The sequence below is a fragment of the Streptomyces sp. NPDC002640 genome (assembly GCF_053592575.1).
Window position 1 is genome coordinate 1 of the sequence record NZ_JBSFVZ010000025.1, and the last position, 57,671, is coordinate 57,671.

At 74.0% G+C, this 57,671-nt stretch carries 30 protein-coding genes and 1 pseudogene (1 of these 31 running past the window's edge); 6 read left to right on the plus strand and 25 right to left on the minus strand.

The window, feature by feature from the left end; translation table 11 throughout:
- The 18 genes and pseudogenes from ACWD3O_RS27465 to ACWD3O_RS27550 form a co-directional block, all read right to left on the minus strand.
- Positions 1-4,994 (minus strand): annotated as a pseudogene (locus ACWD3O_RS27465) (type I polyketide synthase); the annotation flags it as partial.
- A gap of 290 nt (positions 4,995-5,284) precedes the next feature.
- Complete coding sequence (locus tag ACWD3O_RS27470; protein ID WP_451417723.1) at positions 5,285-16,972, minus strand: SDR family NAD(P)-dependent oxidoreductase; 11,688 nt, start codon at positions 16,970-16,972, stop codon at positions 5,285-5,287.
- 230 nt (positions 16,973-17,202) lie between these two features.
- Positions 17,203-18,867 carry a glycoside hydrolase family 1 protein gene (locus ACWD3O_RS27475; protein ID WP_451417724.1) on the minus strand — a complete coding sequence of 555 codons (1,665 nt, stop codon included), beginning with the start codon at positions 18,865-18,867 and terminating at the stop codon, positions 17,203-17,205.
- 238 nt (positions 18,868-19,105) lie between these two features.
- Positions 19,106-20,284 (minus strand): macrolide family glycosyltransferase, encoded by a 1,179-nt coding sequence (locus tag ACWD3O_RS27480; protein WP_451413797.1) that lies wholly within the window; start codon positions 20,282-20,284, stop codon positions 19,106-19,108.
- A gap of 79 nt (positions 20,285-20,363) precedes the next feature.
- The gene (locus ACWD3O_RS27485) at positions 20,364-20,876 is read right to left on the minus strand and encodes a DinB family protein (protein ID WP_451413796.1); all 513 of its coding nucleotides are present in this window, start codon (positions 20,874-20,876) and stop codon (positions 20,364-20,366) included.
- A 167-nt stretch (positions 20,877-21,043) separates the two neighbouring features.
- Entirely contained in the window at positions 21,044-21,562 is a 519-nt protein-coding gene (locus ACWD3O_RS27490) for a DUF3291 domain-containing protein (RefSeq protein WP_451413795.1), read from the minus strand.
- A 3-nt stretch (positions 21,563-21,565) separates the two neighbouring features.
- Positions 21,566-22,861 carry a cytochrome P450 gene (locus ACWD3O_RS27495; RefSeq protein ID WP_451417725.1) on the minus strand — a complete coding sequence of 432 codons (1,296 nt, stop codon included), beginning with the start codon at positions 22,859-22,861 and terminating at the stop codon, positions 21,566-21,568.
- Positions 22,862-22,876: 15 nt separating this feature from the next.
- Complete coding sequence (locus ACWD3O_RS27500) at positions 22,877-23,737, minus strand: alpha/beta fold hydrolase (RefSeq protein ID WP_451417726.1); 861 nt, start codon at positions 23,735-23,737, stop codon at positions 22,877-22,879.
- Positions 23,730-35,435: an amino acid adenylation domain-containing protein gene (locus ACWD3O_RS27505; protein WP_451417727.1), complete on the minus strand. Its 11,706-nt coding sequence runs from the start codon at positions 35,433-35,435 to the stop codon at positions 23,730-23,732. Before ACWD3O_RS27505 ends, ACWD3O_RS27500 begins: the two co-directional genes overlap by 8 nt.
- A gap of 69 nt (positions 35,436-35,504) precedes the next feature.
- Complete coding sequence (locus ACWD3O_RS27510; RefSeq protein WP_451413791.1) at positions 35,505-36,563, minus strand: HAD-IIIC family phosphatase; 1,059 nt, start codon at positions 36,561-36,563, stop codon at positions 35,505-35,507.
- Positions 36,560-37,711, minus strand: coding sequence for an acyl-CoA dehydrogenase family protein (locus ACWD3O_RS27515; protein WP_451417728.1), 1,152 nt, complete (start codon positions 37,709-37,711; stop codon positions 36,560-36,562). The genes ACWD3O_RS27510 and ACWD3O_RS27515 overlap by 4 nt, the downstream gene beginning before the upstream one ends.
- 20 nt (positions 37,712-37,731) lie before the next feature.
- Complete coding sequence (locus tag ACWD3O_RS27520) at positions 37,732-37,986, minus strand: acyl carrier protein (protein WP_451413789.1); 255 nt, start codon at positions 37,984-37,986, stop codon at positions 37,732-37,734.
- A 55-nt stretch (positions 37,987-38,041) separates the two neighbouring features.
- Positions 38,042-38,893 (minus strand): 3-hydroxyacyl-CoA dehydrogenase family protein, encoded by an 852-nt coding sequence (locus ACWD3O_RS27525; RefSeq protein ID WP_451417729.1) that lies wholly within the window; start codon positions 38,891-38,893, stop codon positions 38,042-38,044.
- 14 nt (positions 38,894-38,907) lie between these two features.
- Positions 38,908-41,343: an FkbM family methyltransferase gene (locus tag ACWD3O_RS27530; RefSeq protein ID WP_451413787.1), complete on the minus strand. Its 2,436-nt coding sequence runs from the start codon at positions 41,341-41,343 to the stop codon at positions 38,908-38,910.
- A 281-nt stretch (positions 41,344-41,624) separates the two neighbouring features.
- Entirely contained in the window at positions 41,625-42,572 is a 948-nt protein-coding gene (locus ACWD3O_RS27535; RefSeq protein ID WP_451413786.1) for an aromatase/cyclase, read from the minus strand.
- Between the two features lie 28 nt (positions 42,573-42,600).
- On the minus strand, positions 42,601-43,383 hold the full coding sequence (locus ACWD3O_RS27540) for an SDR family NAD(P)-dependent oxidoreductase (RefSeq protein ID WP_451413785.1): 783 nt from the start codon (positions 43,381-43,383) through the stop codon (positions 42,601-42,603).
- Positions 43,380-45,134 carry an FAD-dependent oxidoreductase gene (locus ACWD3O_RS27545; RefSeq protein ID WP_451417730.1) on the minus strand — a complete coding sequence of 585 codons (1,755 nt, stop codon included), beginning with the start codon at positions 45,132-45,134 and terminating at the stop codon, positions 43,380-43,382. Before ACWD3O_RS27545 ends, ACWD3O_RS27540 begins: the two co-directional genes overlap by 4 nt.
- On the minus strand, positions 45,134-47,071 hold the full coding sequence (locus tag ACWD3O_RS27550; RefSeq protein ID WP_451413783.1) for an AMP-binding protein: 1,938 nt from the start codon (positions 47,069-47,071) through the stop codon (positions 45,134-45,136). The genes ACWD3O_RS27545 and ACWD3O_RS27550 overlap by 1 nt, the downstream gene beginning before the upstream one ends.
- Before the next feature lie 129 nt (positions 47,072-47,200).
- Here ACWD3O_RS27550 and ACWD3O_RS27555 point away from each other — a divergent pair, with 129 nt between their 5' ends.
- Both ACWD3O_RS27555 and ACWD3O_RS27560 read left to right on the plus strand, forming a co-directional pair.
- Complete coding sequence (locus ACWD3O_RS27555; protein ID WP_451413782.1) at positions 47,201-47,665, plus strand: nuclear transport factor 2 family protein; 465 nt, start codon at positions 47,201-47,203, stop codon at positions 47,663-47,665.
- A 139-nt stretch (positions 47,666-47,804) separates the two neighbouring features.
- Positions 47,805-48,263, plus strand: a complete 459-nt coding sequence (locus tag ACWD3O_RS27560; protein WP_451417731.1) for a nuclear transport factor 2 family protein — start codon at positions 47,805-47,807, stop codon at positions 48,261-48,263.
- A 280-nt stretch (positions 48,264-48,543) separates the two neighbouring features.
- On the opposite strand, the gene ACWD3O_RS27565 is transcribed toward ACWD3O_RS27560, so the two are convergent.
- Both ACWD3O_RS27565 and ACWD3O_RS27570 read right to left on the minus strand, forming a co-directional pair.
- Complete coding sequence (locus ACWD3O_RS27565; RefSeq protein WP_451417732.1) at positions 48,544-48,873, minus strand: hypothetical protein; 330 nt, start codon at positions 48,871-48,873, stop codon at positions 48,544-48,546.
- Between the two features lie 116 nt (positions 48,874-48,989).
- Positions 48,990-49,520, minus strand: a complete 531-nt coding sequence (locus tag ACWD3O_RS27570; protein WP_451417733.1) for a hypothetical protein — start codon at positions 49,518-49,520, stop codon at positions 48,990-48,992.
- Between the two features lie 609 nt (positions 49,521-50,129).
- Between ACWD3O_RS27570 and ACWD3O_RS27575 the strand changes: the two genes are divergently transcribed.
- The 4 genes from ACWD3O_RS27575 (at position 50,130) to ACWD3O_RS27590 (ending at position 53,486) form a co-directional block, all read left to right on the plus strand.
- Positions 50,130-50,309: a hypothetical protein gene (locus ACWD3O_RS27575; protein ID WP_451417734.1), complete on the plus strand. Its 180-nt coding sequence runs from the start codon at positions 50,130-50,132 to the stop codon at positions 50,307-50,309.
- Positions 50,309-51,172 (plus strand): HEAT repeat domain-containing protein, encoded by an 864-nt coding sequence (locus ACWD3O_RS27580; RefSeq protein ID WP_451417735.1) that lies wholly within the window; start codon positions 50,309-50,311, stop codon positions 51,170-51,172. Before ACWD3O_RS27575 ends, ACWD3O_RS27580 begins: the two co-directional genes overlap by 1 nt.
- A gap of 56 nt (positions 51,173-51,228) precedes the next feature.
- A complete protein-coding gene (locus ACWD3O_RS27585; RefSeq protein WP_451417736.1) occupies positions 51,229-52,095 on the plus strand; it encodes a hypothetical protein in 867 nt (288 codons plus the stop codon).
- Between the two features lie 716 nt (positions 52,096-52,811).
- The gene (locus tag ACWD3O_RS27590; RefSeq protein WP_451417737.1) at positions 52,812-53,486 is read left to right on the plus strand and encodes a tRNA-dependent cyclodipeptide synthase; all 675 of its coding nucleotides are present in this window, start codon (positions 52,812-52,814) and stop codon (positions 53,484-53,486) included.
- A gap of 47 nt (positions 53,487-53,533) precedes the next feature.
- Here the strand turns inward: ACWD3O_RS27590 and ACWD3O_RS27595 are convergent, their stop codons facing one another.
- The 5 genes from ACWD3O_RS27595 to ACWD3O_RS27615 form a co-directional block, all read right to left on the minus strand.
- The gene (locus ACWD3O_RS27595; RefSeq protein WP_451417738.1) at positions 53,534-54,454 is read right to left on the minus strand and encodes an MBL fold metallo-hydrolase; all 921 of its coding nucleotides are present in this window, start codon (positions 54,452-54,454) and stop codon (positions 53,534-53,536) included.
- Positions 54,451-55,737, minus strand: coding sequence for an FAD-dependent monooxygenase (locus tag ACWD3O_RS27600; RefSeq protein WP_451417739.1), 1,287 nt, complete (start codon positions 55,735-55,737; stop codon positions 54,451-54,453). The genes ACWD3O_RS27595 and ACWD3O_RS27600 overlap by 4 nt, the downstream gene beginning before the upstream one ends.
- Before the next feature lie 16 nt (positions 55,738-55,753).
- Positions 55,754-56,017, minus strand: a complete 264-nt coding sequence (locus tag ACWD3O_RS27605; RefSeq protein ID WP_451417740.1) for an acyl carrier protein — start codon at positions 56,015-56,017, stop codon at positions 55,754-55,756.
- A gap of 92 nt (positions 56,018-56,109) precedes the next feature.
- The gene (locus ACWD3O_RS27610) at positions 56,110-57,369 is read right to left on the minus strand and encodes a beta-ketoacyl synthase N-terminal-like domain-containing protein (RefSeq protein ID WP_451413777.1); all 1,260 of its coding nucleotides are present in this window, start codon (positions 57,367-57,369) and stop codon (positions 56,110-56,112) included.
- Positions 57,366-57,671, minus strand: the end of a protein-coding gene (locus ACWD3O_RS27615) for a beta-ketoacyl-[acyl-carrier-protein] synthase family protein (RefSeq protein WP_451417741.1). The gene runs 960 nt beyond the window's last position; only the last 306 of its 1,266 coding nucleotides appear in the window; its start codon lies off the right edge, out of view — the gene reads right to left on this strand; its stop codon occupies positions 57,366-57,368. The genes ACWD3O_RS27610 and ACWD3O_RS27615 overlap by 4 nt, the downstream gene beginning before the upstream one ends.

Genomic DNA, 57,671 nt, shown 5'->3' on the forward strand with positions numbered 1-57,671 from the left:
CCGAGGACGACGGCTGCCTCGCGGCGGACGAGCGCGGTGAGCTCGGCCAGCTGCTCGGTCTCCGGCAGCGCGGCGAGCCGTCCCCGCAGCCCGGACGACGACTCGCCCGAGCCCTCCCCCGCACGCCTGCGGCGGTTCCTCACCAGGGAGCGGTAGAGCGCGGGGACGGGCTTGTCGTCCGCGGCACGTTGCTGGGCGGTGAGGTCGAGCTTCACCGGCACGAGGTGGGGAACGGTGTTCTGCTCGAGTGCCAGGTCGAGTGCGGTGAGGGCTTGGGGGCTGGTGAGGGGGGTGATGCCGTTGCGGCGGAGGCGGGCGTGTTCGGCTTGTCCGAGGGTGGCGGTGAGGCCGGTGCCGCCGGAGGGTTGCCAGAGGCCCCAGGAGAGGCTGGTGGCGGGGAGGCCGTCGGTGTGGCGGCGGGTGGCGAGGGCGTCGAGGTAGGTGTTGGTGGCGGCGTAGTTGGTCTGGCCGGCGCCGCCGAGGACGCCTGCGGCGGAGGAGAAGAGGATGAACGCGGCGAGGTCGGGGGCGAGTTCGCGGGTGAGTTCGTCGAGGTGGGTGGCGCCGGTGGCTTTGGGTGTCCAGACGGTGGTGAGGCGTTCGGTGGTCTGGGCGGCCAGGACGCCGTCGTCGAGGACGGCGGCGAGGTGGAAGACGCCGGTCCAGGGGTGGGCGGGGTCGGTGAGCAGGTCGCGGAGGGCATCGCGGTCGGCGGTGTCGCAGGCGATGACCTGGACGGTTTCGGCGCCGGTGGTGGTGAGGTCGTCGATCAGGTCGGGGATGCCGGGGGCGTCGGGGCCGCGTCGGGAGGTGAGGACGAGGTGGCGGATGCCGTGCCGGGTCACGAGGTGGCGGGCGACCTCGCGGCCGAGTTCGCCGGTGCCGCCGGTGATCAGGACGGTGCCGTCGGGGTCGAGGCGTGCGTGACCGTCCTGGGCGGGGGTGGTGGTGACGGGGGTGAGGCGGGCGGTGCGGACCTCGCCGTCACGGACGACCAGCTCCGGTTCGTCCGTCAGCGCGAGGGCATCGAGCAGCAGCGTGCCGTCGGAGGTGTCGATGTCGACGAGTCGGATGGTGCGGTCGGGGTGTTCGGCCCGCGCGGCGCGGATCAGGCCCCAGAGGGGGGCGTGGGCGAGGTCCTGGACACCGTCCCCGGCGTCGACCGCGCCGCGGGTGATCCACACGAGTTCCGTGTTCTCGAGGCGGTCGTCGGCCAGCAACTGCTGGGCGGTCTGCAGCGCGGAGGCGGTGGCGGCGAGGGCATCGGTGGTGGCTGGGGTGGTGGCGTCCACCACGATCCGCTCGGGGGTCTCGGTCAGGTCGTCGAGGTCCGTGACCGGTTGGGCGTCCAGGGCACGGGCCAGTGTCCCGTCACCGCCCAGTACCCATGTGTCCCGCTCGGGTTCTGCGTCGGCGGCGCGGACTGGCCGGAACTCCACCCGGTAGACGTGCTCGACCGACCCACCCACACGCACCTGCTCCGCAGTGGCTTCCCGGAGCCGCAGGCCTTCGGCGTGCGCGACGGGGCGGCCGGACTGATCGACCACCGTGACGCGCACGGTGTAATCCGCCTCGTCCAGCTCGATCGCCACGCGCGCCTCGTCGGCTCCGGTGGCGTGGAGTTCGACGTCGTTCCACTCGAACGGCAACAGGACGGTTCCGTCACTCACAGCGTCGGCGCTCTGGACGCCCATGAGGGTGTGGAGGGCACTATCGAGGAGGGCGGGGTGAATGCCGAAGCCGTCGGTCTTGAGTCCCTCGGGGAGGCGGACCAGACCGTAGGCGGTGTTGCCCTTGCGCCAGAGTTCGGTAAGGCCCTGGAAAGCGGGGCCGTAGTGGAGGCCGCGGGCGGCGAAGGCGTCGTAGAAGCCGCCGAGATCGATCGCCTCGGCGCCGGGAACGGGCCACTGGGCCAGTTCTTCGAAGCCGTCGGTGGTGTTGGTGGTTTCGGTGAGTTCGCCGGTGGCGTGGGTGCGCCAGGGAGTGTCGTCCGAAGCGTCCTCGGTGCGGCTGTAGAGAGTGATCGGACGCTGGCCCTCGCTGTTGGCCGCGCCGACGACGACCTGCAGACGAACCGCCCCGTCCTCGGGAAGGACGAGCGGCTCCAGCAGGGTGAGCTCGGAGACGCGTTCGGCGCCGACGTGGTGGCCGGCGGTCAGGGCGAGTTCGAGGAGGCCGGTGCCGGGGACGAGGACGGTGCCGAAGGCGGCGTGCTCACCGAGCCAGGGCTGGTCCGTCAGAGAGAGGCGTCCGGTGAGGAGGTGTCCCTCACCGTCGGCGAGGCCGAGGGCGGCTCCGAGCCAGGGGTGGTCCGACACTTCCAGGCCGACGGTGCGGACGTCGCCGGACGGCTTCGCCGTCTCGATCCAGAAGTGCTCGCGCTGGAAGGCGTAGGTGGGCAAAGCGACAAGACCAGCGCCGCTGGTGTCGCCGAGGACCTTGTCCCAGTCCAGGTCGTAGCCCTGGACGTGCAGGAGACCGAGGTTGCGCAGAAGCTGCTCGGGTCCGCCGTTGCGGCGGCTGAGGGAGCCGACCACGATCCCGCCGCGTTCGGCGCCGGCGTCGGTCAGCGGCATCGCCAGGACCGGGTGCGCCGACATCTCGACGAACACGGTGTGGCCGTCGTCGAGGAGTTTGGCCAGGGCGCGGTCGAAGCGGACGGGCTGGCGCAGGTTGCGGCACCAGTAGGCGCCGTCGAGCTCGGGTCCGGTGGCGATGTCGCCCGTGACCGTCGAGTAGAGGGGCATGGTCGCCCGGCCCGGAACGAGCCCCGCGTACTGCTCGGAGAGCCCGGGCAGGAGGGGGTCCATCTGGGCGTTGTGGGAGGCGTAGTCGACGTTGATCTTCCGCGCGTACACGCCCTGCTCACCCAGCTGCTCCACCAGCCGCACCACGGCCTCGGCCTCGCCGGAGACGATGGTCGAGCCGGGGGTGTTCACCGCGGCCACGGACAAGGCGCCGTCGAACGGGGCGATGAACTCCTCCACCTCCGCGACCGGTCGTTCGACGAGGGCCATACCGCCCTGACCGGCGCAGGCGAGGACCGCCTGCGAGCGGCGGGCGACGACCAGAGCGCCCTGCTCCAGGGTGAGGGCGCCGGCCACGACTGCGGCGACGACTTCGCCCTGGGAGTGCCCGATCACCGCGGCCGGCTCGACACCAAGCGAACGCCACAACGCGGACAGAGCCACACCCATCGCGAACAGCGCGGGCTGGACAACATCAACCCGGTCGAAGCCCGGGTGGCCGTCCTCGACTCCTGCCAGGACGTCGCGGACCGACCAGCCCGTGAACGGCAGCAGCGCCGCGTCACACGCGTCGACGGCCTCGCGGAACACCGCACTGCTCGCCAGCAGCTCCCGGCCCATGCCGACCCACTGCGAACCCTGACCCGGGTAGACGAAGACGACCTTGCCCCGCCGTTCGGCGAGCCCGGTCACCACCGCGTCGTGCGCCTCGCCCTCCGCCAACGCCCGCAGAGCGGCGACCAGTTCGGACGCATCGGCCGCAACGACGCTCGCCCGTGCCTCGAAGTGGGCGCGGTGTCGGGCGGCGGTGACCGCCACGCCGGCGACGGGCGCCTCAGGGTGCCGTGAGAGCCAGTCGGCCCAGCGGCCGGCCTGCTCGCGCAGCGCGGCCTCGTCCCGGCCGGAGACCACCACCGGCAGCGGGGTGCCGTCGTGCGGCGTCCTAGGGTCCGCCGGTTCGGCGGCGGTGGGCGGCTCCTCCAGCACCACGTGCGCGTTGGTGCCGCTGAGCCCGAACGACGACACGCCCGCGCGGCGGACGCGCTCCGCGTCCTGCGTCCACGGCCGGGCCTCCTGCAGCAGCTCCAGCCCACTGTCCTTCCACTCCACGAGCGGGCTCGGCTGATCGGCGTGCAGCGTCTTCGGCAGCGTTCCGTGCTCGAGGGCGAGGACCATTTTGATGACCCCCACCACACCCGCGGCGGCCTGCGCGTGCCCGATGTTGGACTTCGACGAGCCCAGCCACACCGGCCGGTCCTCCGGCCGTCCCGGCCCGAAGACCTCGGCCAGGGCACCGGCCTCGATCGGGTCGCCCAGCGACGTGCCGGTGCCGTGCGCCTCGATCGCGTCGATGTCGGCCGGCGACAGCCGGGCCGCTTCGAGCGCGGCCTGCACGACCCGCTGCTGCGACGGCCCGTTCGGGGCGGTCAGGCCCTGGCTGCGGCCGTCCTGGTTCACCGCCGAGCCCCGGATGACGGCCAGGACGCGGTCGCCGTCCCGCTCCGCGGCCGACAGCCGCTTCAGCGCCAGGACACCCACGCCCTCGGCCCAGCCGGCACCGTCCGCCGCGGCCGAGAAGGACTTGCACCGCCCGTCCGCCGCCATCCCCTTCAGCCGCGAGAACTCCACGAACAAGGAGGGAGCGCTCATCAGGGTCACGCCGCCGGCGAGTGCCAGGTCGCACTCGTCCTGGCGGAGGGCCTGCACGGCGAGGTGTACGGCCACGAGCGACGAGGAGCAGGCCGTGTCCACCGTGATGGCGGGTCCTTGGAGGCCGAGGGTGTAGGCCACCCGGCCCGAGACCACGCTCGATGCCTTGCCGGTGCTCACATAGCCGTCGAGAGCGTCGAGGTCCCGGCCCAGGTCGCCGTAGTCCGAGCTCATGGTCCCGAGGTAGACGCCGGTGCGGCTCTCCCCCAGCGACGCGGGCCTGATGCCGGCGCGCTCCAGGGCCTCCCAGGAGGTCTCCAGGACGAGCCGCTGCTGCGGGTCCATCGACAGCGCCTCGCGCGGCGAGATGCCGAAGAACGCGGCGTCGAAGTTCTCGATGTCGGCCAGGAAGCCGCCCTCGCGGGCGTAGCTCTTGCCGACGGCCTCCGGATCCGCGTCGAACAGGTTCAGCCCGTCCCAGCGCGACGGCAGCCCGCCCACGGCGTCACCGCCCGCCGCCAGCAGCTCCCAGAACGCCTCCGGCGTGTCGATCCCGCCCGGCAGCCGGCACGCCATCGACACGATCGCGATGGGTTCCCGCTGTCGTGCCTGGCGGGCCTCCAGTTCCGATGCCCGCTTCTGCAGTGCCCGGATCGCGGGGAGTGCGGCTTCCATTGCGTTCTGGTTCGACATCGACACCTTCGAGCCTCTCTGCACTGTCACCGCGGGAGATCGGGCGTCCCGGAGAGCAGACCAGGGACTCCACCACCCAACCGTTCGGGACTTGAGCGGCAGTCGACATGACCTGGTGTTCGGCAGAGGTGAGGCAGGGACCGACGGGTGCTCGGCCCCTGCCTCATCGGCGCTTTCGCGTCGGCGTCCCCCGGTCAGTCCCTGTCGAGACCCGACGCCTCGAACAGTGCGTTGAGTTCGGCGTTGATGTCGTCCACCGAGCGTTCCTCGCCTCCCGCCGTGGCCGCGACGGGCACGGCCACGGCCGCGGCCGCGGGATCCGCGGTGCCGGGGGCCTGCTCGTTGGCCAGCTCGACGAGGCGGTCGAGCAGGCCGCTGGCGTGGAGCCGGTCCGCGGAGAGCCGCTGCAGGGCCCAGCCGAGCAGGGCCTCGGGGTCGTCCGTGCCGGCCGTCGTGGCCGCGTCGGCGGTACCGGAGTCGGCCACGGGCAGCTTCATCCGGTCGAGGATCAGCCCGGCGATGTGCTGCGGGGTGGGGTAGTCGAAGGCGAGGGTCGCCGGCAGGGACAGGCCGCTCTCCGCGGCGAGACGGCGGCGCAGTTCCACCGCCATCAGCGAGTCGAGGCCGAGGTCCTTGAGCACCTGGTCCGGCGCCGGCGAGCCGGTCTCCGACATGCCGAGCACGGTGGCGACCTCACGCAGGACCATGGCGGTGACCAGCTCCGCCCGCTGTTCCGCGGGAGCCGCCAGCAACTGCTCGCGCAGGCCGCCCTGACCGGTCGTGGCGTCGCCCGGCCCGCCCGCGCGGCGCAGCCGGGGCCGCACCAGTGCCCGGAAGAGCGCGGGAACGTCGTCCCCGCGGTCCGCCTGCCGCTGGACGGCCCGCAGGTCGAGCTTGACCGGGACGAGGCTGTCCGCCGGTCGGGCCAGCGCCGCGTCGAGGAGGGCCAGGCCGGTGTCGAACGGCAGCGGCGCGATGCCCTGGCGCCGCATGCGCTCGAGTTCGACCGTGCCCAGATGGGAGGTCATGCCGACGCCGGCCTGGTGCCACAGGCCCCAGGCGAGGCTGGTGACCGGGCGGCCCTCCGCCCGGCGGCGGACGGCGAAGGCGTCCAGGTAGGCGTTGGCCGAGCCGTAGATGCCCTGTCCGGCGGTGCCGAAGGTGCCCGCGGCGGAGGAGAAGAGGACCAGGGCGGCGAGGTCCAGGTCACGGGTCAGCTCGTCGAGGTGGTGGACGCCGGTGACCTTCGGGGTCATCACATGGGAGAGCCGCTGGGCGTCCTGGCCGAGGACGGTGCCGTCGTCCAGGACGCCGGCGAGGTGCAGGACCGCCGTCCACGGGTGATCCTGCGCAGCAAGACCGAGCACTTGCGCAACGTCATCTCGCCGAGCGACATCACAGACCACCACTCGTACGCACTGTGCACCTTCTTCTTCCAGTTCACGGATGAGCTCGGACGCGCCGGGTGCCTCGGGGCCCCGGCGGGAGGTGAGCACCAGGTGGCGCACACCGTGGTGGCGTACCAGGTGCCTGGCGGTCTCCCGGCCGAGTTCGCCCGTGCCGCCGGTGATCAGGACGGTGCCGTCCGGATCGAGCGGCCGCGGGGACGCCGCGTCGGACACGCCGTCCGACACGGCGTCGGCGCGGGTCAGGCGTGCGGCACGCGGTTCGCCCGCCCGGACGGCCAGCTCGGGCTCCCCGGTGGTGGCGAGGGCGCGGACGAGGCCGTCCCGGTCCGTGTCGTCGGGGCCGAGGTCGATCAGGCGCAGCCCGCGCTCGGGGTGCTCGGCCCGGGCCGAGCGCAGCAGACCCCACAGAGGCGCGTGGGGTAGTCCGTCGAGCCGGTCGTCCGGCACGGCGGACACGGCGCCCCGGGTCACCCAGACGAGTTCCGTCGCCGTGAGCCGCTCGTCGGCCAGGAGCGTCTGGAGCTGGGCGAGGGCGTGCTCGGTGGCCCGGTAGGCGGCCTCCGGCCCGCTGTCGAACGGGGGGCGGCCGGTGGCGTCGACGACGATACGGGCGGGTGCGCCGCTCTCCGCGCCCAGCAGGGCCGCGAGCTCGTCGGTGTCGGCGAGGCAGGGCAGGCCCAGCAGCCCGGCGAGCGCACCGGTGCCGCCGAGAACGGCGGACGCGGCCGGTCCTTGGGGACGGGACGCCGGCACCGGACGCCACTCCAGGCGGTGCAGTCCGTCGGCGGCCCCGCGCGCCGCGCGCAGTTGCGCCGCGGTGGCCCGGCGCAGGTGGAGCGCGCCGATCCGGACGACGGGTTCGCCGGTCGTGTCGCACGCCCAGAGCCGGATCCGGAGTCCTTCCTCCGAGCGCCGGTCGCCCGTCTCGGGAGGCAGCACGTCGATACGGACGCGCAGGTCCGCGCCGCCGGCGGCGTACAGCTCCACGTCGCTCCACTCGAAGGGCAGCAGTGCGCCCTCCGTCTCCGGCTCGCCGGGGGCGGCGGTCACGGACCGCATGACGTGCAGCGCGGTGTCCAGCAGCGCCGGGTGGAGCAGGAAGGCGTCGGCGGAGGCCGTCGCGGGCAGCTGGACGGTGCCGTAGGCGGTGTCACCCTTGCGCCACAGTCCGGTCAGTCCCTGGAAGACGGAGCCGTAGTCGATGCCCTGCGCGGCGAAGCGATCGTAGAAGCCGTCGAGTGGTACGCGCTCGGCCGCGGCGGTGGCCGTCGGCCAGCCGCGCAGCTCGGCGAAGACCGGGTCCGTGGTGGGCGCGGGAACCGGCGCTGCGGCGTCCCGCAGTTCCCCGCTCGCGTGGCGGGTCCATTCGGCGTGTGCCCCGTCGGCGCTGCTGTGGACGGCGATCGTGCGCCGGCCCGCGGTGTCCGGTGCGCCGACGGTGACCTGGATGCGCACCGGGTCGTCGACCACCAGCGGTTCGGCCAGCGTCAGCTGGGCGACACCCGCCGCGCCCGCCTCGTGGGCCGCGGCGGTGGCGAGCTCCAGCAGACCGGTGCCGGGGACCACGGCGGAACCGAAGACGGTGTGGTCCCTCAGCCAGGGCTGGTCCGCGAGCGACAGCCGCCCGGTGACCAGGTGCCCCTCACCGTCCGCGAGCGGGGTGACGGCGCCGATCCAGGGGTGCGCGGAGGCCTCGAGCCCGAGCGACCCGGCGTCACCCGACGGCTTCGGGGTCTCCAGCCAGTAGCGCTCGCGCTGGAAGGCGTAGGTGGGCAGAGCGACAGGACCAGCATCGCCGGCGTCGCCGAGGACCTTGTCCCAGTCCAGGTCGTAACCCTGGACATGCAGGAGGCCGAGATTGCGCAGAAGCTGGCCCGGTCCGCCGTCGCGGCGGCTGAGCGAACCGACCACGATCCCGCCGCGTTCGGCGCCGGCGTCGGTCAACGGCATCGCCAGGACCGGGTGCGCCGACATCTCGACGAACACGGTGTGGCCGTCGTCGAGCAGCTTGGCCAAGGCGCGGTCGAAGCGGACGGGCTGGCGCAGGTTGCGGCACCAGTAGGCGCCGTCCAGCTCCTGCCCCGAGGCCACCTCGCCGGTGACCGTCGAATAGAACGGGATGGCCGCCTGCCCCGCGACCAGCCCCTCGAAGTGCTCGGCGAGAGCCGGCAGGAGGGGGTCCATCTGGGCGTTGTGGGAGGCGTAGTCGACGTTGATCTTCCGCGCGTACACGCCCTGCTCACCCAGCTGCTCCACCAGCCGCACCACGGCCTCGGCCTCGCCGGAGACGATCGTCGAGCCGGGGGTGTTCACCGCCGCCACGGACAGCGCGTCACCGAACGGCGCGATGAACTCCTCCACCTCCCCGACCGGCCGCTCGACAAGCGCCATGCCGCCCTGACCGGCGCAGGCGAGGACCGCCTGCGAGCGGCGGGCGACGACCAGAGCACCCTGCTCCAGGGTGAGGGCGCCGGCCACGACTGCGGCGACGACCTCGCCCTGGGAGTGCCCGACCACCGCGGCCGGCTCGACACCAAGGGAACGCCACAACGCGGACAGAGCCACACCCATCGCGAACAGCGCGGGCTGCACCACGTCGACCCGGTCGAACCCGGGGTGGCCGTCCTCGACTCCTGCCAGGACGTCGCGGACCGACCAGCCCGTGAACGGCAGCAGCGCCGCGTCACACGCCTCCACGGCCTCGCGGAACACCGCACTGCTCGCCAGCAGCTCCCGGCCCATGCCGACCCACTGCGAACCCTGACCCGGGTACACGAACACGACCTTGCCCCGCCGTTCGGCGAGCCCGGTCACCACCGCGTCGTGCGCCTCACCCTCCGCCAACGCCCGCAGAGCGGCGACCAGTTCGGACGCATTAGCCGCGACGACGCTCGCCCGCGACGGGAAGTGCGTGCGGTGACGCGCCGCGGTCACGGCGACATCCGTGACCGGGGCCTCCGGGTGCTCGGACAGGAAGTCCGCCCAGCGGCCCGCCTGCTCCCGCAGCGCGGCCTCGTCCTGGCCGGACACCACCACCGGCACCGGCCGACCGCCTGCGGCGGCCGGAGCCGAGGTCGCCCGGACCGGCGGTTCCTCGACGATCACATGGGCGTTGGTCCCGCTCAGCCCGAACGACGACACGCCCGCCCGGCGAGGACGGCCGCCGTCCCGCTGCCAGGGCTCGAGCTGGTCGACCACGCGCACGGGCAGGTCGTCCCAGGCGATCGCCGGGTTGCGGGGGGTGCTGCGCACGGTGGCGGGCAGCGCGTCGTGCCGGAAGGAGGCGAGCAGCTTGCAGACGCCCGCGATGCCCGCCGCGGACTCCAGGTGTCCGATGACGCTCTTCGCCGTGCCGAGACCGAGGGCGTTGCCGGGCTCACGGCCCTTGCCGTAGACGGCGGCGAGGGCCTGGACCTCGATCGGGTCGCCCAGCGAGGTGCCGGTGCCGTGGCACTCGACGTAGTCGACGTCGGCCGGGGAGAGGCCGGCCGAGTCGAGCGCGGCGCGGACGACCTTCTGCTGCGAGGAACCGTTGGGGGCGGTGATGCCGCTGCTGGCGCCGTCGTGGTTGACGGCGGTGCCGCGGATCACCCCGAGCACCGGGCGGCCTTGGGCGAGGGCGTCCGACAGGCGCATGACGGCGATCACGCCGACGCCCTCACCACGGCCGTAGCCGTCGGCGTCGGCGGAGAAGGTCTTGCTGCGGCCGTCCGGCGCGAGGGCGTGCGAGCGGCTGAGCCCCACGAACGCGCCCGGGTCGGCGAGCACCTGCACACCGCCGGTGAGGGCCAGTTCGCACTCGCCGGCGCGCAGCGCCTCGCAGGCCAGGTGCAGGGCGACCAGGGAGGACGAGCAGGCCGTGTCGACGGACAGCGCGGGTCCCTGCAGGCCCAGGTGGTAGGAGAGCCTGCCCGCGTTGAAGCTGGAGAGGCTGCCGGTGAGGGTGTAGGTGTCGGCGCTGCCGCCCTGCCGGTACTTGCCGTACTCGCCCGCCCCGGCGCCGACGAAGACGCCGGTGCGGGAGTCCCGCAGGTCGCGCGGGCGGATCCCGGCGTCCTCCAGGGCGTTCCAGGCGGCTTCCAGGAGCAGCCGGTGCTGGGGGTCCATGGGTTCGGCCTCACGCGGGCTGATGCCGAAGAAGGCCGCGTCGAAGCCGGCGACGTCGCGCAGGAACGAGGCGTGACGGGTGTAGGTGCGGCCCTCCGCGTCGGGGTCCGGGTCGTAGTAGGCGTCGATGTCGAAGCGGTCGGCGGGCACCGTGGTGACCGTGTCGCGGCCCTCGGCGAGGACGGCCCACAGGCTGTCGAGGTCGACGGCGTCACCGGGCATGCGCAGGCCGGTGCCGACCACGGCGAGCGGCTCGTCGCCGCGCGCACGGACCGTCGTGGTACCCGGGGCGTCGGTGGTGGCGGGGGCGAGTTCCTCGAGCAGCCACCGGGTGGCCGAGGCCAGGTCGGGCCGGTCGAAGGCGAGGGTCCGCGGGGTGGTGACTCCGGTGCGCCGCTGGACGCGGGCGCTGAAGTCGACGGACATCATCGAGTCGAAGCCGAGGTCCTTGAAGCCGCGTTCGGGGTCGAGCGAGCGCGGATCGGCCACCCCGAGCACGGCGGCGGCCTCCACGGCCAGCAGGTGCCGGACGTGCTCCTCACGGGCGTCCTCCGGCAGGTCGAGCAGGGTGGAGCGCAGCGAGGTGTCCGGACCGGCGGGTGCGGCGGGGGCGGCTTCGGGGATGCCGCGCAGCAGGGGACGGTCGCGGCCGTCCGTGAAGGCGGCGGAGGCCTGCGGCCAGTCGACGTCCGCGACGACCGTCGTGGTCCGGGTGTGCCGGGCGGCGAGGGCGGCGTCGAGGGCGGCCAGGGCCTGCCGTACGGGCAGGGGGGTCAGGCCGATGCGGCGCAGCTGGGTCTCGGCGGCGCCGTGGGTCATGCCGCCGTCCGCCCACGGTCCCCAGGCGAGGGAGATCGCGGGCAGGCCCTCGGCGCGGCGCCGGGCGGCCAGGGCGTCGAGGGCGGCGTTCGCCGCCGCGTAGTTGGCCTGGCCGGTGTTGCCGAGCACGCCGATGACCGAGGAGTACAGCACGAAGGCGTCGAGGTCGCGATGGCGGGTGAGTTCGTGGAGGTGCGCGGCCGCGGTCTGCTTGGGGGCCGCGGCGGCCGCCAGGGCCGCCGTGTCGAGCCGGGTGAGCAGGCGGTCGTCGAGGACGCCCGCGGTGTGGAAGACGGCGCGCAGCGGGGTGGCGTCGTCGTCGATCCGGTCGAGCAGGCCGGCCAGGGCCGCCCGGTCGGTGACGTCGCAGGCGGTGACGGTGACGCGGGAGCCGGCGGCCTCGAGCTCGGCGGCGAGTTCGGCCGCGCCGTCGGCGGCCGGGCCGCGGCGGGACACCAGGACGAGGTGTTCGGCGCCGCGTGCGGCCAGGTGGCGGGCGAGGTGCCCGGCGAGGGCCCCGCTGCCCCCGGTGATGAGGACGGTGCCGCGGGGCTTCCAGGGCCGGGCGGCGGTGTGCCCGGCGCGGCGCAGCCTGCGGACGAGACGTCCGGCCGGCCGCAGGGCGGTGTGCTCCTCGGCGGCGGGGGTGCCGTGGGCGGCGAGGGTGGCCAGCAGTTGACGGGTGACGGCCGGGTCGAGCGGGCCGGTGGGCGCGGTGCCGGCGGGCAGGTCGACGAGGCCGCCCCAGCGGTCGCCGTGTTCCAGGGCGACGACGTGGCCGAGGCCCCAGACGGCGGCCTGTTCCGGGGCGGGCGCCGGGTCGTCGGGGCGGGCGGCCACCGCGCCCTGGGTGATCAGCCACAGCGGTGCCCGCACCCCGGCGTCCGACAGGGCCTGGACGAGCGTGAGGGTGTGGGCGGTGCCGTTGCTCACGTCCGGGTGCGCGGGATGGGGGGCGGTGTCGGCGGCGGTGAGGGCGAGGACCGCGTCGAAGGTCTCGTCGCCGCAGGCCGCGGTCAGGGTCGCGGCGAGGGCGGCGCGGTCGTCGTCGGTGGTCAGCACGCGGGTGCGGGCGCCCGTGCCGGCCAGCGTCGTGGCGAGGTGGTCGGCGAGCGGGAGGGCGGCGGGCGGAGCGGCGATCAGCCAGGCGCCGGGCGCGGCGGGCGCGGTGCCCGGGACGGCGGACGGCTCCCAGGCCTCCTCGTACATCCGGTCGGCGGTGCCGGCGGACGTGTCCCGCTGTTCGCGCCAGGCGGCGAGGTAGGGCAGGGCGGTGGCGAGGTCGTCGGGGTCGTCGGCGCCGAGCAGTTCCGCGAGGCGTTCGGGTCCGCCCGCGCCCACGGCGTCCCACAGGGCGTCGTCGGCGGAGGACGCGGCCCGCCGGTCCCCGCCGCGGGAGGTCTCGAGCCAGTAGTGGTCCTGCTGGAAGGCGTAGACGGGAAGGTCCACGGGACGGCCCTGGGGCAGGGCCAGGTCCCAGGCGACGTCCTGGCCGCAGACGTGCAGCGCGGCCAGCGCCCGCACCAGGGCGCCCACCTCGTCCACCGGCTCCCCCGGTGTCCGGGGGGCCCGCTGCGAGGCGACGAACACCGCCTGGCCCTGCGCGCTGCCCGCGGCCATCGCCGACAGGACCGCGGCCGGACCGCACTCCAGGTAGCGGCCCACCCCTGACGTCTCCAGGGTGCGCACCACGTCGACGAAGCGCACCGCGTCCCGCACCTGCCGCACCCAGTACCGCGGGTCGGACAGTTCCCCGGCGGTCGCCCAGGTGCCCGTCACCGAGGACGCCAGCGCCACGCGCGGGGCGTGGAACGTGCACGATGCCGCGACCTGCCCGTACTGCTCGAGCATGGCCTCCATGTGGGGCGAGTGGAAGGCGTGCGAGACCTCCAGCCGGCGGGTGCGGCGGCCCTGGGCGGCGAACCGGGCGCGGACCTCCTCCACGGCCTCGGTGTCACCGGACACCACGGTCTGCACGGGGGTGTTCAGCCCCGCCACCGACACCCGGCCGGTCACGGTGGCCAGGACCTCCGCGACCTCCGCCTCGGAGGCCTCCACCGAGGCCATCGCGCCGCCCCGCTCGCAGGACTGCATCAGGCGGCCGCGTGCCGCGACCAGACGCGCGGCGTCCGCCAGGTCCAGAACCCCGGCGACGTGGGCCGCCGCGATCTCGCCGACCGAGTGCCCGGCGACCGCGTCCGGTGCGGCGCCCCAGGACCGCCACAGCCGGAACAGGGCGACCTCGACCGCGAACAGCGCCGGCTGGGTGAACTCCGTCTCGTGCACCAGGGCCGCGTCGGCGCTGTCCGGCGCGGCGAACACCGCCGCCGCCAGCGGGACGCGCAGGTGCGGGTCGAGCGCCGCGCACACCTCGTCAAAGGCCTGCCGGAACACGGGGAACGCCGCGTACAGGCCGCGGCCCATGCCCACGCGCTGGCTGCCCTGGCCGGTGAACAGCACGGCCAGGCCGCCGCCGGCCACGGCGCCCTCCACCACGTCCGGGTGGGCGCGGCCGTCCGCCAGCGCCCGCAGCCCGTCCACCGCCGCGTCCGCCGACAGGGCGGTCACGGCGGCCCGGTGCTCGAAGTGCGTGCGGTGCCGCGCCGCGGTGGAGGCGACGTCGAGGAGGTCGCCCAGACAGGCCCCGGCAAGGCGGTCCGCGAGCTGGGCGGCGTTGCGGGCCCGGGACTCCTCGGTCCTGCCGGAGACGGTCAGGACCACGGGCGCCCCGAGAGCGGTGCGTTCCCGACGGCCGTGGAGGGCGTGCCAGTCGATGTCGTGGCCCTCGCACCACAGCAGGGCGGCGAGCTCCTCCAGGCAGGGGCGGGCGAGCGCGTCGCGCCGGCCCGTCGTCAGGACGCCGGAGCGGGTGTCGCCCAGGGCGGTGAAGGTCCGTTCGAAGGAGTGCCGGGCCACGGGGTGCGGGGAGATCTCGACGATGCGCAGGCCGCGGGTGGCGGCCGGTCCGGCGCCGGTGAGCCCGCAGACGGTCTCGGCCAGGAGCATCGGCTCGCACATGTTGGCCGCCCAGTACGCGGCGTCCAGGGCGTGTCCCGCCACGGGTTCGGCGGTCACGGTGGAGACGAAGGGCACGGACGTCGTCCGGGTGCGCACGGTGCCGAGGCGGCGGACGAGTTCGGGGGCCAGGTCGCGCAGCGCGGCGCTGTGCGAGGCGTAGCCGATGTCGACCCGCAGGGTGCGCACACCGTCGTCGGCGAGCCTGCGCTCGAGGGCGGCGACGGCGTCGGTGGGCCCGGACAGGCAGACCTGCCCCGGGGCGAGGTGACCGGCGACACCGACGCCGTCACCGGCCTCGCGGACGAGTGCGCCGGCCTCGTCGACGGTGAGGTCGCAGACGACGACGGCGCCGTGACCGTCGGCGCGTTCGGCGACGAGCGCCGACCAGGTGGTGATGACCCGGGCGCCCTCCTCGAGGGACAGGGCACCCGCGGTGACGGCGGCGGCGACCTCGCCGACGCTCTGGCCGAAGACGGTGTCCGGTTCCAGCCCCCACGCGGTCAGGGTGCGGGCCAGGGCGATCTGCACGGAGAAGAGGACGGGCTGCACGACGTCGGTGCGGTGCAGGCGCGAGCGGTCCGAGCCGGCGAGGAGTTCCTCGACGACCGACCAGCCGGTGTACTGCCGCACGGCGTCGTCGCAGGCGTCGAGGGCGGTGCGGAACGCGGGTTCGGTGAGCAGGTCACGGCCCATGCCGAGCCACTGCGAGCCGTGGCCGGAGAAGAAGAAGGCGAGCGGTGTGCGCGGCGCGGGCGGCACCGGGCCGGCGACGAGGTCGGCGGCGCCCGGGCCGGTGACGGCCGCGACGGCGCGGTGGCCGTCGGACGCCGCGTCGGCGGGCGGCGGAGCGGCCCCCGCGAGGGCGGCCGGATCGGCGACGGCGCGCAGCAGCTCCTCCTCACCGGACGCGGTGACGGGCACCAGACGGCGCCGGCGGTGCGGGGCCTCCTCCAGGGCGACGTGGGCGTTGGTGCCGCCGAAGCCGAAGCCGCTGACCCCGGCGTAGCGCCGCCGGGCCCGGGGCCAGGGCCGCTGCTCGGTGACGACGTCGAGTTTCGCGCCCTCGAAGTCGATGTGCGGGTTCGGCTCGTCGAAGTGCAGGCTGGCGGGGAGTTCGCCGTGGTGGAGGGCGAGGGCCGTCTTGAGGAGGCCCACGACGCCGGCGGCGGGCTCCAGGTGCCCGAAGTTGGTCTTCGCGGAGCCGAGGAGCAGGGGCCGGTCGCGTCCCTCGGCGAAGACCGCGCCCAGCGCCTCCGCCTCGATGGGGTCGCCGAGGAGGGTGCCGGTGCCGTGGGCCTCGACGTAGGAGACGTCCTGGGGGTCGACGCCCGCGTCCTGCCAGGCGGCGCGCACCACGTCCACCTGCGCCTGCGGGTTGGGGGCGGTCAGGCCGTTGGAGGCGCCGTCGTTGTTGACGGCGGTGCCCCGGATCACGGCGTAGACGCGGTCGCCGGCGGCGAGGGCGTCGGACAGGCGGCGCAGGATGACCACACCGCAGCCCTCGCCGCGGACGTAGCCGTTGGCGGCGGCGTCGAAGGCGCGGCACTGCCCGTCGGGGTTCATGCCGCCGAACTTGGTCATGGCGACGGTGGTGTCGGGGTGCAGCATGACGTTGACGCCGCCGGCGAGGGCGAGGTCGCTCTCGCCGCGGCGCAGGCTCTGCACGGCGAGGTGGGTGGCGGTGAGGGAGGAGCTGCAGGCGGTGGCGACGGCCATCACCGGGCCCTGCAGGCCGAGGGTGTAGGCGATGCGGGCGGGGATGATCGAGTTGTCCCAGCCGACGGCGGAGTGGATGCCGATGCTCTCGGGATCGGCGCCGGTGGCCAGGTGGTACTCCTGCGCCATGGCGCCCATGAAGACGGCGGTGCGGCTGCCGGCGAGGGTGCCGGGCACGATGCGGGCGTCCTCCAGCGCCGCCCACGCGACCTCCAGCGCCATGCGCTGCTGCGGGTCCATGTGCCGGGCCTCGGCGGGGGAGATGTGGAAGAGACCGGGGTCGAAGCGGGAGACGTCGTCCAGGAAGCCGCCCCAGCGGGTGGTCATCCTGCCGGGGGCGAGGGGGTCGGGGTCGAGCCACGCGTCGGCGTTCCAGCGGTCGGCGGGCACTTCGCGGATCGCGTCGAGACCCTCGGTGAGGGCCCGCCAGAGGGCGTCCGGGGTGTCGATCCCCCCGGGCAGACGGCAGCCGAGACCGACGACGGCGATCGGCTCGTCGACGGTGGCGCCCGCCGTCCGGACCGCGGCGGCCGGCGCGGCGGCACTGCCGGTGACGTGCGCGGCGACGGCGGTGATCGTGGGGTGCTGCCACATCACCCAGCTGGGCACGGGTCGGCCGAGACGGTCCGCCAGGGCCGCGGCGAGGGACAGCGTCCGCGCCGAGTCCAGTCCCAGGTCGCGCAGCGGCCGGTCGGCGGCGACGGACTCCGGGACGACGTCCAGCAGGCCGGCGACCGTGGTGCGCAGGAAGGCCACGACGTCCTCGGCGGTGGGGGCCTGCTCCTCGCCGCTGTTCACCTGGGCATGACTCATCTGCTCATCCTCGAAGCTCGTTGACGCCAACGACCGGCGCCCGCGGGCGGGCGCGTTCCGTGCACGATGCCCGTCCCACCCTCGGACGCGGCCCTGGAGAAGGGCTGGAGCGGTGCTTCAGTCCGGCCCCGGACGCTCGCGGGAGCGCGGGCCGGGCCGTCGTGTCCCGGGCCGCCCGGCCCGCCCCGCGGCGCGGTGCCGGGGGCGGGCCGGTGCGGGGCGGGAGCGGGTCAGTCCCTGCGGCCGAGGACCGCCGTGGACAGGGCGGACGGGGCGGTGGTCGATCCGTCGCCGCCGGGCTCCGGGGTGAGCGGACCGGTGCCGCCGTACTCGGCGCGGACGGCCGGGCTCAGCCGGCGGGACTCGGCGATCTCCGAGTAGACGGACACGGCCTCGTTGGGGATCCGCTCCATGGTGGAGCGGTCGACCCCGTACAGCCCGAAGTTGGCGTTGTAGCCGTGGAGCCACTCGAAGTTGTCCATCAGGCTCCAGTGGTAGTAGCCGCGCACGTCGACGCCGTCGGCGCGGGCGCGGGAGATCTGCTCCAGGGCCCGCACGATGAACTCGGCGCGGCGCTTGGGCGCGTTGGTGGCGATGCCGGACTCGCTGACCAGCAGCGGAAGGCCGGGGTAGCGGGCCCCGAAGTCACTGAGGACCGGGTAGAGGGCGGCCGGGTTCGACTCGTAGCCCATCGCCGGGATGAAGTAGGACTCGTCCAGCAGCGGCAGGCACGGCGGGGCGCCGCAGTTGTCGATGTTGACGACCGGCAGGGTGCCGGGGCCGGGGGTGGCGCCGGGGTCGGAGACGCCGGTGCGGTCGTACAGCTGCACGCCGAGCCAGTCGACGGTGTTCTTCCACTCCGGGTGGGACTCGTCGGGGGTGCCGTCGAGGTCGGCGTCGAAGCTGCCCTTCCACAGGGAGTCGATGAAGTTCAGCTCGAAGAAGCGGCGGAAGCGCTCGGCCGCGGCGATGTCCCTGGGCTCGTCGCTGACCTTGCCGTCACGCACCGGGACGTACTGCTTGACGCTCAGGGTGAGGCCCACGGAGGCGCTGGGACGGTGCTTCTTGATGGCCCGGTACATGGCCGCGTGGGCGTCGATGTAGGTGCGGATGGCCGGCACGAACTTCGTGGAGTAGTTGGTCGGCAGGTTGGCCTTGCCGGGCGGGCCCGCGCCGAAGGCGTGCGAGAACAGCATGTACACCATCGGCTCGTTCAGCGTGGCCCACTCGCGGACCCGGTCGCCGAACCGCTTGGCGATCATCTCCGTGTACGTGGCCATCGCCTCGACGACCAGCGGACCGCCCTCGGGGTGGTCGAGCCCGCACAGGTTGGTGTCGGAGGGACCGTTCGCACAGGTCGGGTCCTCCGGGTTGTCCACCCACACCGGGTTGGAGAAGTGGTGCAGGACCAGGACCGGCTGGATGCCGCGGGCGATCAGGGCGTCGATCTGCCGGCCGTAGTGGGCGAGGGCCTTCTCGTCGTACTGGCCGCGGCGCGGCTCGACGCGCGCCCACTCGATGTTGAACCGGTAGGAGTCGACGTTGAGGTCCTCCAGCAGGTCGATGTCCTCGATCGCCTTGGAGTAGCCGTGCACCCCCTCACCGACGAACGCGCTCCTGCCCATGCCCTCGGGCGCCGGCGCGGTCCACTTGTACCAGTCGGTGTTGGTGTTCCGGTCCTCGATCTGGGTGGCGGAGCTGGCCACGCCGAAGCGGAAGCTGCCCTTGCCGGAGGGGTGGCCCAGCGAGCCGGACCGGGGGAAGGACTCGGCCCGGACGTGCCGGCGGTCCCCGGAGTCGCTCCTTCCGGCCTCGTCGCCGACGGCCGCGGTGGTGGTGGGTATCAGCAGGCCCAGGGCCAGAACAGCGCCCGCAATCTTCGACAGTCGCTTCACAATGCCTTCCAGGGTCGTCTCAGGAGCTAGGGCGGGGCCGCGCCGCAGGGCGGACGCAGTCCCCCGCACGCCACACCCTGGGCGGGACCGCTCGACGGCTGCTCGAACGGGCGTCCAGCCCCGGGAGACCGACCGCGCGGGCGCACGACGAAGGGGCCGGCCACCCGGTGGTACCGGGTGACAGGCCCCTCAGGGAGATCGCCGGCCGTCGGGCCGGGGTCGTGGCGTCGGGCCGGGGTCAGCGCGCCTCGGCGAGGAAGGACTCGATGGCGTCGGCGGCGATCGCCGGGCCGTCGGTGGCCCGCATGGCGCGGCTGAGGCTCTCCACGCGCTCCCGCACGGACGGGTCGCCGGCCACCTCGTCGACGGCCTTGCGCAGGCTCTGCGCGGTCGTCTCCTCCTTGGTCAGGTGGCGGCCCAGGCCCAGCTCCGCCACCCGCAGGCCGTTCGCCCGCTGCTCGTTCATCTGCGGCACGACCACCATGGGCACACCGTGGTAGAGCGCCTCCATGGTGCTGTTCATCCCGCCGTGGGTGATGAACAGGCCGGCCCTGCGCAGCACGTCGAGCTGCGGGACGTGCCGGGTGACGTGGAAGTGGGAGGGCAGGTCGCCCAGCTCGGCGGGGTCGATGTGGTCGCCGACCGCCATCACGACCTCCCACTCGCTGTCGCGCAGCGCGTCGACGGCCGCGCCGAAGAACTCCGGCCAGCCGGTGGCGGCGGTGCCCAGGGAGATGAGCAGCACCGGACGGTCGGTCGTCGGCTCCCACGTGCCCTGGAAGGACCGGTCGCCGAGGCACGGTCCGGCGAACACGAACCGCTCGTCGAAGGTCTCGCCGTCGTAGTGGAACTCGCGGGGCATGAAGACGATGCCGCGCCGCTCGATGCCCTGGAAGAAGGCCATCGGGTCGGCGGGCAGACCGAACTGGGGCAGCAGCGCGGTCAGCTTCCCAATCATGTCCATGACCTGGGGGTCCGAGTACTCGGCCAGCGGGAACTTCTCCTGGATGCTGAAGTGCTCGTTCGCCGCGTAGGACGGGAAGAGCCGCACCACCGGGATGTCGTTCTTCGAGGCGTAGAAGCGCGCCCCCCAGGCCATGAAGTCATGGGCGATCAGATCGGGCTTGTCGTTCTCGTAGAAGGGGCTCACCTGTTCGACGAGGGACGTCGCCTCGTTCAGACACCGGAGTCCTTCTCCCGCGTTGGCCTCCGCGGTGTACGGGCTCCGGTAGAAATCACCGAACACCGACTCGTACACCACGGCCTCGGCGCCGACTCCCTCGACGGCCGGAGCGAAGTGCTCCGTGACGGTGCACGTGACCCGGTTGCCCCGCCGCACCAGTTCTTCGACCACACCGAGCGTCGGGTTCACATGGCCGATCGCAGGGAAATTGAAGAAGGCGATGTGAGACGACATGGGAATACCCCTCTTTCGAGCACCGGACGCTGCGAACAAACTCATTCAACACCGTAGCAGCGCTCTTCGGGGCACCCTTCTAGAACGGAACGTACTTGCCCAGGGCGACGCGCAGGCAACCGATCTGGCCACAGTGGTAGGCGTCGTGCATCTGAATGATCGCCAGCGCCTTTCCGAGGTTCTTCAGGCGGTCGTCACCGACCGGCTCGAGCGGCGACTCGCGGTCGAGGTCGGCCGGGGTGAGCTCCGCGACGAACTCGCGCATGCGGGCGTGGACGGCCTTGTAGAGGTCGATCATCTCCTCCAGCGAGGGCCCGACGGACCAGTCGGAGTTGTCGTTGCCGGCGTAGCGGCGCGAGAACTCCTCGGTCACCAGGGACTGCGTGCCCTGGTGCAGGGTGGAGAAGTAGTCGGTGGAGCAGGTCAGATGGCCCAGGAACCACACCAGCGGCTTGTGCGGGGCCGGGGCGAGGCGCGCGGTGGCGTCGTCGAAGTCCTCGGCGAGCTGGAGGACCATCTCGTGGGCCAGGTCGAAGTGGTGCAGGAAGTGCGTGGTGAGCGACTGCGGGACGGTCTCCAGGGTCGCGGTCATCTTCGCGGGTCTCCGATCGGTCGTGTGCGCTGATTTCGAGCCAGCTGTTCTCTGCGGACAGCTGTTTCCGGGGTCAGCCTGAGGGCCGTCCCTCAAGTGGTCCTCGAGCCCTTCTGGAGGGGTTGTCGAGCGTTTCTCCAGCGAATGCCCGGGAGTTTTCCGGTCTTTCAGTGGTCCGGGGAGGCGAATTCGCTCGTGCCGGGTTCGCGCACGGCGTCCAGGCGGGCCCTGGACTCTTCCCAGGTCGGGAATTCGGCGGTTTCCTCGACCGTCCAGTGCGTGCCTTCCCAGTCGAACATCAGCTCGCGCACGCGGCGGGCCGCGGCGATGTGCGGCTTGGATTTCATGAATCCCGCCAGTGCCGCCTCGTCCTGCCAGATGCTGAGGCTCCTGGTGCTGTTGAAGTTGTTCTCCGATATCGCGAGGGAGACCGCGAGGAGACCGGGGCGCGTGTACAGCTCCTTGAGGATCGCCTCGTTGAGTTCGATGGCGACCGGCTCGTGCCCCGGCTTGGGCCAGCCGACCGACGTCGCCACCAGATGACGCCCGCGGATCGGCTCCCGCAGCAGACCGGTCTCCGGGTCGACGGCGGGGCCGGCCCAGGGCGCCACCACGTTCAGGTCGGACTCGTCGCCTCCGGCGAACTCCTGAAGGGTGGCCGGCGTCGGCCTGTTGTTCTCCGCCATGGTTCAGTTCCCCTTGCGTCGGACGATGAGCCGCTTGATCTCGGCGGCCTGGAGGTGCAGCACCCCGAACTCCGGCCTGCCGGTGATCTCCAGCTGCGGCAGGAGCGGGAGGATCGCCCGCAGGACGGCCCGCAGCTCCAGCCGCGCCAGGTGGGAGCCCAGGCAGACGTGTTCGCCGTGGCCGCCGAAGGCGACGTGGGCACGGGCGTCGCGGGTGATGTCGAAACGGTGCGGGTCGTCGAAGACGGACGCGTCACGGTTGCCCGCCGGATACCACATGGCGACGGTCTCGCCCTTGCGGATGAGCTGCCCGCCGATCTCGGTGTCCTGCCGGGCGGTGCGCACGAAGTTCACCGCGATCGACGTCCAGCGCAGGATCTCCTCCACGGCGCCGTCCACCAGCGACGGGTCCTCGACGAGCCTGCGCAGCTGCTCCGGGTGGTCCAGCAGGGCCTGGACGCCGCCCGTGGTCGCGTTGCGGGTGGTCCCGATGCCCGCGACCAGCAGGTTGAAGATGGTGTAGAGGATCTCGTGGAAGGCGAGCGGCTCGCCGTCGATCCGCGCCCGGGCCAGCCGGCTGAGCACGTCCGTACCGGTGCCGTCGAGCTGGGCCATGCGCTCCTGGACCAGTCCCGCCACATAGCCGTTGAGGGCGGTCATGTTGCGCGCGAAGGTGGCCTCGGCGTCCTCGCCGTCCCGCTGGTTCTCCGGGTCGGCGGCGCCGGTGGTGCCCTCCGTCCACTCGAAGATGTCGTCCCAGTCCTTCAGCGGGGCGCCGACCAGTTCGCAGATGGCGGCGACCGGCAGCCGCGCGGACAGGTGACGCGCCACGTCCACGGCGCCGTCCGCGTCCAGGCGGGCCGCGAACTCCGCGGCGTAGCCGGCCGCCAGCTCGTGGAAGCGCTCCTCGAGCTCCGCGATCGCCTTCGGGGTGAAGCAGGGCGCCATCACCTGGCGCAGATGACGGTGGCGCGGCGCGTCCATGTAGGACAGGGCCGGCGGCAGGTCCGGGGCGTGCCCGAACATCTGGGCGCGCTGCTCGAGCTGGATCTCGAACATGTCGACGGCCTCGGGGGTGTCGAGGGTGACCCGCTGGGCGCTGGAGAAGATCTTCGGGTTGCGGGACACCCAGGCGATGTCCTCGTGCCGGGTGAGCACCCAGAACGGCTCGAAGCCGGGGCGCCGGTACCAGAACACCGGCGCCTCGCGCCGCAGCAGGTCGAACTCGCGGTCGGGGTACCCGCCGTTGGCGGCGTAGGAGGACTCGTCGGTGATGTCGAGTGTGTCCAGGGTGAGCATGTCGGGTTCCTCGGGTCAGCGGGGAGTGTGGGAGTTGAGGAAGGAGACGATCGTCCCCACGGTCTGCGTACGGCGGTCCTCGCTGTCGTGGCCGGTGTCGAGGAGGCGGGCGCCGGGCACCTCGTCGGCGAGCCGCTTGGCCAGGCCCTCCGGGTGCAGCCGGTCGTCGCCGGGCAGGATCAGCAGCGGCCGGTCGAGCCGCGGCATCCACTCCTCGGGCACCGAGAAGTACGCCGAGCCCTCGGGCCACATCCCGTCGCGGAAACGGACCAGCGAGACGACGTAGCGCTCCAGGCGGCGCGCCCGGATCTCCTCCCGGAACTCCTCGTCGCCGTGGAGGCGTCCGGCGTAGGGGCCCGCGGCCGGGTTGCGGGTGAAGCTGCCGTCCTCGGCGGCCGCCGCGATCACCCCGTCGAGGCCCTCGGAGCGGGCGTGGCGCATCGGCTCGTCGTAGGCGGCGAGGAAGTCGCCCAGCGTGTTGCCCTCGGCGAGGCCCACGGGCCGGTCGCAGACCAGGGCCCGCACCCGCTGCGGGGCGTCGTGCGCGAGCCGCCAGGCCAGGGCCGTGCCGGCGCCGGAGGCGACCACATGGGCCTCCTCGACACCGAGGTCGTCCAGCACCGCCAGCAGATCGGCGGTGTGCTGCTCGAAGGAGAACGGCTCGAGGGGGGCCGCGGCGCTGCGGCCGGCGTGCCGCTGGTCCACCGCGATCACCCGGAAGGCGCCGGCGAGTTCGGTGACCGGGTCGTAGGAGTGCCGCGACCAGGAGGCCGCCTCGCCGCCGCCCGCGCCGTCCGCCAGCAGCAGGACGGGGAAGCCGCTTCCGTGCACCTCGTAGTGGATCCGCGCTCCGTCGGGGCGCACTGTCTCAGGCATGCGGTTCCTCCGCTGTGGTGATGTCGTCGATCGTGTTCATGAGCTGGACCGCCATCGCCTCCGCGTTGACGATCGGCGCGGCATGGGTGCCGGGGATGCTCGTCCGCCCGAAGGCGCCGTCGGTCAGGTCGCGCCACACCTCCATGGCGGCCGGCGGCAGCACGGGGTCCTCGCTGCCCTCGACCGCGAGGACCGGCGTCGCGAGCGGGGGGCGGGTGACGCCGCGCAGCACCGTGCGGTGGCTCTCGGCGAGCACGGTGTCGGCGCGCAGCCGGTCGACGTAGGCGGCGAGCAGTTCCTCGTCGTCGAGGACCTGGTCGGGCAGCAGGCCGCGGAAGACGACGGTGAGTTCGTCCAGGCGCACCTGGTCGAAGTCGCCGTCCGCGGTGATCTCGGCGAGCCGGCGCAGCCCGTCGGTGGGCTCGGCCAGCGGCGGCAGCGCGCACGCCGCGACGAGCGCCAGCGGCGGCACACCGGGCCGGTGGGCGAGCCGGTGGGAGACCTCCCAGCACAGCCAGGACCCCTGGCTGTGCCCGTACAGGACGGCCGGGACGTCGAGCCGGTCCGCCAGGGCGGCCACCACCTGGTCGGCGACGGCCATCATGTCGGTCATGGGGGCCTCGTCGGCCCGTTCCTCCCGGCCGGGGAGCTGGATGCCGACGAGTTCGACGTCGTCCGGCAGATGCCGGGCCAAGGGCACGAACCCGCCGGTGGTGCCGCCCATGCCGGCGACGCAGAACACCCGTGCCCGGGGCCGCTCGGCGGGCTTGAGCACCCGGAGCCACGATCCCGTGCCCGGCCGGACCGCGGCGGTGGACGGGCCGCCCTCCGGGAGGAGTTCCTCCAGGATCCGGGCGGCGATCCCGGCGCAGCTCGCGTGCCGCAGGATCATCTCCGTGGTCAGGGGCAGGCCGGTGGCGCGGATCAGCTGGTTGCGCAGGGTCACGGCCATCAGCGAGTCCAGGCCCAGCTGCTGCAGCGGCTGCTCGGTGGGCAGGGTGTCCGCGTCGCGGCCGAGGACCGGGGCCGCCTCGTCGCGCACCAGGACGGTGAGCAGACCGAGCCGCTCCTCCGCGTCCCGCGGGGCGAGCCGGGCCCGCAGTTCACGGCCCACCGACGCCTCGGCCAGGGTGTGCGGCTCCTGCTCCGGCCGCGCCTCCTCGACGGTGTCGAGCAGCGGCCGCGGGCGTGCCGCCCGGTAGGCGGGCGCGAAACGCGACCAGTCGATGTCGGCCACGCCCAGGGCGACGCTGCCGGCGCGCAGGGCCAGGTCCAGGGCGTCGAGGGCGCGGGTGGGGGCCATCGAGCGCAGCCCGCGGGACCGGGCCGCCCGCTCCGCCTCGGCGGAGACCATGCCGCCTCCGGCCCAGCCGCCCCAGTGCACCACGGTGGCGGCCAGCCCGAAGGAGCGGCGGCGGCGGGCGAGGGCGTCCAGCGCGGTGTTGGCGGCGCCGTAGGCCGCCTGGCCCGCGCCGCCCCACAGGCTGGCGCCGCTGCCGTACAGGAGGAAGGCGTCCAGCGGCCGGCCGCCCAGCGCCTCGTGCAGGTGGTGGGCGCCGAGCACCTTGGCCGCGGTCTCCTCGGCCACCGCCTCGGGGGTCAGGTCGCCGATGGCGGCGACGCGGGAGACTCCGGCCAGATGGGCCACGACGGTCAGCGGGCGGGCCTCGTCGGAGTCGGCCAGCCCGACCAGGCGCGCGGTCGCGGCGGGGTCGGTGACGTCGCATGCCTCGACGCTCAGACGCACGCCCAGGGCGGCGAGGTCGGACGCGAGCCGCTCGGTCTCCGGCGTCGTCCCGGCGCTCCGGGAGGCCAGCACGACGTGCTCGGCACCGTGCTCGGCGAGGCTGCGGGCCAGGCGCAGACCGAGCGCGCCCGTACCGCCGGTGATCAGCGCGGTGCCACGGGTGGTCCAGACGCCGCGGCCGGCGGGCGGCTCGGCACGCCGCAGGCGGCGCGCGTACCGGCCGTCGGCGCGCAGCGCCGTCTGGTCCTCGTGGCCCGGATCGGCGAGGTGGGCCACGAGCTGTCCGGCCCAGCCGTCGTACGGCCGCGGCGCGAGGTCCACGGTTCCGCCCCAGCGCAGCGGGTCCTCCAGGGCGGCCACCCGGCCGAACCCGGAGACCAGCGCCGCCGCGGGGTCCGGCGCGTCGTCGGCGTCACCGGTCATGACCGCGCCGCGGGTCAACGCCCAGAGCGGAGCGTCCAGTCCGCTGTCGGCGACGGCCTGCAGGAGGGCGAGGACGGACAGCAGACCGCGGGTCGTGCCGCCCGGCGCGGGCGTCGTGTCCAGCGAGGCCAGGGTCACGACCGTGCCGGGCGGCTGGGGCAGGGCGGCCAGCGCGGCGGCCGCGGTCGCCCGGTCGACGGTGCCGGGAAGGCGGTGCACCAAAGCGCCGGCGGCGCGCAGGGACTCCTCGAGGGAGTCGGCCGCGGCCTCCTCCCCCGCGGAGGTGACCAGGGCGACGGGGCCCGCGAAACTCCCGGACGCTCCGCCCGACGGGGCGAGCGGAACGGGCTCCCAGGTGTCCTCGTAGAGCCAGCCCGCCACCTTCTCGTCGGTGCGCTGCTGTCTGTGCCAGGCGTTGAGCAGGGGAAGGAGCTCCTCGATGCCGCGCCGCAGTTCCTCGGGCGCCTGCAGCAGTTCGGCGATCCGGTCGGTCCCGCCGTCGGCGACGGCGTCCCAGAACGACTCCTCCGCGGGCGAGGCGGCGGCCGGCGGCGGCTGCTCCTCCAGCCAGTACCGCCGGCGCTGGAAGGCGTACGTGGGCAGCTGCGCCACCGGCGCGGCGGGCAGCGCCCGCCGCCAGTCCACGGGCTGCCCGTGCGTGTGCAGCGCGGCCAGGGAGCGCAGCAGCTCACCGCTCCCGCCGTGACCCCGGCGCAGGGTGCCGGTCACGATCGCCCGGTCGTCGCCCTCGGTCAGCGGCATCGCGAGCACGGGGTGCGGGCTGACCTCGACGAACACCTCCAGCCCCGCGTCGATCAGGGCGCGCTGCGCCAGGTCGAGCCGGACCGGCTCGCGCAGGTTGCGCGACCAGTACGCGGCGTCCAGCGCGTCGCCCGGCAGGAGCCCGCCGGTGACGGTCGAGTACAGCGGGACGGTGCCCGGCCGCGGGGCCAGCCCGGCCAGCTCCGCCTCCAGGGCGGGCAGCAGGGCGTCCATGTGGTGGCTGTGCGAGGCGACCGGCGCCTCCAGCTTGCCACACACCACGTCGTCGTCGTCCAGGTCGAAGAGCAGGTCCTCGATGGCGTCGGCCTCCCCGGAGAGCGCCACCGACGACGGGGTGTTGACCGCCGCGACGGAGATCCTCCCGTCGTAGCCGGCGATGCGCCGGGTCACCTCCTCCAGCGGCAGTTCCACCACCGCCATCGCGCCGACGCCCGCCACGCCCTGCAGGGCACGGCTGCGCACGGCCACGATCCGCGCCCCCTCGGCCGGCGTCAGGGCGCCCGCGACCACCGCCGCGGCGATCTCGCCCTGTGAGTGCCCGACCACGGCGGCCGGTTCCACGCCCAGTTCGCGCCAGGCGGCCGCCAGCGCCACGTACATGGTGAACATCACCGGCTGGACCACGTCGAGCCGTTCCCACGTCAGCTCCGGAGCGCCCCGGCCCAGCAGGACGTCGGTCACCGACCAGCCCGTCCACTGCGCCAGCGCGGCGTCGCACTCCCCGACGGCCCGCGCGAACGCCGCCGACCGGTCGAGCAGGTCGACCGCCATGGCGTCCCACTGGGCGCCCTGTCCGGGGAAGACGAAGACCGGCCGGCCGGCGGGCCGGGCCGTGCCGCGGGTGACGGCGGGGTGCGAGCGGCCCTCGGCCAGCGCGGCGAGCGCGTCGCGCAGCGCGGGCACGTCGGCCACGCAGACGGCCGCCCGCTCGCCGAAGTGGGCGCGGCGCGTCGCGGCGGTGGCGGCGATGTCGGGCAGCGGGGTCCGCGGGTTCCGCTCCAGCCAGCCGGCCCACCGGCCGGCCTGTTCGCGCAGCGCGGCGTCGTCGTGGGCGGACAGCAGCACCGGCAGCGCCGCGTCCCCGCCCGAGGCGCCCGAGGCGCCCGGGGCGTCGACACCGGACGGCTCCGGGCGCGCGGGGGCCTGCTCCAGCACCACGTGCGCGTTGGTGCCGCCGATCCCGAAGGAGGAGACGCCGGCCCGGCGCGGACCGGTCTCCTCCTGCCACGGCACGTTCTCGGTGTTGACGTAGAAGAGGTTGGGGTCCATCCCCATCTCGGGGTTGGGGTGCTCGAAGTTCAGGCTGGGCACCAGCTCGCCGTGGTGGACCACCAGGGCGGCCTTGATCAGACCGGCGATGCCCGCGGTGGCGTCCGCGTGACCGATGTTGGTCTTCACCGAGCCGATCGCGCACGGCTCCTCGCGCTCCGACGCGCCGAACACCTGCTGCAGGGCCTGCACCTCGATCGGGTCGCCGAGCGCGGTGGCCGTACCGTGCGCCTCGACGAAACCGATCGTCGACGCGTCGACGCCGGCGACCGCCTGCGCCTCGGCGACGACGTAGGCCTGGCCGGCCACGCTGGGCGCGGTGAACCCGGCCTTGTCGGCACCGTCGTTGTTGACGGCGCTGCCGCGCAGGACGGCGTAGACGGTGTCCCCGTCCTCCAGTGCCTCGGAGAGCCGGCGCAGCACCAGGACGCCCACGCCGCTGCCGAAGACCGTGCCGGCGCCCTTCTCGTCGAAGGCCCGGCACCTGCCGTCCGGGGAGACCACCAGGCCCTCCTGGTGGACGAAGCCCTGCTTGAGCGGGATGGTCAGGGACGAGGCGCCGACCAGCGCGACGTCCGACTCGCCGCGCAGCAGGCTCTCCCGGGCGAGGTGGGCGGCCACCAGCCCGGTGGAGCAGGCCGTCTGCACGGTCAGGGCGGGGCCCCGCAGGTCCAGCTTGTGGGAGACGCGGGTGGCCAGGTAGTCGGCCTTGCCGCCGATCATGGAGCGGTAGAACGACGACATGTCGTCCGCGGCGGGCTGGGGGTAGCCGCCGAAGCCGGTCCCGCCGAAGACGGCGACCTTCCCGGTGAAGGCGTCCGGGACGATGCCGGAGTGCTCCAGCGCCTGCCAGGAGCATTCGAGGAACAGCCGGTGCTGCGGGTCCATGACCAGCGCCTCGGCCGGCGAGTAGCCGAAGAAGGCGGCGTCGAAGAGGTCCGGGTCGTCCACCAGGCCGCGGGAGCGCACGTAGTCGGGGTCGGTCAGCTCCTCCTCGGTGGCGCCCGTCGCGCGCAGTTCGTCGTCGGTGAAGTGCGTGATGGACTCGACGCCGTCCCGCAGGTTGCGCCAGAAGGTCTCCAGGTCGGGTGCGCCCGGAAGCTTGCAGGCCATGCCGACGACGGCGATCGCGTCCTGCCCGTTCTGCTCCCGCCGGGCCGCGGTCCGCTGCCGGACCAGGGTGTCCGGGGAGCCGTCGCGCAGGTGCCCGGCGAGCCGCCGCACCGTCGGGTGGCGGAACAGGGCCGACAGCGGGAAGCTGCGGCCGAGCCGCGCGCAGATCAGCTTGTGCGCCTCCAGCGCCGTCATGGAGGTGGCGCCGAGTTCGAAGATGCCCTTGTCCAGGTCGACGGGCGAGACGTCCAGCACCTCCGTCCAGGCGCCGGCGATCAGGCCCTCCAGGTCGTCGCCGGCGACCGGACCGCCCGACGGGGCCGCCGCCGTGGGCGCGTCGAGGGCGAGGAGCGCGTTGCGGTCGACCTTCTTGTTGGGGGTGTGCGGCAGTTCGTCCATGCGGATCAGCCGGGACGGCACCATGTAGGCGGGAAGCCGGGCGGCCAGCAGGTCGCGGACGTCCTCGCTCCCCACGGCCTGCCGTGCCGTGTAGTAGAGGCACAGCCGCGGGTCGCCGGGCACGTCCTCGCGCACCACCGCGGCCGTCCCGGTCACGGCGGCGTGCTCGGCGGCGACGGCCTCGACCTCGCCCAGCTCGATGCGGTGCCCGCGCAGCTTCACCTGCGCGTCCGCCCGGCCGCAGAACTCCAGCGTGCCGTCGGCGCGGTAGCGGACCACGTCCCCCGTGCGGTACATCCGCCCGCCCGGGAGGAACGGGTCGGGCACGAACCGCTCGGCGTTCAGCTCGGGCCGGTCGAGGTAGCCGCGGGCCACCTGCAGCCCGCCGATCCACAGCTCGCCCCGCACGCCGCGCGCGACCCTGCGGCGCGCCTCGTCGAGCACGTACAGTCGGTTGTTGGCGAGCGGTTCGCCCAGGGCGACGTCGCCGGGCCGCGCGTCCCAGGCCGCCGACCACACGGTCGTCTCGGTCGGCCCGTACATGTTCATCACGCCGTCCGGGCACAGTCGCAGCAGCTTGCGCGCCAGGCCCCGGTCCAGGGCCTCACCGCCGACGAGGATCTTCTTCAGGCCCTGCACCAGCGAGCGGCCGTCCGGGTCGGCGAGCAGCATCCGCGCCAGCGACGGGGTGCACTGCAGGTGGGTCGGCGCGTACGGCACGTACCCGGCCCACGCGGCCGGCCCGCCCCGCGCGACCACCACCCGGTAGCCGCGGGTGAGGGTCCACAGCAGTTCCAGCGTCGAGATGTCGAACGACAGGCTGGTGACCGCCAGCCAGGTGTCCGAGGGGCCGCCGCCGACCCGCTCGTCCATGGCGGCGCAGAAGTTCGCGAACTGCGCGTGCTCCAGCTGCACGCCCTTGGGCAGACCGGTCGACCCGGACGTGTAGATCACGTACGCCAGGTCCGACGGAGCCGGCAGTTCGAGGTCCTCCGGCACGGGCCCGGCGCCGGACGTGTCCAGGGCGTCGGAGAGGAGCACCTCGAGCCCGTCGTCGGCGAGGTCGCCGGCGCCCTCGCGGGTGGAGACGACCACCCGCAGGCCGCTGTCGGCGATCACGTGCTCCAGCCGGGCCGCGGGGTACTCGGGGTCCAGCGGTACGTAGGCGCCGCCCGCCAGCCAGGTCGCCAGCACCGCCACCACCAGGTCCGCGGAGCGCGGCAGGTGCACGCCCACCAGGGACTCCCGGCCGACGCCCGCGGAGCGCAGGTGTCCGGCCATGGCCCACGACCGGGCCAGCAGGTCGCGGTAGGTCAACGGCGCGTCGTCGGCGACCAGGGCGGTGGCGTCGGGCCGGGTGCGCGCCTGGGCGACGATCCGCTCCAGGGCTCCCGGCGCGGTCACCGACTCCGCCGAGACACCGCCGTGTTCCTCCAGCCAGGCCAGCTCGGCCGCGTCCAGGACGTCGAGTTCGCCGATCCGGCGGGTGGCGTCCGCGGCGACGGACTCCAGCAGCGTGCGCAGCGAGGCCGCCAGCCGTTCGGCCGACGCCCGGTCCAGCGCCGCGGGCAGGTACTCCAGTTCGCCGCGCATGCCCGGCCCGCCGGGCGCGAGGGTGAGGCCGACGTCCGCCTTGGCCACGCCGCGGGGAGCTCCCCCGACGGCGCCGTCCTCGCGGGGGACCCAGGCGTGCTCGCCCTCGCCGAGGGCGGGCAGCTCCGAGCTCCGGTAGTTGAAGACGGCCCTGAAGAGGGGGTTCTCGTCGTCGGCGCGGGCGCCGCCGACCGCCCGCACGATCTCGGTCAGCGGGACGTCCTGCCGCTCCATCAGCGCCAGGACGCGCCGTCCGGTGGCCGCCAGCACGTCGGTGAAGGCCGGGTCGCCGGTCAGGTCGCAGCGCAGCGGCAGCGTGTTGACGAGGAAGCCGCTGATGCCCTCGGAACCCGGCAGCTGGCGGTTGGCCCAGACGGTGCCCACCGCGAAGTCGTAGGTGCCCGTGGTCCGCGCGAGCAGGGTGGCGAAGGCGCTCGCGTACAGCGCGTACGGCGTCACGCCGGCCCGGGCGGCGATCTCCTCCAGGCGGGTGTGCAGCGAGGCGGGCAAAGTGAAGGGGACGGTGCCGCCCTCGGTGCCGCCCGTGGTGCCGCCGGTGGTCACCGGGGCGAACTCCAGGCGCTCGGTCCCCTCCAGCTCACCGCGGTAGAGGTCCAAGGCCCGGGCGAAGTGGCCGTCGGCGACGGCGTCCCGCTCCCAGGCGGCGAAGTCGCCGAGGTGGAGGGCGGGCTCGGCGTCGCCGGGCTCCTCGCCGGCCGCGAACGCGTGGTAGGCGTCGAAGAGTTCCCGGGTGAGCAGGGACAGCGACCAGCCGTCGGTGACGGCGTGGTGCAGGGTCAGGCACAGCAGCTGCTCCCCGGCGGTGTCCAGCAGGGCGCAGCGCAGCAGGCTCGGGCCGCCGAGGTCGAAGGGCCGGAGCTCCTCCTCGCGCAGGCGCTCCTCGACCTGCTCGGGCGACGCGGCGGTGAGGTCCTCGTGGCTGAACGGCAGGGCGTAGTCGGTGGTGACCACCTGCACGAAGTCGCCGTCGCGGGTCGCCAGGCCGGTGCGCAGCGCCTCGTGCCGGTCCATGACGTGGCGCAGGGCGCGGGCGAGGACGCCGGGGTCCAGGGGCCGTGCGACCCGCAGGAACAGCGGCGTGTTGTACCGGGAGGTGCCGGGGGTGAGCTGTTCGAGGAACCACAGCCGCTTCTGGCCCTCGGTGGCCGGGTGGACGTCGCGTCCCTCGGAGCGTTCCAGCGGCCGGGAGACGGGCGCGGTGAGGTCGAGCCCGCCGGCCAGCAGACGCGCCGCGATGTCGCCGGGGGTCGGGTGGGCGAAGGCGAGGTTGGTGGGCAGGGTGGTGGCGAGGAGCTCGGCCAGCCGGTTGCGCAGCTGGAGCGCCATGATCGAGTCGAGGCCGAGTTCCTGCAGGCGCTTGCCGGCGGGCACGGGCTCCGCGGCGCCGAGGACGGCGGCCGCCTCCTGCCGGACGACCGTGGTGAGGGCGTCGGCGCGTTCCTCCTCGCCGAGCGCGGCGAGCCGGGCGCGCAGCTCCGCGCCCTCCCCGGCGCCGCTCCCGGTGCCGGCGGCGTCCTGCGACGCGTCGGCGAGGCGCTCGAGCTCGGCCGGGTCGAGGGTGCGCACACCACTCACGCCGGTCCAGTAGGCGCGGCGCTGGAAGGCGTAGGTGGGCAGGCCCACGGCACGGGAGCGCGGCAGCGCGCCCAGCACGTGGGCCCAGTCCACCGCGAGGCCCTGGGCGTGCAGGGCGCCCAGGGACCGCAGGAGCTGCTCGGCGCCGCCGTGTCCGCGGCGCAGGCTGCCGGCCACGGCGCCCTGGACGCCGGCGGTGGCGCCGGTGAGGGCCGTGCCGAGCACGGGGTGCGGGGAGATCTCCACGAAGACGTCGAAGCCGTCGGCGACGAGCGCGTCGAGCGCCCGGTCCATGCGGACGGTGCGGCGGGCGTTGCGGCACCAGTAGTCCGCGTCCAGCGCGGTGCCCTCCAGGACACCGCCGGTGACGGTGGAGTAGAACGGCACGCTCCAGGCGGCCGGCCGCAGCGAGGCGAGCTCCTCGGCGAGGCGGGGCAGCATCGGGTCGATGTGCGCGCAGTGGCCGGCGGTGTCGGAGGCGATCCGGCGGCAGAAGACGTCCGTGCCGTCCAGCGAGGCGAGCAGACGTTCCACGGCGTCGACGTCGCCGGACACCACCACCGAGGCGGGGGTGTTCACCACGGCCACGGACAGGGCGTCGCCGTAGGGGGCGATCAGGTCCTCGACCTCGGCGAGGGGCAGCTCCACCAGGGCCATCGCGCCACGGCCGCTGCACTCGCGCAGCTGGCCCTGGGACCGCAGGGCGGTCAGCCGGGCGCCGTCGGCCAGGGTCAGCGCCCCGGCGACGACGGCCGCGGGCACCTCGCCCTGGCTGGAGCCGACGACCGCGGCGGGCTCGACGCCCAGCGAACGCCACACCTCCACCAGGCCGATCATCACGGTGAACAGGGCGGGCTGGAGCACGTCGATGCGCTCCAGGGACAGCTCGGCGTCGGCCTGGCCGCGCAGCACGTCGAGCACGGACCAGCCGGTCCACGGCTGCAGGGCCGCGTCGCACTCCTCGGCGGCGGCGCGGAAGACCGCGCTGTCGGCGAGGAGTTCCCGGCCCATGCCGACCCACTGGGAGCCCTGCCCGGGGAAGACGAAGACGGGCTTGCCGCGCTCCTGGGCGAGACCGGCGGTCACCGCCGGATGGGACGAGCCGTCCGCCAGGGCGCGCAGCGCCTCGGCGGCCTCGGCCGGACCCTCCGCCAGCACGCCGGCCCGGGCCTCCAGGTGGGCCCGGTGGAGGGCGGCGGTGCGCACGGTGTCCCGCCACGGGGTGTCGCCGTGCTCGGTCAGCCAGTCGGCCCAGCGGGCGGCCTGGGCGCGCAGGGCCCGCTGGTCGTGCCCGGACAGCAGCAGCGGGAGGGCGCCCGCGCCGGCGGCCCCCTCGCCCGCGGTCGCGTCGGCGGCGCCGTCGGTCGCGGCGCCGGAGGCCGCACCGTCGGCGGGCGGCTCGGCGGGCGCCTCCTCCAGGACGACGTGGGCGTTGGTGCCGCTGATACCGAAGGAGGAGACGCCCGCGCGGCGGACGCGTTCGCCGCGCGGCCAGGGCGCGGCCTCCTGCAGCAGGGCGAGCCCGCTGTCCTGCCAGTCGATGTGGGGGCTGGGCTCCTCGGCGTGCAGGGTGGGCGGCAGCGTCTCGTGCTGGAGGGCCAGCACCATCTTGATGACGCCGGCCACTCCGGCGGCGGCCTGGGTGTGGCCGATGTTCGACTTGGAGGAGCCGAGCCGCACCGGGCGGTGCGGGTCCCGGCCGGGACCGAACACCTCGGCGAGCGCGCCCGCCTCGATGGGGTCGCCGAGGGGCGTGCCGGTGCCGTGGGCGTCCACGGCGTCGATGTCGTGGGGTTCCAGGCGGGCGGCCGCGAGGGCGTCGCGCACGACCCGCTGCTGGGCGGGCCCGTTCGGCGCGGTCAGCCCCTGGCTGCGGCCGTCCTGGTTGACCGCGGAGCCGCGGACGACGGCCAGGACGCGGTCGCCGTCACGGCGGGCGTCGGAGAGCCGCTTGAGGACGAGGATGCCGACGCCCTCGGACCAGATGGCGCCGTCGGCGTGGGCCGAGAAGCTCTTGCAGCGCCCGTCGGGGGCCATCGCGCCGAGCCTGCTGGACTCGACGAACATGGCGGGCGAGCTCATCACGGTGACGCCGCCGGCCAGGGTCAGGTCGCACTCGCCGGAGCGCAGCGCGGTCACCGCGGAGTGGATGGCGACGAGGGACGACGAGCAGGCCGTGTCAATGGTCAGGGCGGGACCCTGCAGGCCGAGCGCGTAGCTGACCCGGCCCGAGACCACGCTTCCGGAGATGCCGGTGCCCTGGTAGCCGTCGAGGACCTCCAGGGGGGCGTTGCCGGTGTCGTAGTCGGAGCGCATCGACCCGAGGTAGACGCCGGTGCGGCTGCCGACGAGCGTGTCGGGGCGGATCCCGGAGCGCTCCAGCGCCTCCCAGGAGGCCTCCAGGACGAGCCGCTGCTGCGGGTCCATCGACACCGCCTCGCGCGGCGATATCCCGAAGAGGTCGGCGTCGAACTGCTCGAGGTCCTCCAGGAACCCGCCGCGGTCGGCGTAGCTCTTCCCCGGCGCGGCGGGATCCGGGTCGTGAAGGTCCAGCCCTTCCCAGCGCGCGGGGAACGGCCCGAGGGCCTCGCGTCCCTCCGCGAGCAGTTCCCAGAACTGCTCCGGCGTGGCGATCGCGCCGGGCAGCCGGCAGGACATGCCGACGACGGCCACCGGCTCGTGGAGCCGCTCCTCCAGCTCGGCGTTGCGTTCCTGCAGTCGCAGGACTGCGGCCATCGCCCGCCGCAGCCGGTCCTCGTTCGCCTGGGCGTTCATCTCCGCCATCCGTCTCGCCGTCTCGTTCCGTCGCAGGAGGGTCGCAGGGTGGGGTGGTGCGCTGGTGGATCAGCTCTCGACCGTGACGTCCATGTACGGCGGGAACTCCGGCAGCCGGGACCCGTCGTGCTCGAGGACGGTCAGGCCGTCCTCGCGGGCCGCCTCGCGGAAGCCGGCGAACTTGTAGGTGACGTACATGACCCGGTTGCGGTCGGTGGGCACGAACTCCGCGCGCAGCGGCACGCCCGCCTCGTGGGCGGAACGGATCAGGTGGCCCAGCAGCACCGTGCCGACGCCGCGCGACATCACGCGGCAGGACATCAGCAGCAGCTTGACGGTCCAGGCGTCGGCGCCGCGCTCGACCAGGGCCAGGCCGATCTTGCCGTAGGTGCCGTAGCGGTCCTCCAGGCCGGCCACCAGCAGGTCGTGGTCGGGCGAGCGGCGGAAGGCGTCCAGCTCGTCGTAGGAGTAGGTGTAGCCGGTGGCGTTGAGCTGGTTGGTGCGCACGGTGAGCTCCTCCGCGCGCTGCAGGTCCCGCTCGTGGGCCGGGCCGATGGTGAAGCGCATGCCCAGCGAGGCGAGGAACTCCTCGTCGGTGCCGGCGTGCGTCTCCTGCGCCTCCTTGCGGCGGACGTCGGCGCGGTACAGGTGCCGGCGCTCGCGGGAGTCGGCGGTGACGAAGCGGGGCCGCATCCGGGGCAGACCCGGGATGCCGGCGGCGTCCGCCGCGTCCACGCACAGCACCTCGGCGTGGGCGAAGCGCACCTCGTCCCGCTCGAAGGGCTGGTCGTCGACGAAGGCGAGGGTGTCGATGCCGATGTTGAACGCCTCGGCGACGGCCCGCACCGAGTCGGACTTGTTGCCCCAGTTGATCTGGGGGTGGAGGAAGAAGTCGGCGATGCCCAGCTCCTCCAGCTTCGCCATCGCCGCGTCGTGGTCGTTGCGGCTGGCGATCGAGTTGAGGATGCCCCGCTCGTCCAGGGTGCGGATCACCTCCACGACGGCCGGCCGCAGGGTCACCCGGCCGTCCTCCAGCAGCACGCCGTCCCAGACGGTGTTGTCGAGGTCCCACACCACGCACTTGACGGTGGGGGCGGACGTGACGGTCGTGGTCACGGTCGTGGTCATCGCGAACTCCTCGGTGCGCACTCGTGGAAGGCGTATTCGGCGAGGCCCACCTGGTGGAGCTGCGCGCTGCCCTCGATGATCTCCATGACCCGGGAGTCGCCCAGGAGGCGCTGGACCGGGTAGTCGGAGCTGCAGCCGTTGGCCCCGTGGATCTGCACGGCGTCGGCGGCCGCCCGGCCGGCCGCGGTGGCGGCGAAGTACTTGGCGGTGGAGGTGGCCGCCAGCGCGCCGGGGTCGTGCTCGTCGCGCAGGCGTCCGGCCTCCAGGCACAGCAGCCGGGCCGCCCGGGCGTTGGTGTACATGTCGCTGATCATGCGGCGCACCAGCTGGTGCTCCTTGATGGGGACGCCGAACTGCCGGCGCCGCCCGGCGTAGTCGACGCTCGCCTCCAGGCAGGCGTCGAGGATGCCGACGCAGCCCCAGCCGACGGTGTAGCGCCCCAGGTCGAGGGCGGCTCCGACGACGTGGGACACGCCGAGCCCCGGGCGGGCCAGCAGGTTGCCGGCCGGGACGCGGCAGCCGTCGAGGCGGACGTCCGCGGTCATGGAGGCGCGGATGCCGATCATGTCCTCGATCAGCGTGGTGGACAGGCCGGGGGTGTCGCGCTCGACGAGCAGCGCCGTCGGGCCCTCCTCGCCGCGGCCGACGACGAGGAACAGGTCGGCGGTCTCCCCGTAGGTGATCCACCTCTTGTGGCCGTCGACCGTCCAGGTGTCGCCGTCGCGCTCCATGCGGGTGGTCACGCCGGCCGCGTCGCTGCCGGCGTCCGGTTCGGAGACGGCGAGGGCGGCGACGCTCTCGCCCCGGGCCAGCCGGGGGAGCCAGGTCTCCTTCAGCTCCCGGCCGCCCCAGCGGGCGATGGCGTGCGCCACCATCGTGTGGACGGTGAGAAGGCTGCGCACCGAGGAACAGGCCCGTCCCAGTTCGGCGGCGAGCAGTCCGAGCGTGACCGCGTCGCAGCCGCCGCCGCCGTAGGCGCGCGGCACCGGCAGGCCCAGGAGGCCCTCGTCCGCGAGGAGGCGGACGATCTCGGGCGGGGTGCGCTGGGCGCGGTGCCAGTCGTCCGCGTGGGGTGCGACGCGGTGCTCGGCGAACGCCCTGAACTCCTTGGCGGCCTGCCGCTGTTCCGCGGTGAGTCCTCCGGTCATCGTCGTGTCCGCCCCGGCGCCTACTGGGGAACCGGCGCGGACAGCTTGCGGGCGACGAAGGCGTCGAGCGCGCTGATGGACCGGAAGTGCTCCAGTTCCAGGTCCTCGTTCTCGACCGTGATGCCGAACTCGTGCTCGACGAAGGACACCAGCTGCATCGCGAACATCGAGCTGACGAAGCCGAGCTCGAAGATGTCGTCGTCGTCCTCGAGGTCCTGGACCGGGAAGAAGCGGGAGAGGTACTCCGCGATCCGGGTCCTGTTGTCCGTGCTCATCTTCTGCTTCCGTCCTGTCGTCGTGGGAGTGAGGGGGATGGCGGAGGGGCGGGGCTCAGCGGTACTTGTGGAAGCCCTCGCCGCTCTTGCGTCCCAGCAGGCCGGCGGCGACCATCTTCTTCAGCAGCGGGGCCGGCCGGTACTTGTCGTCGTTGAAGCTCTCGTAGAGCACCTCGACGGACTTGAGGATGGTGTCGAGGCCGATCAGGTCGGCCGTCTCGAGCGGGCCCATCCGGTGGTCGAAGCAGGTCTTGAAGATGCGGTCGACGTCGGCCGCGGGGGCGACCCCGTCCTGGACCAGGAAGACCGCCTCGTTGATGGTGAGCATCAGCACGCGGTTGGAGACGAACCCGGGCACGTCCTCGACGACGATGCAGTCCTTGCCCATGCCGGCGAGGAAGGCGCGCGCGGTGTCCAGGGTCTCGGGGGTGGTGTGGTAGCCGCGGATGACCTCGACCATCGGCTTCATCGGCACCGGGTTCATGAAGTGCATGCCGACGACCCGTTCGGAGCGGCTGGTGATGGAGCCGACCCGGGTGATGGAGATCGCCGAGGTGTTGACGGCGAACACCACCTCGGGGCGCACGATGCGGTCGATCCGCTCGTAGACGGCCCGCTTGACGTCCCAGTCCTCGGTGACGTTCTCGACGACGAAGTCGGCCTTGGCGAGCAGCTCGTAGTCCGTGGTGAAGTCGATCCGGTCGAACACGTCGGCCGGATCGACCGCGGCGCCCCTGTTGAACAGGGCGTAGGCGCGCAGGCTGGTCCGCAGCTCGCGGCGCGCGTTGTCCAGGACGTCCTCGGAGACGTCCACGAGCACCACCCGGTGACCCGTCTGGGCGAGGTTCTGCGCGACGCCGACGCCCATGACTCCGGCTCCGACGACTCCTACGGTCTGGAATTCCATCTCGTGCGTCTCCGTTAGCGTGCGTCGCCGCGCACGGCGTAGATGTTGTGGATGTCCGTACCGACGTACAGCTCGTCCTGCTCGGCCGTGACGGTGAAGCCGTGGCCGCGCAGCTGCTCGGCGAGCCGCTCGACCTCTCCGTCCGCGTCGTGCACCTCGAGCACCATCTGCTGGATCTTGGGCCAGTCCGCCTCGTCGATGCCGTCGATGACCTGGCGTTCGCTCTTCTGCACGTCGATCTTGATGAGGTCGATCCGTTCGATGCCCTGCTCGCGGATGACGGCGCTCAGCGGGCGCAGGGTGGCGGTGAACTCGACCGCCTCGAAGCGGACGTCGATCAGCTCGTCGGAGGAGGCGAGCCGGGCCGTCTCGGCGTCGGCGCCGTCCTTCTGCTGGTTGGCGATGATGGTGCGCAGGTTGTGCTTCTCCTCCGCCTCGTCCGGGTGGAAGGAGGACATGCCGGAGCTGCGCGGGTAGAAGGTGAACGTCGCCGTGGCCTCGCTGTCGGAGACGCCGATGTTGAAGAGGTTGGCGTCGACGCCGTGCTCGGCGACGTTGCGGCTCAGCAGTTCGAACATCGGCGGGGCCGGCTCGAAGGTGAAGACCCGCACGTCCTTCGCCTCGTAGTGGGCGAAGAGACTGAACAGGCCGATGTTGCCGCCGACGTCCACGACGGTGGCGCCGTCGGGGATCGAGATGCCGTTCTTGGCGTAGGTGCGGTGGTCGAAGATGTCCTCGTAGAAGTGCCGGGTCTCCGCCTCGTTCTGGTGCCAGACCGTCAGGCCGTTGGGCAGCCGGAAGCGGGCCAGGGAGTTGCCGGTGTGCGAGGTGCCCTCGGAGCCGAGCTCGCCGCCCTGCCGCAGCGTCTCCACGGCGGCCGCCATCCGGGGGAGCGTCGACCACTCGTAGACCTGCCGCAGCGTCATGTCGACGCCGAAGGCGCGCTTGATCCGCAGGATCAGCCGGGTGGCCAGGAGCGAGTTGCCGCCCATCTCGAAGAAGCTGACGTCACGGGGCAGCTGCTCGTTCTTCAGCAGCCGCGCCCACAGACCGGACAGCTCCTGCTCGGTGGGACCGGGCTCGTCCTGCCCCTCGGTGTGCCGGGCGGCCTTGGAGGCGCCGTCGGCGACCATGTCCAGCTCGTCGGCGGGGAAGCCGGTCCAGTCGATGTCGGCGCCGGCGAGCCAGAGCCGGCCCAGCGCCTTCAGGGCGACGGCCGAGTCCGAGTGGCGCTCCAGCGGGTGGCGCATCGAGGCGACGATCGTGCCGGCCTCGCGGCCGCGCCCGAGGGTGGCCAGGCTGCTGAGGGTCTGCCCGGGGCCGGTCTCCAGCAGCAGCGGGATCTCGGCGAGGTGCCGCAGCCCGTCGGCGAACCGGACCGGGCTGACCAGGTGGCGGGCCCAGTACGCGGGATCGGTGGCCTGCTCGGCGGTGATCGGCTCGCCGGTGACGTTGGAGACGTAGGGGATGCGCGGGGCGTTGAGGGTGAAGGTCCGCGCGAGCTCGGTGACCTGCTCGGCGAGGGGCTCCATCATCGAGGAGTGGAAGGCGTGCGTGGTGCGCACGCGGCGGCTGACGACGCCCTGCTCGCGCAGGGACGCCTCGAGCGCCTCGACCGCGGGCACGGGGCCGGCCACCACGCAGAACTCGGGGCCGTTGACGGCGGAGAGCGACAGCTCCGCGCCGAGGTGGGCGGTGACCTGCTCCTCGGGCAGCATCACGGCGAGCATGGCGCCCTCGGGCAGCCCGTCGATGAGTGCGGCGCGGCGGGCCACCAGGGTCAGGGCGTCCTTCAGGCTCAGGACGCCGGAGATGGTGGCCGCGACGTACTCGCCGAGGCTGTAGCCGATCATGAGGGAGGGCCTGGCGCCCCAGGACTCCCAGAGCCGGGCGAGCGCGTACTCCACGACGAAGAGCGCCGGCTGCGCCAGGCGGGTGGTGTTCAGGAGGCGCTCGGCCTCGCTGCGCGGGCCGGTGTCCCGGCCGAGCATCCGGCGCAGGTCGACGGTGGGCGCGGCGTCGGCCGCGGCGCCGTCCTCCCGGGGGCCGGCGAACACGATCTCGCGGATGTCCAGGCCCAGTTCGTCCCGGAGCTCCGTGGCGCACTCGTCGAGGGCGGTGCGGAAGACGGGGAAGTCCTGGTAGAGGTCCCGGCCCATGTCGAGGTAGTGGTCACCGAGGCCCGGGAACATGAAGGCGACCGGTGCCGTGTCGCCGGCCTCCCGGGAGCCGATCTCGGTGGCGGCGCCCGCGCCCGTCAGGACGGCGCCGCGGTGTCCTCCCTCGGTGCTGCCGACGGTGCGGATGCGCACCGGCACGTCCTCGCGGGTGTGACCCTGGGCGTAGCGGGCCTTGAGTCCGGCAAGTCCTGCGTCACGGGTCGTGCCGGTGGTGCCGCTGACCAGGGCCAGGTGCCAGGCGACCGGCTCGGTGATGTTCTTGGGGCTCATGCCTCTCCTTGAGGTGTCGGCCGTCCGGAAAAGGGTCGAGCGCCCGTTACGGCCCTGTGCCCCTTTCGAGGGTGTCCGTCGTCAGCCCACTGTCGGGGCGTCGGCTAGAGCGGAGCCGGAGCTGTGGTCGACACCGGCGGGTGCCTTCCCGGACCGTCGGGCGGCGTGCCCGCGGGAGTCGCGCGGGGGGTCGCGCGGGCACGCGCGGGCACGCGGAAAGGCCCCGGAGGCATCCCGAGGGGGAGGCCGCCGGAGCCTTCGCCGGGCGGGGCGGGCCGGTCTCAGCGCGCGGCGAGCGCGTGCCGTGCGGCCAGCTCCATGGTGGCCGTGGAGTTGCGGCCGAGCGCCTCACGGACGTGGCGGCGGGCCCGCGCCAGGTCGGCGCCCGGGCCGAGGACGCGCTCCACGGCCTCCTCGCGCAGCACCACGCTGTGCTGGGAGACCACCGTCGTGCCGCTCGCGTCCGACACCACCGACCACTCGCCGGTGTGCGCCTCCATCAGGGCGGGCGTGGCGGTCTGCTTGTAGACGATGCGGCCGGCGTGCGGGAAGCAGATCCGCACCGACTCGGTGGTGTGCGAGGCGCCGTCCGCGGTGAGCGTGTCCATCGCCATCACCTGGACCCCGGGGGTGCGCTCGACCAGGTCCAGCCGCGCCACGTGCGGCACGAGGTCCGGCCAGTCCCCGGCCCGGTACAGGAAGTCGTACACCGGCTCGGCCGGTCCCTCGACGCGGATGGAGTCCTCGAACGACAGCACCAGCTCGTCCAGCTTGTGCCAGCGTTCCGCGACGTGCTTGACGCCGGCCAGCTCGGACCGGGAGTTGGTGTCCACCGCCCGCTCGACCCAGGCCGCGTCCTGGGCCCGGTCGCCGTGGACGGTGAAGTCGTGCAGCAGGGTCAGCCGGGCGGCTCCGCCCGGCAGCTCCTCCACCGCCCAGATCCCGCGCATCGTGTCGATCGGCGCCTGGGGGTGCGACTGCCGGAACTCGATGCGCCGGGTCTGCGGATCCTGGACGCGGTCGGAGGCCCAGGACCTCACCTCGCCGGAGGCCGTCGCCCACATCCGCAGCCGTTCGTGCGTCCCGTCGAACTCCAGGCGCTCGACGTGCACGTTGGGCGGGAAGAACAGCGGCCAGCGGACCGCGTCCGAGATCAGGCCGTAGACCACCGCGGCCGGTGCGTCCACGTCGATCGAGTGCGACGTGCGGTGCACGTGCTGACCCGTCACCACGAACACCTCCTCTTCTTGTCGGGAATCAGTAGTTGCCCAGCCCGCCGCAGACGTTGAGCGCCTGGGCGGTGATGGAGGCGGCGGACGCGGAGACCAGATGGCCCACGAGCGCCGCGACCTCCCCGGGGGTGGAGTAGCGGCCGAGCGGGATCTTCGCCTCGAACTGCTCCTGGACGGCCTCCTCGGTGGTGTCCCAGGCGGCGGCGTACCCCTGCCGGACCCGGGCGGCCATCGGCGTCTCCACGTAACCGGGGCAGACGGCGTTGACGGTGACGCCGGAGGGCGCCAGTTCCCGCCCCAGGGCCTTGGTGAAGCCGACCACGCCGTGCTTGGACGCGCTGTACGGGGCGCCCAGCAGGACCCCCTGCTTGCCGGCGGTGGAGGCGATGTTGACGATCCGGCCGCCGGCGGCGCCGGCGAGCCCGCCGTGCTTCAGGGCCTCCCGGGTCACCAGGAAGACGCTGTTCAGGTTGGTGTCGATGACGTCGTACCAGAGGTCGTCGTCGATGTCCGCGGTGGGCCCGCCGCCACTGCGGCCGGCGTTGTTGACCAGCACGGTGAGCGGGCCGTACGTCTCGACGGCGGCACGCACCAGCGCGGCCACCGAGGGACGCGACCGCACGTCGGCGGCGAGGCCGTCGACCTCCAGGCCCTCCTCGCGCAGGTCGGCCACGGTCTGCTTGACGTCCTGCTCGGTGCGGGCGCACAGGAAGACCCGGTGTCCGGAGCGGGCCAGTTCCCGCACCACCTCCAGGCCGATGCCGCTCGTTCCGCCGGTGACCAGGGCGACGGGCCGGGTGTCGGTCATGCTCCTTGCTCCTTCGGCCGGTGGGTGGGGGCGGGCAGCACAAGGCCCGGCTCGAGCCGCGCCATGCCCGCCAGGGGCTCGGACGGGTCCAGCGGGGCCAGCGCCCTTCGCAGCGCCGTGCGGGTGAGCAGGGCGCCCCGGGCGGCGACGTAGCCGTCCGGGCGGACGAGCACCCAGCCGCCGGGCGGCAGGCCGAGCGCGACACGCAGCGCGCCGTCCGGGTCGGGCAGGGGGGCCGGTCCGGCCCGGCCGCCGCCGTCGTCCTCGACGGTGCGCACGGACAGCCACTCGCCGTACTGGACGGCGGCGGTCACCGCCACGTCGTCGGGGGTGTCGTCCGGGGCGTCGTCGGTGCCGGCGTGGGCGCCGCCCGGGGCGAACAGCAGCGACCAGCGGGGGTCGCGGAGTTCGTCGTGCAGGGCGCGGCAGCCGGGCGCCGCCGGGTCGTGGACCTGGCCCGAGGTGACCCGCTCGCCGGGGGCGGGGGCGTGTTCGGGGAGGGTGGCGAGGACGACGCCCTGGGCGGCCCAGCCGAGGTGCTCGCGCGTCTCCGCGGTGGTCAGGGTGGACTCGCGGTAGGCGATGCGCAGGCCGGACATGCCGCCGAGCACCTTGCGCTGGATGGCCCGGCGCAGGGCGGGCACGGTCCGGACCACGGCGAAGACGGCGGGCAGCGCGACGGAGGCGAGCAGGTTCTTCATCTGCACCAGGAACGTGGCGGTGCGGGTGGAACCCAGCAGGGCGCGGCCGATGGGGACGCGTTCCTCGCCGTAGGTGTCGAGCAGCCGGGTGCCCGCGTGCCGGTGGTGGACCTGGGCCAGCTTCCAGCCCAGGTTGTACGCCTCCTGGATGCCGGTGTTCATGCCCTGCCCGGAGGCGGGACTGTGCACGTGGGCGGCGTCCCCGGCCACGAAGACGCGGCCGACGCGCATGCGGGGCACCATCCGCTGCTGGAAGGTGAACACCGACGTCCACTCCGGCTCCCCGACCCGGACCCGGCGGCCGAGCCCGGTGGACAGCTTGGCGCTCAGCCGCGCCGCCGCGCCGGCGTCGCCGGTCCGCGGGGCGGTGTCCAGGAGCCGCCAGTGCCCGTCGCGGGCGTAGGGCACCATCATCAGCGCCTGGCGGCCCGTGTGGGTCCAGTAGATGGTGTCGGGCGGCAGGTCCGTGTCGACCGGGGCGTCGGCGAGCATCCAGGTCTCGCTGGTCGTGCCGATCAGCTCCAGGCCGAGCAGCTTGCGCACGGTGCTGTGCCCGCCGTCGCAGCCGACCAGCCACGAGGTGCGCAGGCTCTCCTCGGTGCCGTCGGCGCGGGTCAGGCGGACGTGGACGCCGTCGGTGTCCTGCCGGAAACCGGTCAGGCGGGTGTTCCACTCGATCTCCACGCCGAGCCGGGCGACCGCGGCCCGCAGCACCGCCTCCGTGTCGGTCTGGGCGACGATCAGCGTGTACGGGTACGAGGTGGGCATCGTGGAGTAGTCGGCCTCCAGACGCACCAGGCGCCGCCCGCCGGCGAACATGGTGAACGCGCGGTTCTTGCGGCCGTGCGGCAGCAGCGCGTCGACCACACCCATCTGGGTGAACGTCTCGAGGGTGCGCGGGTGCACGGCGACGGCCCTGCTGGTGACGGCGGGCGCCGGCGCGGCGTCGACCAGCCGGACCCGCAGCCCGCGACGGGCCAGCTCGTGGGCGGCGGTCAGTCCGACGGGGCCGGCGCCGACGACGACGGCCTCGGGTGCGGCGGCGGGCATCACGCGGCCTCCTCGAGGGTCTCGTACAGGCCCGGGTCCGGGGTGGCCAGCGGGCCGAGCCGCCGCACCAGGGCCTGGAACTCGTCGCCCCGTACGGCCCGGCGGTGCGCGTCGGCGTCCTGCCAGACGGCGAGCTCCAGGAAGACACGCGGGTCCGCGGCGTGCCGCAGGGTGCGGTGGCTGACGTAGCCGGGCTGCGCCGCCATGTACGAGGTGAGCTTTCCCTTGACGGCGAGGAAGGCGTCCAGGTCGCCGTGCACGGTCAGCTTGTTGACGAAGGTCACCATGGTCTCGGTCTGCTCCTGTCGGGGCGGGCGGGGTGGACGGGACGGGCTGGGCGCGGGGTCGTGGGGCCGGCCCTCGGCCCGCGTGCGGAGCCGGTGCCGGACCTTGCGGCGCTCGGGCTTGCCGGTGGGGGTGCGGGGCACGGCGTCCAGGGCCTCGGTGCGGCGGATCCGTTCGAAGTCGGCCAGCCGCTCGTTGGCGCGCGCGGCGATCGAGTCGAGGACCGCGCGGGGGTCGTCGCCCGGGCCGGCCGGATCGCGCAGCACGACGCCCGCCCAGACCAGCCCACCGTGTTCGGGATCCGGCCAGTCGGCGACCAGGCAGTCGGCGACCCGCGGGTCCTCGCCGAGGATCCGCTCGACGCGGCCGGGCGAGACGATCTCGTTGTCGTACTTGAAGACGTCGTCGACGCGGTCCACCAGCCACAGCGCGCCGTCGGCGTCGACGTAGCCCAGGTCCCCCGTGGAGTACCAGCCGTCCGGGTCGATCCGGGCGGCCAGGTCGGCGTCGAGGTAGCCCGCGGCCAGCTGGGGGCCCCGCACCTGCACCTCGCCGGTGGACCACACCTCGACGGGCCGGCGGGTGGTCAGGTCGACGAGCCGGCACCGGGTGGCGGGCACGGGGACGCCGACGGCCCCGGCCCGGTATCCGCCGGGCTGCTGGCAGTGGGTGAGCGGGGACGTCTCGGCCATGCCGTAGCCCTGCACGACCGGCACCCCCAGCAGGGTGCTCAGGGTCCGCGCGGCGGCGGGCCGCAGGGCCGAGCCGCCGGACAGCACGGCCGTCAGCCGGGCACCGCCGCGGGCCGCCCGGGGCGCCCGCGGGAGGCGGGGGTCGTCGGCCAGGCGGTGCAGGCGGGCGGGCAGCCCGTAGTAGTGGGTCGCGCCGGTGCCGGCCGCCACGGCGAGCGAGACCAGCGGGTCCGGATCCTGGCACAGCACCTGGCAGGCGCCCGCGTACAGCGCCGAGTTCAGGTGCATGACGTGGAACAGCGGCAGGTGGTTGACGGTGACGGAGTCCCGGCCCAGCCGGTGGGCGACCGCCGTCTGCCAGGCATTGGCGACCAGGTTGCGGTGGGTGAGCAGCACGCCCTTGGGCCGGCCGGTGGTGCCGGTGGTGAACTGCACGCAGGCGACGGCGTCCGGGTCGCCTCGGTGGGCCGGAGCGACGTCCTCCGGTGTCCCGTCGAGCGCCGCGTGCAGGCCGACGCACCCCTCCGGGACGGCGCCGTCCGGCGCGTCGGTCACCACGACGGTGCGCAGCCGCGGCAGGTCGTCGCGCATCTTGGCGAGCCGGCCGGCCGTGGCGGAGGGCACGAACACGATCTCCGCGCCGGACGCGGCGACGACGTGCCGCAGCGCCTCCTCGCCGGTCAGCGGGTTGACCAGGACGGCGACGCCGCCACCGCGGAGCGTTCCGTGGTATGCGGCCGCGAACGTCGCGTCGAGGGTGTTGGCGACGCCGATCCGCCGGCCCGGCCGGTGGCCGGGACACCGCTCGAGGAACACGGCGATCCGGTCGGCCAGCGCGTCGAGGTCGTGGAAGGTGAGGGACGTGTGCGGAGTGCGGACGGCGGCGCCCCGGGGGTCGCGGGCGGCCGCCGAGCGCAGCAGCCCGTCCACCGTCAGGTCCGGGAAGGAGTTGTTCGGCACGGGCTCGGTCTCCTCGGGGTCGTGGCGAGGTGTGTCCCACGTTCTGCCGGATCGCTTGAGGAATGTTCGAAGGGCGCTCGATCTGCGCCAGGGACAGTGACGGCATCCGATGGAACGGAGGTCGGTCCCATGACCACCGAGTTGCTCGTCCGTGCCCAACCCCTGGGAGAGGCACAGGAGTTCGGTCATCTGTACGCGGAGGTCCAGCAGTTCTACTCGCGGCAGATGCAGTTGTTCGACGCCCATGACGCGGAGCGCTGGGCGGCCACGTTCACCGAGGACGCCGTCTTCGACGTCCCCACCCTGGAGGCGCCGGTGCGCGGCCGCGAGGGACTGGTGGCCAACGTGCGCCGCAACGCGGCCCAGTACGAGCGCAGCGGGGAGCGGCTGCGGCACTGGATCGGGATGCTCGACATCAGCCCGGGACGCGACGGGGAACTGCGCGCCCGCGCCTACGCCCTGGTGTACGTGACGCCGCGCGGTGGCCCGTCGAGGGTGCTCCGGGTGTGCGTCATGGAGGACGCGCTGGTGCGGGTGCGCGGCAAGTGGCGCACCCGGCACCGGGTGGTCAGCCGCGACGACCTCGCCCCCTGAGGGCGTCGCCCCCGAAGCCGTCGCCCTCTGAGGCCGCCGCCCCCCGAAGCCGTCGCCCCCGTCCCGTCCGTCCCGACCGCGCACCCGCTCCCGGGCCCCGCGCGTGCCGTCCTCATCCGTGACACCCGGAGGTCCCGTCATGATCGACCACATCGCTCCCGAGCGGCAGCAGGCCGTCGACGCCGCGCTGTACACCCAGGTCCAGCAGTTCTACGCCCGCCAGGTCGGGTTGCTGGACGACCTGCGGGCGGAGGAGTTCGCGGCGTCCTTCACCGCCGACGGGGTGCTGCGCCCCTCCCCCACCGGCCCCGCGGCCGTGGGCCGGCCGGAGATCGCGGCGGCGCTGCGCGCGGCCCACGAGCGGCGGTTCGGCACGGAGCCGGTGCGGCGGCGGCACTGGTACTCCATGCTGCGGGTGGACCACCGCCCCGACGGCGCCCTCGACGCCCGCTGCTACAGCACGGTCCTCGTCACCCGCCCCTGGGACCCCGCCCCGGTGGCGGGCCCCAGCTCCGTGGTCCAGGACGTCCTGGTCCTGCACGACGGCGAACTCCTCACCCGGGACCGCCGCATCACCCCGGACCACCTGTCCTTCTGATCCCCGGGCGGTCCGGGACATCGCCCGGTAGGACACAGGGAGCGGCGGACGAACCACGACAGGTCGCCGGGTTCTGCGCGGTTCGAGCGGGGAGCCCACGCGTACCCGCGGAGGCGTGAGAGCCGCGGCCAGGCATGGCGGGCAGCGCGAGGAGGGGCGCCATCCGCTGGAATGCGGGTGACGCCCCCGGCCCGATGGGTGTGGCCGCGTACGCCGGCGGCGGATCCCGCCGATTCGGCGCTGTCGGCGGCTCGTCACCACGGTGACGTCACACCGGCTTCTAGCTGTCGATGAACCGGTAGGACTTGAACACGAAGGTGACGGTGCTGCCGGGCGACACCGGGTTGGCCAGCAGGGCGCAGCTGGTGTCGGTGTACAGCACGACGGTGGCGTCGGTCTGGTTGCTCACGCTGGTGCCGAGGGTGGAGACCAGCTTGCAGCTGTTCAGCTCGGGGTCGACGACCTGCTGGTTCCCGCCGAGGAGGTCGGTGAAGTAGAAGGTACCGCTCGCGTTGTCCGCGGCGGTGGTGGCCGTGGCCTGGCCGGTGAGGAGCGCTGTGGCTGCCAGGGTCGAGGCGGCGGTCATCAGAAGGCGGGTTGCTCGAGACATCTGGATGTCCTTTCTCGTGTGTCTGCCACCGGGAGAGGGCAACACAAGGGCGGCGGCTTCGCGTGCGGCCGGTGGCTTGGCGGTGTTGGGAAAGCGCGGCGCCGCGGAGAGCTCCGTCAGGCCGGGGCGGCGACCGCCGGGGCGGCGATGGCCAGGGCGGTGTTGTAGTAGGTGCACAGGTCGCCGGTCCGGCAGGCGCGGGAGGCGGTGCCGGCGGTGACCTGGAGACTGGGGTCGGTGGCGAGCATGGTGCCGACCATGACCTGCGGGAGGGGGCCGAGGTAGGTGACGGTGACGTTCAGGACGGTTTCGGCGACCTCGTCGTCGTTGGCGTCGTAGTAGACGACCTTCCACTGGGGGATGTTGACGGTGGCCGCGGAGGGAGTGCCTGTCACTGTCCCCGGCCGGGGCTGCACCTCGCCGTAGACGATCGACGGGAACTGCGCGGAGACGCACCCGTGCCAGATGCTCGTCTCGGTGCCGGCGGTGCCGCCTTGGAAGTTGACGTCGATCTCGTTGTTGGCGTCCTCGCAGACGACCAGCGGGTTCTCCGGCTCGTCCGCCTGAGCGGGAGCCGCGGAGACGAAGGCGGCGGACAGGGCGAACACGCCGGCTGGGAGCAGCGCGGCGATTCTGGTCAGCCTCATGCTTGGGCCTCCTGGGTGTGCGGTGGCGTTGTTGCATCGGCGGCGGCACCGTCTGCCGGCGGTGCAGGGCGGAGCTCGGACAGGGGAAGCCCCCGACGGCCGGTCGCTGTGCACAGAAACGATCCTGCTGTCTTGTGGCCGGCGACTCCATGGCCCGTTACGGGGGCGTGCACATCCCACCCGCGCGTGCACACCCGCGCGTGTGGATTCACACCGGGTGTGACCCCGACGCCGGCGTACCCGGCGCTGGTGTCCTGCCGACCGGCCTGGGGATGAAGCGCAGCTTTCCGTCGCAGCGCACGGCCCGGGTTTCGTGCGCCCTTTTCACCACCGTGCTCCGGCTCCTGTGTCCCATCCGCCCCATCCGCGTCGGGCGGTTCCCATGCTGTTGCCGAGCGGACAGTGCGGTTCCACTGTGAGTGTCAATCCAGGGCCGAAGCCTTCACGAGAAGCCCGCGCCCTTGTCGCACATGACGGCGAGAGGCCGGCACGCTACCGCAATCGGCACCGGACAAGTCCCCACCTGCGTTCGGTCGGCCCTCGAGCCCCTTCCGCCCTCGCCCCTGGCGGAGAAGGAAACCGACGGAAAAACCGAAAAAGGGAGTCGTGATGAAGTCGGAGATGACAGCACACGCAAGCACGGCCATGACAGGAGGTGACGGCCTGCCGTTCAGCGGTCTGCGCCACGAAGTGCGGCACGCCCCGCCGACCGGCGCCACACAGGGTTCGGTCAGTGCCTGCTCGGACGTGTGGGCGATCATCCTCAAGATACTGACCGATCCCTGCTGATGGCCCCGACCGAGCCGGACGCCGAGCCGGCGCTCCAAGCCTTCCAGAGGGCCATGGCGCGGGCAGCGGCGCCCGGCTCGGCGGGCTTCGCCGGACACCGGAACGATTTCGAACGACTGATGCGGTCCCCGTTCGCCGCCGACTGGGTCACCGCACGGCTGCACGCCCTGACCGCCGGCCCGGCCACCGGGACGTCCGACGGCTGCCCCCCGGACATGCTCGCGGTGCGGCGCACACCCCGATGGACGCTGTGCCTGCGCCTGACCCGCGCCGACGAGCCCTCGCCGGCAACGGTGTGGGGAGCCGCGGAGGACTTCGTCATCGGCGTGCCGCAGCAGTCGCAGCAGCCACTGCGCCTGACGGTCCACGAGCGACCTGCCCTGGAACACCGTCGGCCTCGACTGGGAGCACCCCGAGCGGTGGAGATCGAGCCGGGCTGTGCCGTGGCCTTCGACCCGGAGGCCGACGTGGTGGTCCTGGCACCCCAGCCCGCACCCGTGGTCAGTGCGCTGCTCACCGCTCCGCCACGGCTGGCGGTGCGCTGCTCCTGGCACAGGGAGAGCGGCCACCTGGACGACGTCGTGGCCGCGGACCCGGGCGCGTCCCGTCTGCTGGCGTTGATCCCGGCCCTGGTCGCGGCCGGGAGCCCGGAAGCCCTGCCGGCCCTGCACCGACTCGCACGACACCACGCCCATTTCGTCCGCTGGCAGGCGGTGCGGGCGGTCTTCGCCTTGGACCCGGTCGCCGGACGGCACCTGCTGGAGCAGGCCGCCTGCGACCCGCATCCGGAAGTGGCCGAAGCCGCGGACCAAGCCCTCACCCTCCTCGCCGACGACAACGACCGCTCCCGCTCATCCCCCTGAACACGCGAACGCACCTCGCGCGCCTTCACACCACCGCACGCCGGAAAGAGCCTTGCATGACACGCATCGTCGACGTCCCCCCGAGCGGCCCGGTCGACCTGGCCGACTGCCTTGACGAGCTGCACGGCTGCCTCGACCCGGCCGACCCGGACAGTCTCCTGGCCTCCGCCCCCCTCCTGCGGGCCCTCGGCGCCGACCCTCTGCTGATCGTCAGGCGCCTCAACGACGCCCTCGGCGACCTGGCGTCCTGGCAGTTGGGCAACCGGTATGCGGCGCCGGTCCTGCTGCTCGGTTCCGGCCCCGGATGGACCGTGCGTGCCAACATCTGGTCACCCGCGGAGCGGAACGAGGCCGCGCTCCACTCCTACGAGCTCCCGCACGACCACAACTTCAGCTTCCTCACCGTCGGGCATCTCGGCCCCGGCTACCGCACCGAGATCTGGGAGTACGACCACCGCCCCGGTCTGACAGCGGGCGACCGCGTCGACCTCACGCCCGTCGAGGAGACGAGCCTGCCGACCGGCCGGCTCATGCACTACCGGGCCAGCCGCGACGTCCATGTCCAGCACCCCGCCCCGGCCACGTCGGTCTCACTGAACCTCCTGGTGCACACGCCGGAGGAACAAGCCCGCGAACAGTTCCTCTTCGACACCGCCGGCGGAACCGTCCTGGGTACCGCGGTCGAGCGACACCGCACCGGACAGCACCTGCTGTGCGCCGTCGCAGGCCATATCGGCGACGGCAACACCGCCGACGTCCTCAACGACATCGCCACCACCCACCCCCTCCCGACGCTGCGCGCCACGGCGCGTGAGGCCGTCGACCGTCTGACCGAACCAGGCCGGACGCAGCTGCCGAGTGCGGTGAGTGTGCCGGGCACCGGCTTCCAAGGCACCGTGCACCGTGCACCGGAAGGACGCTGAGACACCGGCCTCGCGCGCCCGGTGCCCCGTACCCCTGTGACGGGAGACCGAAGCAACCGCCCGTGCTCCATCCGACAGCGCGCGGAAAACACCGCCGCGCGTCCGACCGAAGGAACTCGTATGCGTCGATCGTTGTCCTCTTCACTGACCGCCGCCCTGACCGCCGCCCTGGCCGCAGCCGGACTCGCCTTCGCCCAACCCGCCGCAGCCTCGGAAGCGGACGCGCCGCTGCTGGTGTGTCCCGGCATCATCACCAACAGCTACACGCCCGGCCTCACCCTGGCCCCACGGCCCACCGCCTACGACGCGCAGGCCACCTACGGCCCCTGCGTGGGCGACGCCGCCGTGGTCTCCGCGACCAGCACCGGATCAGGCGTGGTCACCCTCTCCTGCATCATCGGCGAATCCGCCCCCTACGAGCGGACCTACCACTGGAGCAACGGGGAGAGCAGCGTGGTGCGCTACCGCCTCAACCTCAACCTCAAGCCCGCCGGAGAGTCGGTCATCGCAGGGATCGGGGAGGTGATCTCCGGCCGTTACGCGGGCGCCCACGCCGTCGAAGCCGTCGCCGACCTCCAGCTCAACCCGCTCAACTGCCTCACCCCGACCGGCGTCACCCGGACCGCGGGCCCGGTCACGCTCACCCTCACCCCTGATCCTCACCAGGGGCCGGGAGCCGCATCGTTCCCCGCCCCCGGCCCGGCCTGGAGGCCGCCGTGCCCGACGACTACCGCGCCACCACACTCACCGACGACGACGCCGCCCTGCTGCGCCGAGGCGACCACCTTCTGTTCGGCATCAGCCCCTTCAACAGCTACTTCAGCCAGGACCGCATCACCACCCTGGCCCGGTGGGCGGCCGAGCACGCCGGGCGGGCGGACTTCGTCGTCGTCAGCGACCCCACCGCCTACACCCTCGCCGGCGCCGGAAACCCTCCGGCCAAGGCCGTGCGCAAGGCCAGGACCGAGGGCAGACGCATGGTCAACCGCACCCGCCGCGCCCTTGCGGACGTCCCCACCGCCTACGCGCACTCCATCACCGAGCTGATGGACACCGACCTCTACCAGGGGCTACGCCGCCGGATCGAGGAACTCTTCCGCCGCGACGAGGCATTCCGGGCCGCCTGCACCGCCACCAGCCGGGCCCCGGTGACATCCCATGCCGTTGACGGCTTCGCTCCCGGCCCGGAGAACCTGCGGGTCGCTGCCCACTACCTGCTCGACGAACTCCCGCTCTGGAGCCACGGACACCTGCTGTTCGACCAGCCGACGTCCCTGTACGTCTACCACAACACCAACAACTTCCTCGTCGACCTCTACCGGCGCAAGTTGCCCTGGCAACCCAGCAGCCACCAGGGCTTCCTGCTCCTGGAAGACGCCACCGAGAGCTGAGGGCCGACGCCTCCTCCGGCACGGCCGAGGTGTTCCCCGACGGCGGTTCAGGCGCGGCAGGCCGGGAGGCCTCCGTGGTAGTGCGTCATCTCGGTGAACAGGGCCGGGATGTCCAGGGGGGCGCCGGCCGCGGCGCCGCGTTCCTCGGCGTAGGCGCGGTGCAGGTTGGGGACGAGGCGTTCCGCGTCGAGGAGGTCCGCGTAGGGGCCGGGACCGGCGCGGCGCGCGGTCTCCAGCGGCGTCGCGCCGACCGCCAGCCCCTGGGCGGCCAGGCGCTGCAGACGCCGCAGGTATCCCTCGTTGACGTCGAACAGTTCCGGCCCGCCGAGGGGCCCGTGCCCGGGGACGACGACGCGGGGGCCCAGGGCGCGCAACGCGTCCAGCGTCCGGAGGGACCCGGAGACCGAGCCCATGGGGCAGAACGGCGTCACGCCGGACATGACCAGGTCGCCCGTGAACAGCACCCGCTGCTCGGGCAGCCAGACGGCGGTGTCGCCGGTGGTGTGGGCCGGCCCGAAGTGCAGCAGCCGCACCTGGATCCCGCCCGCGTGCACCGTGGCCTCCTGCCGGTAGGTCAGGTGGGGCGGCACGACGTCGAGGTCGCCCCAGCGCACGTCGGGCCACAGGCCCGTCAGGTGCAGGCCGGAGGCGAGGATGTCGTCGCGGGCGTGCTGGTGCGCGACGACGGTGGCCTCGGGGAAGACGCAGTTGCCGAAGGTGTGGTCCCCGTGGAAGTGGGTGGCGATCAGCAGGCGCGGCGGGGCCGGGGCGAGGCGCAGGGCCTCCCGGCGCAGGTGCAGGGCCCGTTCCCGCGTGGCGGCGGTGTCGACGAGGACGCTGTGGACGCCGTCGGTGATCAGGCCCGCGTTGTTGAGGCACCAGCCGCCGTCGGGCTGCACGAACGCGTGGACGCCGTCGGCGAGCCGCGTCGTCCGCCCGGGTGGCGCGACCACCGGCGTGCCGGTCACGCCCTGCTCCCGGCGGGCGCCGCCGCGGCGCCGAACAGGTCGGTGCGCACGCCGACGGGGCGGGGCCCGTGGGCGACCGTCCGGGTGATCCGGGCGCCGACCGGGGTACGGCCGGCCAGGGACGCGGCCACCGCGCGCAGGCGGGTGGTGACCGGGTTCCCGCGGCCGAGCAGCGCCCTGGCCTGCAGGCGCTGCATGCGGTGCACGGCGGCGGCCACCGGAAGGCGCTCGTGCTGGTAGGGCAGGAGCCGGTCCCGGCCGGCGTCGCCGGAGCGGACCGCGTCGAGCAGGACGGGGTGGGCGGCCGCCGCGTCCTGCAGGGCCAGGTTGATGCCCTGGGCGCCGATGGGACCGTGGGTGTGGGCGCTGTCGCCCACCAGCATCAGCCCGTCGTCCACCCAGGTGGCGGCCTGCGCGGCGAACACGTCGAGCAGGGTGAGGTCCCGCACGTCGCGCAGGTGCTCGTGGATCAGGTCCGCGTGCCCGGGAAGGGCGTCGGCGAGCTCCCGGCGGATGCCGTCGATGCCGTGCGCGGTCACCCGGTTCCAGCTGCGGTGCGGCAGCGTCCAGCCGACGCGCAGCAGGTCGGGGTGGGTGTCGTGGACGAGGAGGGCGCCGCGTGCCGTGCGGTGGACGCGCACCGTGCCCGTGCCCCGCCCGGCGGCGGGCAGCGTGAACCAGGCGACGTCCTGGTCGAACGCCTCGGTCCGGCCGGCGTCGATGCCGGCGAGCGACCGGGTGCGGGAGTGACGGCCGTCCGCACCGACGACGACGTGCGCGCGGACGGTGACGGTGCCCAGGCCGGCGCGGTGCCCCACGGCGTGCGTGACGCGCCCCCGCGTGCGCCGCAGGGCGGAGATCCGGTGCCCCTCGTGGTACGAGAAGCCGGGCAGGCCGCGGCAGGCGTCGAGCAGTTCGGTGATCAGGTGCCGCTGGGGCAGGGCGAGCAGGTGGTCGTAGGGCGCGGCGAGACGGCCGTAGTCGATGTCGAGCAGCGTGCGCCGGTCCTGGACCACCTGGAAGCCGGTGAGGCCGCGGGCGCCGCGCGCCCGGGCCCCGTCCAGGACACCCAGCTCGTCCAGGATCCGCTGGCCGCCGGGCTGCAGGATCTCTCCGTGGAACTCCCGGCGCAGCCCGGTGGAACGCTCCAGCACGGTGACGCGGACGCCGGACCGCAGCAGCATGAGCGCGAGGGCGAGCCCGGCGGGGCCCGCCCCGACCACGCAGACGTCGGTGCGGAGTTCCTCGACGCGGCCCATGGCGGGCACGGGGGGCGAGATCATCGGCGCCGCCCCCCGTTCAGGCCGTGGTGCGCTCGGACAGCGCCCGGTTGACGAGGTCGAGGTACAGGCGCGGGGTCTCGGCCTCGTCCAGCGCCTCCTCGTCGAGGAGCAGGTCGTGGTCGCGCTCGATGACGCCGGTGACCTGCAGCAGGGCGAGCGAGTCGTAGCCGAGTTCCAGGAAGGGGACGTCCAGGGCGGTGTCGTCCAGGTCCCTCCCCTCTCCTTCGCCGGCGTTCTCGCGCAGCAGGGTGGCGAGTTCGGCGAGTGCGAGCGTGTCCACGGTGGTCCCTCTCTTCCGGCGGGCTGGTGCGGTGACGTGACGGGCCGCCGCGGCGGTGCGGCGGTGCGGGGGCGCGGGGGCGCGGCGGCGGCTCAGCGGGCGGCGGTGACGACGGTGGCGGAGTGGAACCCGCCGCGTCCCCGGGCGAGCACGAGCGCGGTGCGCAGCCGCGCGGGCCGCGGCCGGCCGGTCACCAGGTCGACGGGGCAGTCGGCGGCGGGCCGTGAAGCCACGGCGGTGGTCGGCGGGATCACCTGGTCGCGCAGGGAGAGCAGGGCGGCCGCCAGGTCCACGGCCGAACCGCCGGACAGCAGGCGTCCGGTCCTCGCCTTCGGCGCGGTGACCGGCACGCCGCCGGGGCCGAACAGGTCGGCCAGGGCGCGGGCCTCGGCCCGGTCGGCGGCCCGGTCTCCGGCCGCGTCGGCGAAGACCACGTCGACCTGGTCGGGCGTGAGCCGGGCGTCGGCGAGGGCGAGCCGGGCGGCGGCGAGCAGGCGTCCGCCGTCGGCCCGGTCGGCGGGGTCGAAGGTGGCGGCGCAGCCCGCGACGACGCCGTGCAGGGTGGCGCCCCGCGCGCGGGCGGTGTCCTCGTCCTCCAGGACGAACAGCGCTCCCCCCTCCCCCACCACGTGTCCGCGGGCGTCCTCGTCGAAGGGCAGGTAGGCGCGGTCGGGGTCGGTGCCCGTGCTCATGCCGCCGGCCGCCAGGTGCGCGGTCCAGCCCCAGGGGCAGAGCGTCGAGTCGGCGCCGCCCGTCACCACCGCGGTGACGCCCTTGCGGATCTGCCGCCGGGCCTGGGCGACGGCGTCGAGGCCGCCCGCCTGCTCGGAGACCACCACGCCGCTGGGGCCGCGGAGCCCGTGCCGGATGGAGATCTGGCCGGAGTTGGCGGCGTAGAACCAGGCGAAGGACTGGTAGGCGCCGACGTGGCGGCTGCCGCGGCTCCACAGAGCCTGCAGTTCGCGCTGCCCGAACTCGAAGCCGCCGGCGGCGTTGGCGGTGATGACGCCCACCGCGTAGTCGGGCATGCGGGCCGGGTCCAGGCCCGCGTCGTCCAGCGCCTGCGCGGCGGCGGCGAGCGCCAGCCGGGTCACCCGGTCGGTCTGGGGCAGCAGCCGGGAGGGGATGTGCCGGTCGTCGTCGAAGCCGGCCACCTCGCCCGCCAGCCGGACCGGCAGCCCGGAGGCGTCGAACCGGGTGAGCGGCGCGACGGCGTTGTGCCCGCCCAGCACGGACTCCCACCAGCTCTCGGTGGTCACGCCGCCCGGCGCGACGACGCCGATGCCGGTGACGGCGGCCCGGATCGCGTGGGCACCGAGGAGACCGCGCTCCTGCGCGGCGACGGCGGTCACGCGGCCCTGCCGGCGTGCGGGGCGGTGAGGACCATGGCGCTCTGGAAGCCGCCGAAGCCGCTGCCGACGCTCAGGACCGTGTCGGTGCGCTGCTCGCGGGCGGTGAGCGGGGTGTAGTCGAGGTCGCAGGCCGGGTCGGGGTCGTGCAGGTTCGCCGTGGGCGGGACGGTGTCGTGCTCGATCGCCAGGGCGCAGGCGGCGATCTCCAGCGAGCCGATCGCTCCCAGGGAGTGCCCGATCATCGACTTGATGGAGCTGACGGGGACTCGGTGGGCGTGCTCGCCCAGGCTGCGCTTGAACGC

What these genes read in the sequence shown, in the direction of transcription:
- ACWD3O_RS27470 (WP_451417723.1), bottom strand. Translation starts at nt 16,972, where the DNA reads ATGAGTCATGCCCAGGTGAACAGCGGCGAGGAGCAGGCCCCCACCGCC.
- ACWD3O_RS27480 (WP_451413797.1), bottom strand. Translation starts at nt 20,284, where the DNA reads ATGTCGTCTCACATCGCCTTCTTCAATTTCCCTGCGATCGGCCATGTG.
- ACWD3O_RS27485 (WP_451413796.1), bottom strand. Translation starts at nt 20,876, where the DNA reads ATGACCGCGACCCTGGAGACCGTCCCGCAGTCGCTCACCACGCACTTC.
- ACWD3O_RS27490 (WP_451413795.1), bottom strand. Translation starts at nt 21,562, where the DNA reads ATGGCGGAGAACAACAGGCCGACGCCGGCCACCCTTCAGGAGTTCGCC.
- ACWD3O_RS27495 (WP_451417725.1), bottom strand. Translation starts at nt 22,861, where the DNA reads ATGCTCACCCTGGACACACTCGACATCACCGACGAGTCCTCCTACGCC.
- ACWD3O_RS27500 (WP_451417726.1), bottom strand. Translation starts at nt 23,737, where the DNA reads ATGCCTGAGACAGTGCGCCCCGACGGAGCGCGGATCCACTACGAGGTG.
- ACWD3O_RS27505 (WP_451417727.1), bottom strand. Translation starts at nt 35,435, where the DNA reads ATGAACGCCCAGGCGAACGAGGACCGGCTGCGGCGGGCGATGGCCGCA.
- ACWD3O_RS27510 (WP_451413791.1), bottom strand. Translation starts at nt 36,563, where the DNA reads ATGACCACGACCGTGACCACGACCGTCACGTCCGCCCCCACCGTCAAG.
- ACWD3O_RS27515 (WP_451417728.1), bottom strand. Translation starts at nt 37,711, where the DNA reads ATGACCGGAGGACTCACCGCGGAACAGCGGCAGGCCGCCAAGGAGTTC.
- ACWD3O_RS27520 (WP_451413789.1), bottom strand. Translation starts at nt 37,986, where the DNA reads ATGAGCACGGACAACAGGACCCGGATCGCGGAGTACCTCTCCCGCTTC.
- ACWD3O_RS27525 (WP_451417729.1), bottom strand. Translation starts at nt 38,893, where the DNA reads ATGGAATTCCAGACCGTAGGAGTCGTCGGAGCCGGAGTCATGGGCGTC.
- ACWD3O_RS27530 (WP_451413787.1), bottom strand. Translation starts at nt 41,343, where the DNA reads ATGAGCCCCAAGAACATCACCGAGCCGGTCGCCTGGCACCTGGCCCTG.
- ACWD3O_RS27540 (WP_451413785.1), bottom strand. Translation starts at nt 43,383, where the DNA reads ATGACCGACACCCGGCCCGTCGCCCTGGTCACCGGCGGAACGAGCGGC.
- ACWD3O_RS27545 (WP_451417730.1), bottom strand. Translation starts at nt 45,134, where the DNA reads ATGCCCGCCGCCGCACCCGAGGCCGTCGTCGTCGGCGCCGGCCCCGTC.
- ACWD3O_RS27555 (WP_451413782.1), top strand. Translation starts at nt 47,201, where the DNA reads ATGACCACCGAGTTGCTCGTCCGTGCCCAACCCCTGGGAGAGGCACAG.
- ACWD3O_RS27560 (WP_451417731.1), top strand. Translation starts at nt 47,805, where the DNA reads ATGATCGACCACATCGCTCCCGAGCGGCAGCAGGCCGTCGACGCCGCG.
- ACWD3O_RS27565 (WP_451417732.1), bottom strand. Translation starts at nt 48,873, where the DNA reads ATGTCTCGAGCAACCCGCCTTCTGATGACCGCCGCCTCGACCCTGGCA.
- ACWD3O_RS27570 (WP_451417733.1), bottom strand. Translation starts at nt 49,520, where the DNA reads ATGAGGCTGACCAGAATCGCCGCGCTGCTCCCAGCCGGCGTGTTCGCC.
- ACWD3O_RS27575 (WP_451417734.1), top strand. Translation starts at nt 50,130, where the DNA reads ATGAAGTCGGAGATGACAGCACACGCAAGCACGGCCATGACAGGAGGT.
- ACWD3O_RS27580 (WP_451417735.1), top strand. Translation starts at nt 50,309, where the DNA reads ATGGCCCCGACCGAGCCGGACGCCGAGCCGGCGCTCCAAGCCTTCCAG.
- ACWD3O_RS27585 (WP_451417736.1), top strand. Translation starts at nt 51,229, where the DNA reads ATGACACGCATCGTCGACGTCCCCCCGAGCGGCCCGGTCGACCTGGCC.
- ACWD3O_RS27600 (WP_451417739.1), bottom strand. Translation starts at nt 55,737, where the DNA reads ATGATCTCGCCCCCCGTGCCCGCCATGGGCCGCGTCGAGGAACTCCGC.